The 57,671-nt window shown below is 73.2% G+C and carries 36 protein-coding genes (1 of these 36 cut by a window edge); 17 read left to right on the forward strand and 19 right to left on the reverse strand.

The genetic code is table 11. The features are described 5' to 3' along the window. Positions 1-105: 105 nt before the first annotated feature. Positions 106-576: a cyanase gene (gene cynS / locus ACFXDE_RS09100; protein ID WP_380436955.1), complete on the reverse strand. Its 471-nt coding sequence runs from the start codon at positions 574-576 to the stop codon at positions 106-108. Positions 577-685: 109 nt separating this feature from the next. After that, complete coding sequence (locus ACFXDE_RS09105) at positions 686-1,270, reverse strand: carbonic anhydrase (protein WP_380492366.1); 585 nt, start codon at positions 1,268-1,270, stop codon at positions 686-688. Positions 1,271-1,447: 177 nt separating this feature from the next. Between ACFXDE_RS09105 and cynR the strand changes: the two genes are divergently transcribed. The 4 genes from cynR (at position 1,448) to ACFXDE_RS09125 (ending at position 7,251) form a co-directional block, all read left to right on the forward strand. Further along, on the forward strand, positions 1,448-2,359 hold the full coding sequence (gene cynR / locus ACFXDE_RS09110) for a transcriptional regulator CynR (protein ID WP_380492368.1): 912 nt from the start codon (positions 1,448-1,450) through the stop codon (positions 2,357-2,359). An 80-nt stretch (positions 2,360-2,439) separates the two neighbouring features. Then, the gene (locus ACFXDE_RS09115; RefSeq protein WP_380492370.1) at positions 2,440-4,104 is read left to right on the forward strand and encodes a multicopper oxidase family protein; all 1,665 of its coding nucleotides are present in this window, start codon (positions 2,440-2,442) and stop codon (positions 4,102-4,104) included. 161 nt (positions 4,105-4,265) lie between these two features. After that, the gene (locus tag ACFXDE_RS09120; RefSeq protein ID WP_380492372.1) at positions 4,266-5,930 is read left to right on the forward strand and encodes a serine hydrolase; all 1,665 of its coding nucleotides are present in this window, start codon (positions 4,266-4,268) and stop codon (positions 5,928-5,930) included. 154 nt (positions 5,931-6,084) lie between these two features. After that, positions 6,085-7,251, forward strand: a complete 1,167-nt coding sequence (locus ACFXDE_RS09125; protein WP_380492374.1) for a damage-control phosphatase ARMT1 family protein — start codon at positions 6,085-6,087, stop codon at positions 7,249-7,251. Positions 7,252-7,321: 70 nt separating this feature from the next. Here ACFXDE_RS09125 and ACFXDE_RS09130 read toward each other — a convergent pair whose 3' ends face one another. Together ACFXDE_RS09130 and ACFXDE_RS09135 are read right to left on the reverse strand one after the other, a co-directional pair. After that, a complete protein-coding gene (locus ACFXDE_RS09130; RefSeq protein ID WP_380492376.1) occupies positions 7,322-9,418 on the reverse strand; it encodes a hypothetical protein in 2,097 nt (698 codons plus the stop codon). Positions 9,419-9,582: 164 nt separating this feature from the next. Further along, positions 9,583-10,743 (reverse strand): globin domain-containing protein, encoded by a 1,161-nt coding sequence (locus tag ACFXDE_RS09135; RefSeq protein WP_380492378.1) that lies wholly within the window; start codon positions 10,741-10,743, stop codon positions 9,583-9,585. Between the two features lie 452 nt (positions 10,744-11,195). Here ACFXDE_RS09135 and ACFXDE_RS09140 point away from each other — a divergent pair, with 452 nt between their 5' ends. Beyond that, the gene (locus ACFXDE_RS09140; protein ID WP_380436938.1) at positions 11,196-12,047 is read left to right on the forward strand and encodes a hypothetical protein; all 852 of its coding nucleotides are present in this window, start codon (positions 11,196-11,198) and stop codon (positions 12,045-12,047) included. 10 nt (positions 12,048-12,057) lie between these two features. Here ACFXDE_RS09140 and ACFXDE_RS09145 read toward each other — a convergent pair whose 3' ends face one another. Together ACFXDE_RS09145 and ACFXDE_RS09150 are read right to left on the reverse strand one after the other, a co-directional pair. Continuing rightward, positions 12,058-13,368: an alkaline phosphatase family protein gene (locus ACFXDE_RS09145; RefSeq protein WP_380492380.1), complete on the reverse strand. Its 1,311-nt coding sequence runs from the start codon at positions 13,366-13,368 to the stop codon at positions 12,058-12,060. Positions 13,369-13,578: 210 nt separating this feature from the next. Further along, positions 13,579-15,171, reverse strand: a complete 1,593-nt coding sequence (locus tag ACFXDE_RS09150; protein WP_380492382.1) for a GMC family oxidoreductase — start codon at positions 15,169-15,171, stop codon at positions 13,579-13,581. Positions 15,172-15,446: 275 nt separating this feature from the next. Between ACFXDE_RS09150 and ACFXDE_RS09155 the strand changes: the two genes are divergently transcribed. Beyond that, positions 15,447-17,513, forward strand: a complete 2,067-nt coding sequence (locus ACFXDE_RS09155) for a phosphocholine-specific phospholipase C (protein WP_380492384.1) — start codon at positions 15,447-15,449, stop codon at positions 17,511-17,513. A gap of 42 nt (positions 17,514-17,555) precedes the next feature. On the opposite strand, the gene ACFXDE_RS09160 is transcribed toward ACFXDE_RS09155, so the two are convergent. Together ACFXDE_RS09160 and ACFXDE_RS09165 are read right to left on the reverse strand one after the other, a co-directional pair. Then, positions 17,556-18,119 (reverse strand): phosphatase PAP2 family protein, encoded by a 564-nt coding sequence (locus ACFXDE_RS09160; protein ID WP_380492386.1) that lies wholly within the window; start codon positions 18,117-18,119, stop codon positions 17,556-17,558. Continuing rightward, complete coding sequence (locus tag ACFXDE_RS09165) at positions 18,116-19,480, reverse strand: diacylglycerol/lipid kinase family protein (protein WP_380492388.1); 1,365 nt, start codon at positions 19,478-19,480, stop codon at positions 18,116-18,118. The genes ACFXDE_RS09160 and ACFXDE_RS09165 overlap by 4 nt, the downstream gene beginning before the upstream one ends. 304 nt (positions 19,481-19,784) lie before the next feature. Here ACFXDE_RS09165 and ACFXDE_RS09170 point away from each other — a divergent pair, with 304 nt between their 5' ends. Together ACFXDE_RS09170 and ACFXDE_RS09175 are read left to right on the forward strand one after the other, a co-directional pair. Then, entirely contained in the window at positions 19,785-20,546 is a 762-nt protein-coding gene (locus ACFXDE_RS09170) for a phytanoyl-CoA dioxygenase family protein (protein ID WP_380492390.1), read from the forward strand. 75 nt (positions 20,547-20,621) lie between these two features. Then, positions 20,622-21,527, forward strand: coding sequence for a hypothetical protein (locus tag ACFXDE_RS09175; protein WP_380492392.1), 906 nt, complete (start codon positions 20,622-20,624; stop codon positions 21,525-21,527). Positions 21,528-21,557: 30 nt separating this feature from the next. On the opposite strand, the gene ACFXDE_RS09180 is transcribed toward ACFXDE_RS09175, so the two are convergent. Further along, a complete protein-coding gene (locus tag ACFXDE_RS09180) occupies positions 21,558-21,776 on the reverse strand; it encodes a hypothetical protein (protein ID WP_380492393.1) in 219 nt (72 codons plus the stop codon). Positions 21,777-21,996: 220 nt separating this feature from the next. Here ACFXDE_RS09180 and ACFXDE_RS09185 point away from each other — a divergent pair, with 220 nt between their 5' ends. Next, positions 21,997-23,679, forward strand: coding sequence for a serine/threonine-protein kinase (locus ACFXDE_RS09185; RefSeq protein ID WP_380492395.1), 1,683 nt, complete (start codon positions 21,997-21,999; stop codon positions 23,677-23,679). Between the two features lie 13 nt (positions 23,680-23,692). On the opposite strand, the gene ACFXDE_RS09190 is transcribed toward ACFXDE_RS09185, so the two are convergent. The 5 genes from ACFXDE_RS09190 to ACFXDE_RS09210 form a co-directional block, all read right to left on the reverse strand. Continuing rightward, a complete protein-coding gene (locus ACFXDE_RS09190; protein ID WP_380492397.1) occupies positions 23,693-24,262 on the reverse strand; it encodes a hypothetical protein in 570 nt (189 codons plus the stop codon). A 138-nt stretch (positions 24,263-24,400) separates the two neighbouring features. Next, the gene (locus ACFXDE_RS09195) at positions 24,401-25,018 is read right to left on the reverse strand and encodes a LysE family translocator (protein WP_380492399.1); all 618 of its coding nucleotides are present in this window, start codon (positions 25,016-25,018) and stop codon (positions 24,401-24,403) included. Next, positions 25,012-25,755, reverse strand: a complete 744-nt coding sequence (locus ACFXDE_RS09200) for a thioesterase II family protein (protein WP_380492448.1) — start codon at positions 25,753-25,755, stop codon at positions 25,012-25,014. Before ACFXDE_RS09200 ends, ACFXDE_RS09195 begins: the two co-directional genes overlap by 7 nt. A 10-nt stretch (positions 25,756-25,765) precedes the next feature. Further along, entirely contained in the window at positions 25,766-26,068 is a 303-nt protein-coding gene (locus ACFXDE_RS09205) for an acyl carrier protein (protein ID WP_380492401.1), read from the reverse strand. Then, on the reverse strand, positions 26,065-30,513 hold the full coding sequence (locus ACFXDE_RS09210; protein ID WP_380492403.1) for an amino acid adenylation domain-containing protein: 4,449 nt from the start codon (positions 30,511-30,513) through the stop codon (positions 26,065-26,067). The genes ACFXDE_RS09205 and ACFXDE_RS09210 overlap by 4 nt, the downstream gene beginning before the upstream one ends. 514 nt (positions 30,514-31,027) lie before the next feature. On the opposite strand from ACFXDE_RS09210, the gene ACFXDE_RS09215 reads away from it, so the two are divergent. Beyond that, complete coding sequence (locus ACFXDE_RS09215; protein WP_380492405.1) at positions 31,028-33,907, forward strand: SdrD B-like domain-containing protein; 2,880 nt, start codon at positions 31,028-31,030, stop codon at positions 33,905-33,907. Positions 33,908-33,999: 92 nt separating this feature from the next. After that, positions 34,000-34,761, forward strand: coding sequence for a hypothetical protein (locus tag ACFXDE_RS09220; protein ID WP_380492407.1), 762 nt, complete (start codon positions 34,000-34,002; stop codon positions 34,759-34,761). Positions 34,762-34,940: 179 nt separating this feature from the next. Here ACFXDE_RS09220 and ACFXDE_RS09225 read toward each other — a convergent pair whose 3' ends face one another. Then, positions 34,941-36,263, reverse strand: coding sequence for a right-handed parallel beta-helix repeat-containing protein (locus ACFXDE_RS09225; protein WP_380492409.1), 1,323 nt, complete (start codon positions 36,261-36,263; stop codon positions 34,941-34,943). 31 nt (positions 36,264-36,294) lie between these two features. Between ACFXDE_RS09225 and ACFXDE_RS09230 the strand changes: the two genes are divergently transcribed. Beyond that, a complete protein-coding gene (locus tag ACFXDE_RS09230; protein ID WP_380492411.1) occupies positions 36,295-37,497 on the forward strand; it encodes a Dyp-type peroxidase in 1,203 nt (400 codons plus the stop codon). A 10-nt stretch (positions 37,498-37,507) separates the two neighbouring features. On the opposite strand, the gene ACFXDE_RS09235 is transcribed toward ACFXDE_RS09230, so the two are convergent. The 3 genes from ACFXDE_RS09235 to ACFXDE_RS09245 are packed head-to-tail and all read right to left on the reverse strand — an operon-like array spanning position 37,508 to position 40,348. Then, entirely contained in the window at positions 37,508-38,620 is a 1,113-nt protein-coding gene (locus ACFXDE_RS09235; RefSeq protein ID WP_380492413.1) for a hypothetical protein, read from the reverse strand. Continuing rightward, positions 38,613-39,332 (reverse strand): TIGR03943 family putative permease subunit, encoded by a 720-nt coding sequence (locus ACFXDE_RS09240; protein ID WP_380492415.1) that lies wholly within the window; start codon positions 39,330-39,332, stop codon positions 38,613-38,615. The genes ACFXDE_RS09235 and ACFXDE_RS09240 overlap by 8 nt, the downstream gene beginning before the upstream one ends. After that, a complete protein-coding gene (locus tag ACFXDE_RS09245; protein WP_380444841.1) occupies positions 39,329-40,348 on the reverse strand; it encodes a permease in 1,020 nt (339 codons plus the stop codon). The genes ACFXDE_RS09240 and ACFXDE_RS09245 overlap by 4 nt, the downstream gene beginning before the upstream one ends. 142 nt (positions 40,349-40,490) lie before the next feature. Here ACFXDE_RS09245 and ACFXDE_RS09250 point away from each other — a divergent pair, with 142 nt between their 5' ends. Further along, the gene (locus tag ACFXDE_RS09250; protein ID WP_380492417.1) at positions 40,491-40,634 is read left to right on the forward strand and encodes a hypothetical protein; all 144 of its coding nucleotides are present in this window, start codon (positions 40,491-40,493) and stop codon (positions 40,632-40,634) included. Positions 40,635-40,650: 16 nt separating this feature from the next. Here ACFXDE_RS09250 and ACFXDE_RS09255 read toward each other — a convergent pair whose 3' ends face one another. After that, the gene (locus tag ACFXDE_RS09255; protein WP_380492419.1) at positions 40,651-41,253 is read right to left on the reverse strand and encodes an SRPBCC family protein; all 603 of its coding nucleotides are present in this window, start codon (positions 41,251-41,253) and stop codon (positions 40,651-40,653) included. 180 nt (positions 41,254-41,433) lie between these two features. On the opposite strand from ACFXDE_RS09255, the gene ACFXDE_RS09260 reads away from it, so the two are divergent. The 4 genes from ACFXDE_RS09260 to ACFXDE_RS09275 form a co-directional block, all read left to right on the forward strand. Beyond that, complete coding sequence (locus ACFXDE_RS09260) at positions 41,434-42,084, forward strand: TetR/AcrR family transcriptional regulator (RefSeq protein WP_380492421.1); 651 nt, start codon at positions 41,434-41,436, stop codon at positions 42,082-42,084. An 86-nt stretch (positions 42,085-42,170) separates the two neighbouring features. Beyond that, positions 42,171-43,148, forward strand: coding sequence for a prolyl aminopeptidase (gene pip, locus ACFXDE_RS09265; protein WP_380492423.1), 978 nt, complete (start codon positions 42,171-42,173; stop codon positions 43,146-43,148). A 131-nt stretch (positions 43,149-43,279) separates the two neighbouring features. Next, positions 43,280-43,873 (forward strand): fasciclin domain-containing protein, encoded by a 594-nt coding sequence (locus tag ACFXDE_RS09270; protein ID WP_380444836.1) that lies wholly within the window; start codon positions 43,280-43,282, stop codon positions 43,871-43,873. Between the two features lie 261 nt (positions 43,874-44,134). Next, positions 44,135-57,671, forward strand: partial view of a hypothetical protein gene (locus tag ACFXDE_RS09275; protein ID WP_380492426.1) — the 5' portion only. The gene runs 989 nt beyond the window's last position; 13,537 of the gene's 14,526 nt are visible here — the first part of the coding sequence; the start codon lies at positions 44,135-44,137; its stop codon lies off the right edge, out of view.

Here is a 57,671-nt window from a genome sequence, read left to right on the forward strand (position 1 = left end):
GCGCCTACGTGGTGGTTTTGTTGTTTGGGGGGCGCCCCCTTTAGATGGGCGTGTTACTAATAATTTGTGGGGGGGGGGGCGGGCGGGCCCCCCCCCCCATCAGGGTCAGAACGGCTTGGTCGGCAGGTACTTGCCGTCCAGGGTGATGACGGCGCGCTCGCCGCCCTCGGGGTCGGCGACCTTCTTCACGTCGAGCTTGAAGTTGATCGCGGAGATGATGCCGTCGCCGAACTCCTCGTGGACCAGGGCCTTCAGGGTGGTGCCGTAGACCTGGAGCATCTCGTAGAAGCGGTAGATCGTCGGGTCGGTGGGGACGGTGCCGGGGATCGAGCCTCGGGTCGGGATGGTCTGGAGGAGCATCACCGCGTCCTCGTCCAGGCCCAGCAGCTCGGCGACGGCCTTCGCGGAGGACTCCGGCAGGGCGTGCTGGCCGAGGACGGCGGCGGTGGTGAAGGCGACCGACAGGCCGGAGACGTCGGCGATCTGCTGCCAGGAGAGGTCCTTGCGGGTCTTGGCGTCGACGGCGGCGACGGCGAGGGCCTGGCGGGCGGTCGGGTCGAACTGGGCGTGCACCACGGGTGGTTCCTTTCGGTGGGCGCCGCTCACGCGCGTCGTGCGCGCGGTGCGGGCGGGATCATGGGGGCCGGGAGGCGCCGAACGGGGCCACCCGGAAGTGGAGTCGGTGTCAGGCGGCGAGCGGGGCGGTGGCCCGGAGCTCTTCGACGCGGCCGGTGGCGATGTCGAAGACCCAGCCCCGCAGGGCGATGCGGCCCCCGGCCAGGGCGCGGGCCACCGACGGGTGGGTGGCGAGGTTCGCCAGCTGGGCGAGCACGTTCTGCCGGACCAGGGCCGGCACGTCCTCGGTGGTGGCGGTGCGGGCCACCGAGGCGTCGGCGAGCCGCAGCCAGTCGGCGACGGCCGGCGCGCCGCTCAGGTCGTGGCCGTGGGCGAGCGCCGTCATGGCACCGCACGCGGAGTGGCCGCACACGACGACCTCCCGCACGCCCAGCGCGGCGACGGCGTACTCGATGCTCGCCGCCACGCCGTCGGCGCCGGGGGTGTAGGCGGGCACGAGGTTGCCGGCGGTGCGGATGACGAACAGCTCGCCGGGCTCGCACCCGGTGATCAGCTCGGGGACGACGCGGGCGTCGGAGCAGCCGATGAACAGCGTGTGGGGTGCGTGGTGGGCGGCCAGGTGGGCGAAGAGCTCCTTCTTGGCCGGGAAGACGTCCCGCTGGAACTGCGCGAGGCCCTCGGTGAGGTCGGGCATGAGGTCACTCCCTTTCATGGCGGCCGGGCTTTCGTGCGGCCGGGGCCTTCGTGCGGCCGGGCCTTCGCAGTGGCCCGGCCCGTCGGGCCTTGGTGAGATCCACCATGCATGACCTGTACCTATAGTGTCCAAGACGCATGAACCATGGTTTCCATCGATGCCGTCTATAGTTGCTCCATGGCCCTGGAACTGCGCCACCTGCGCTACCTGCTCGCCGTGGCCGACCACGGCAACTTCACCCGTGCCGCCGAAGAGCTGCACATCTCCCAGCCGACGCTGTCCCAGCAGGTCAAGCAGCTCGAACGGACCCTCGGCACGCAACTGCTGGACCGCACCGGCCGCACCGTGCGCCTCACCGACGCCGGCGAGGCGTACGCCCACCACGCGCGCGGCGCGCTGCGGGACCTCGCCGCCGCCGAGCGGGCCGTCCACGACGTGCAGGACCTCTCGCGCGGCCGGCTGCGGCTCGCCGTCACCCCGACGTTCACCGCCTACCTCGTCGGCCCGCTCGTCGCCGAGCTCCACACCCGCCACCCCGGCATCGCCCTGACCGTGCGGGAGGCGACCCAGGACCGCATCGAAACCGGCTTGCTGGCCGACGAGTTCGACCTCGGCATCGCCTTCGCGGGCCCCCACCCGGCGGGCCTCACCGCCACCGCGCTGTTCACCGAGACGCTCACCCTGGTCACCGGCCCGCACCACCCCGCCGCCGACCCGGCCGGCCGGCCGCTGCCGGTCCGGGAGCTCGCCGATCGACAACTCGCCCTGCTCAGCGCCGACTTCGCCACGCGCGGCCACATCGACGGGTACTTCGCGCGGCACCGCATCAGCCCGCGCATCGCCGTCGAGGCCGACTCCATCCAGGCGCTCACCGAGGTCGTGCAGCGCACGCCGCTCGCGACCGTCCTGCCCGACGCCGTCACCCACGACCACCCCCGCCTCACCCCCGTCCCGCTCGACCCGGCCCTCCCGACCCGCGCCGTCGCCCTCCTGTGGCGCACCGACGCCTACGAGAGCGCCGCCGCCCGGGCCTTCACCCGCCTCACCCACGACCTCGTCCGCACGCGCGGCTACCCGCCCGTCGCCTGAGCCGCCCGGGCCGCCCGAGTACCGCCCACTGCGGTGTGCCTCCGGACCGCCCCTGTGCGGTTGATCTAGATTGCCCCGCTATGAGCGAAAAAGAGGGAATCGCCCGCCGGTCGGTGCTCAAGGCCGTCCCCGCGGCCGCCGTCCTCGTGGCGGCGTCCGACGGGCTCTTCGCCGGCCGGAGCGCGGCGGCGCCCCCGGCGCCCCCGGCCGCCCCGCCGGTCGATCCGCCGCTCGCCCCGCCGCCGGGGGAGTTCCCCCAGCCGGTCGTGTGGGCCTCGCAGCCGGTGCCCGGCTCGTCCGCCCGGGTCGTCGAGCGCACCCTCGACGTGCGCTTCACGGACGTCGCCGTCCCGGGCTGCGGCCGGGTCACCACGCGCACCTACAACGGGACGATCCCGGGCCCGACCCTGCGCGTGCGCGGCGGCGACACCCTGCGGCTGACGCAGGTCAACGGCCTGCCGCCGAACCCGGCCCACACCGGCGACCACAACCGGCCGCACGACTTCAACAGTTTCAACCTGCACACCCACGGACTGCACGTCTCCCCGTCCGGCGACGCTGACAACGTCCACCGGGCGTTCGCGCCGCGCACCGCCGACGAGGTCGCCGCCGGCGCCCCGGAGCCGCGCTACGTGACGACCGTCGACGTCCCGCCGGACCACCCGGCCGGCACCCACTGGTACCACCCCCACCTGCACGGGGCCACGTCCGTGCAGATCGTCGGCGGCATGGCCGGGGTCCTCGTCGTCGAGGGCGACGTCGACGAGGTGCCGGAGATCGCGGCGGCGTCCGACATCGTCGTGTGCGTCAACGAACTCCGGCTCAAGGACGGCCGGGTGCCCGACTTCACGTCGGGCGGCGCGCTCGCGGCCGTGCCCGCCGCCTACACCGTCAACGGCGCCGTCAACCCCACCCTCACGCTGCGCCCGGGCGAAGTGCAGCGCTGGCGACTCGTCGCCGCCACCGCCTTCGGGGCACTGTCGCTCCAAGTCACTTGTGGCGAATCGAAATTGACGCTGCATCAGATCGCTCAGGACGGTGTGACCTTCCCCGCCGTCGTCGCCTCCGACGCCGTGACCCTCGCCATGGGCAACCGCGCCGACGTCCTCGTCCAGGGCTGCGAGCCCGGCACGTACGAACTGCGCGCCGCCGGAGTGTCCGCTCCCCTGATGACGGTCGAGGTGGCGGGCCCGCCCGTCGAGCCGCCGATGGCCCTGCCGACCGCGCTTCCGCCCGGCAAGCCCTTCCTCGACGAGCGCGACGTCGCCAACCCGGACGCGGACCGCGAAGTCGTGTTCCACGTCGACCCGGGCGTCTTCGCGGCCCCGTTCCCCAACGCCTTCCGCTGCCTGGGCACCCACCCGACCCCCGCGGCCGACCCCGCCGGCGATGCCGCCCGCGACCCGGCCTACGGCCTCTTCGACCCGCGGCACGTCAACCACACCTTGAGACTCGGCACCGTCGAGCGGTGGACGGTCCGCACCGACGAGACCAACCCCGCCTTCAACCACCCCTTCCACCTGCACACCAACCACGTCCTCGTCACCCACCGCAACGGCACGCGGCTCGACCCGCCGGTCTGGCACGACACCGTCGGCCTGGCCGGCGGCAAACCCGGCGACCGCGTCACCTTCCTCGTCCGGTACGAGGACTTCACCGGCCGCACGGTCGCCCACTGTCACCAGCTCCAGCACGAGGACCTCGGCATGATGCAGATCGTCGAGTACGTCGAGGACGTCGAGTAGTAGGCGGGCCGGCGGCATCCGCGCCGCCGGACGGGTGGAATGCGGGGGCGGCGGCGCACGGCGGCGGCCGCGCCGGGTATGGGCCGTCGACTACTCGGCACCGTGCGGCGGACGGCGGCGCCGCCGGATCCCGGGCGCGGCCCGGACGAGGGAGGACCTTCATGCATCGTCACGCCGCAGCCCGGCGGACCGTCCCCGGGCCAGGCCGGACCGCCGCCCGGCCGGGGCTGCGCACCGCGGCCCCGCTGCTGGCCACCGCGCTGCTCGCCGGGTGCACGTCCGCGGCCGGCACCGGTCCCGAGGCCGCCCCCACCCCGAGCGCCTCGTCCGCCCCGGCCACCGCGCCGCCCGCGCAGCAGGCGCCCCAGCTGACCGAGCAGCAGGTGTCCTCCGCCGTGGACAAGATCGACGGCTACGTGCAGGACGCCATGACGAAGACGGGCGTCCCGGGCGTGTCGCTGGCCGTCGTCTACAAGGACAAGGTCATCCACGCGAAGGGCTTCGGGGTCCGCCAGCTCGGCCGGCCGGAGCCGGTCGACCCGGACACGGTGTTCCAGCTCGCCTCGGTCTCCAAGCCGATCTCCTCGACCGTGGTCGCCGGCGTGGTCGGCCAGAAGGCGGTGCAGTGGGACGACCCGGTCACGAAGTACGACCCGGGCTTCGCGCTGGCCGACCCGTGGGTGAGCAGCCACGTGACGATCGCCGACTTCTTCTCGCACCGCAGCGGCCTGCCGGACCACGCCGGAGACCTGCTGGAGGACCTCGGCTACCCGCGCGACTACATCCTCCAGCACCTGCGCGACCAGCCGCTCTCGCCGTTCCGCGCGAGCTACGCCTACACCAACTACGGCCTGACCGAGGCGGCCGTGGCCGTGGCCAAGGCCAAGGGGGTGGCCTGGGAGGACCTGGCGGCGGACGTCCTCTACAAGCCGCTGGGGATGAACTCCACCAGCTCCCTGCGCTCCGCCTACGACAGCGCGGCGAACAAGGCGACGCCGCACGTCAAGACGGCCGGCGGCTGGCAGGTCAGCACCACCGAGAACGCGGACCCGCAGTCGCCGGCCGGCGGCGTGAGCTCCACCGTGGACGACCTCGCCCGGTGGATGCGGATGCAGCTCGCGGACGGCACCTTCGAGGGCAAGCAGATCGTCGACCCGGCGGGTCTGAACGAGACCCGGGTGCCGCAGATCGTCAACGCCCCGCCGAGGTCCCCGGCGGGCAACGCCGGCTTCTACGGCCTCGGCTGGAACGTCACCTACGACACCCTGGGCCGGCTCCGGCTGAACCACTCCGGCGGCTTCGACCTGGGCGCGGCCACCGTGGTGACCCTGCTGCCGACCGAACAGCTCGGGATCGTCGTCCTGACCAACGGCCAGCCGATCGGCGTCCCGGAGGCGGTGGCCGAGGAGTTCTTCGACCTCGCCCAGTACGGCCGGGAGACGGTCGACTGGCTCGGCCTGTTCGGCAAGCTCCTGCCGGGCATCGCGGCGCCCGCCTCCTCGCCGACCGACTACGCGAAGCCGCCGGCCGGCGCCACCCCGGCGAAGCCGAACGCGGCCTACACGGGGACGTACGCCAGCGGCTACTACGGGCCGATGACGGTGAGCGAGCAGGGCGGCGGGCTGGTGATGAGCCTCGGACCGGACAACCAGCAGTTCCCGCTCCAGCACTACAACGGCGACGTCTTCAGCTACCAGAGCAAGGGCGAGAACGCCGTCGGCCTCACCGGCCTGACCTTCACCATTGGCGCCGACGGGCGGGCCTCGACCGCGGTGGTCGAGCAGTTCAGCCACGAGGGCCTCGGGACCTTCACCCGCAGCGGCTGACCTCAGGGCGAGGGGCAGAGGGGTTGGGGGCCGTGCCCGTCCACGCAGACGGCCGAGGTCGGGAGGATCTCCGCGGTTCCACCGGTCCGCGACCGCCGCCGGCCCGCTGCTACCGTCGCCGAGTCGCGCCCGCATCGAGGAGACGAGCCCCAGCGTGTCGAACGCACCCGTGATCCGCAGCGACGTCCCGGGGTCCTTCGCCCGGGGCGTCTTCCACGAGCGCCACCCCGAACTCGTCCGGCGCCTGCTCGCGGCCCTGCCCTACGGGCCGGGGGAGCGGGCGGCGGTCGAGCGGCTGCTCGTGGAGAGCACGACCGGGGTGCTGGAGCCGCTGGGGGACGGTGCGCCGGACGCCGCCCGCTGGGAGGAGTGGGGCGCGGGGCTGTGGGGCACGCCGTGGGAGGAGGCGCCGTTCCTCTGGGCGGAGAGCTACTTCTACCGGCGGCTGCTCGACGCCACCGGGTACTTCCGGCCCGGGGCGTGGCAGGGCGTCGATCCGTTCGCGCCGTTCAAGGGCGCGGAGCTGGCCGGGCCGGCGGTGGACGACGAACTCGCCGCACTCGGCGGGCTCGACGGCCTCCCGACGGCCCGACGGGCGGAGGCCCTGCTGTCGTCCGCCCTGTGGGGCAACCGGGCGGACCTGAGCTTCCAGCTCACCGCGGGGACCGGCGGGCCGGGAGCGTCCGACCTCGTCGCCGACGACAGCGCGCAGCTGTGGGCGGAGCTGGAGCGCACGCCGGGCGGACGGGTCTGCGTCGTCGCGGACAACGCCGGCCGGGAACTGCTGCCGGACCTCGTCCTGATCGACCACCTCCTGGCCGCCGGGCGGGCCGCACAGGTCGTCCTGCACGTGAAGCCGCAGCCGTACTTCGTCTCGGACGCCACGCCGGCCGACGTCCTCGCCGCACTGCAACGCCTGTGCGCGGCGCCGGAGCCGGCCGCCTCGGCGGTGGGCGAGCGGCTGTGGGAGGCGATGGCCGGCGGCACGCTCGTGGTCCGCGCGCACCCGTTCTCCTGCGCGCCGCTGCCGTACGCCGACATGCCCGAGGACCTCCGGGCGGAGTTCGCCGGGGCGGCCCTGACGATCCTCAAGGGCGACCTCAACTACCGCCGCCTGGTGGGCGACCGCCGCTGGCCGCCGACCACCCGCTTCGCCGAGACGGCCGGGTACTTCCCGTCCCCCGTCGCAGCCCTGCGGACGCTGAAGTCGGACGTGATCGTCGGCCTCGACGCCCCCACCGTCGCGCGGCTCGACGGCACGGGGACGGCCTGGCGGACGAGCGGTCGCCACGCCGTCGTCCAGGTGCACGGGAACGGGTAGGCGCACGGGAAGGGGTAGGCGCGCCCCCTGACGCGGCATCCGCGGTCAGGGGGCGCGGCGAGCGGGGCGGTCAGGAGGAGCCGGCCGCCTGCCAGTCGGCGAACGGGCTGTCCGCCTTGGCGTCGGTCTGGCGCCGCAGGTGGAGCCGGGCGTCGGTGCCGAGGGCGAGCACGACCACGCGGCCGGTGGCGTCGGTGGCCAGCGACGGCGCGCCGACGATCACCGAGCCGAGGTCCTGCCAGACCGTGGTGAAGGCGCCGTTGCCCTCGGTCTGGGTGGCCAGGCTGACGCCGCCGCCGCCGTTGCGCGTCGCGACGACGATGCGGCCGTTGGCGGTGACGGCGCTCGGGCCGTCCACGCTGACCGGGCCACCGGTGGACGAGGAGACGGGGGTCCAGGTGGTGTCGGCCTGCACCCACTGGTTGACGGTCTTCCCGGTGTCGGGGTGCGAGAAGAGGATCTCCTTGCGGCCGCCGGCGGTCTGCGCGATGCCGATCGGCCCGGCCGGGGTGGGCCCGCTGAAGGCTGCGTCCGGGACGAAGGGGCCGTTCTTCGTGCTCTGTCGCCAGTGCAGGAGGTCGTGGCCGGACACGGTGGGGGCGAAGACGTCGATCAGGCCGTCGGTGCCCAGGCTCGCCGCGAGACCGTCCTGGACCCACGCGCCGCCCAGGTCCGCCCAGGTGCCCGGCCAACTGCCGTCCTGCTGCTGGGTGACGGCGCTGACGCCGCCTCCGGCGTTGGGCACGAAGACGGTGAGCGCCCCGTTGGCGTTGGGCGTCACGACGGGCGAGCCGATCATCTCGCCGACGTCGTCGGAGTTGGGGTTGCCCAGCGAGGTCCAGGCGCCCCAGCCGCCGCCGACCGAGGTCTGCGCGAGCGTGACGATCTCGTCGTGGTTGTCGGTGCCCTTGTCGTCCGCCAGGCGGATGCCGAAGAGGTGGAGCAGGCCCTTGCCGTCCTTGACCACGGTCAGGTAGGGCGCGAACTGCCCGCCGCCCAGGCCCGCCGGGCCGGTCCACGCCCCGCCGCTCGCGGTCTCCTTCCACTGCGAGGGCTGTCCGTTGACCACCGCGAAGGCGTTGAGCAGGCCGTTGCCGTCCTGGGCCGACCAGGTGGTGCCGTTGAACCAGCGCGGGTACGAGCGGAACTCGTACATCGCGTAGTGGTTCTGCCAGCTGGCCGCGCCGCTCTCGTGGAGCTCCGAGTCGTGCGGCAGGTAGTAGTCCTTGAAGACGCTCCACTTGGCCGAGGCCTGGCGCGGGTCCACGTTCGCCGGGCGCAGCCGGATGTTGTAGTCGCGGTAGTACCGCAGCAGGACGTTGCCCCGGGCGGGGTGGTAGCCGGCCGCCGCCTCGCCCGCGAAGCGCGCGGCGCCGCGGTGGTCGGAGTTGTCGCCGTAGTTGAGCGGGTCCGTGCGGTAGTCGTAGCCGGATTCGTCGTGTCCCCTGCCCAGCGGGTAGACCTTCGGATCCTGCGCGAGCAGGATGCCCGGGTTGTACTGCCCCATCAGGTCGGTGAGGGCGGCGACCAGTTCTTCGTGGGTGTAGGTCTGGTTGTTGTAGGGGCGGTAGTCCGGCGTCGTGTCGGGGTGGGCCGGCGCGGTTCGGCACTCGTCGCCGTCCGTGCCCTGGCTGCCCACCGTCCGCTTGGGGTTCGGCGTGACGAGGTGCCCGTTTCCGTCGGGGAGGGGGCCGATGTAGAGGTCGTCCAGCGAGGTCTCGCCGGCCGCGCCCGGGTCGCCGCTCTGGTAGAGCCGGAAGAAGACGAGGCGCACCGGGTTCGCGGTGCCGCGCAGGGTGTCGACCTCGACGGTCTTGCCGTTGCCGAGTGTGAGGGTGTCGAAGGCCCAGTCGTTCGCGACCCCGGCCAGTGTGGCGTGCGCGTCGCGCGCGCCCTCCTCGCGGTGCTGCGCGTAGAGGCACGCGCTCTCCGTGGTGGTGGCCTGCTCGCCCGAGGTCAGGTAGACCGTCGTGGACGGAGCGTCGTACTGGCGGGCGAGGTCGGGGTTCATGAACAGGATGTCGTCGTCCTCGTGGGCGACGATCTGCAGGTAGCCGTTCGTGGGCGGTGCGGTGTCGGCCGATGCCGAGCCGACGAGCGGTGTGATCGTCGCGGCGACCAGCGCCGTGGCGGCGCAGACGGCGGCCCGCCGGAATCCGGAACGCATTGGTGAAGTCCTCCCCGTCGGCGGACCTGGTGGTGTCGATGATCGTCCGCCGTCGGGGGGAACTGTTCTGCAGGATACGAACGACTGTCAAATTCCCTGTGGGCTCCGAGTTTTGGTGAATTGAACCGAAATGGCAGGCTCTCGGCAGCCCGGCGAGGGCGACTTCAGAGCGCGAAGTCGAGCCGGACGAACGGGTCGTGGTGGATGCGGTCGAGTGGCACCCCGGTGCGGTACAGGGCCTCGGCCGCGCTCACGATCATCGGGCCGGGGCCGCTGACGTAGGCGTCGTGGTCCCGCCAGGGCCCGGCCGCCGCGAGGGCCGCGGGCAGGCGGGTGACGGCGCCGGGGGTGTCGTCGTCGTGGACGACGGGGTGCACCGTGAGCCAGGAGTACTGGTCGGCGAGCCGGCGGAGGGTGTCCAGGCCCAGCGGTCCGTCCGTGCCGCGCGTGCCCACGAAGACGTCGGTCCGCCGCCGGACCCCGTCCAGGACGGCCTGTTCGAGGAGGGCGAGGACCGGCGCGAGACCGGTGCCGCCCGCGACGCAGACGATGTCCCCGCGCGCGGCCGGGTCGAGGACCATGTCGCCGAGCGGCCGGCCGAGCCGGAGGACGTCGTCGACCCTCGCGCGCTGCACCAGGGCGGTGCTGACCGGGCCGCCCGTGACGGCACGGACGTGGAAGGTGACGGTCCCGTCCGGGCGCCGGGCGTTGGCGGGGGAGAAGTAGCGCCAGCTCTTCGGCCACCACGGCGTCGCCAGGCTCACGAACTGCCCGCCGGTGTACGGGTACGGCAGGTCGGTCCGCACGGTGATCTCCGCGAGGTCGCGGCCGTGCCGCCGGTGGTCCACGACGCGGGCGTCCCAGACGGCCGGATGCTCGGCGGCGTCGGCCGTGGCGGCCCCGTCCATGACTCCGGCGGCCGCGGTGTAGGCGCGGGTCCAGGCCGCCGCGACGGCCGGGGTCCAGGCGGAGCCGGCGAAGTGCTCCAGCGTGGCGAGCAGGCACTCGCCGACCGCCGCGTAGTGCGCGCTGACGGCGCCGAACTTGCGGTGGTCGCGGCCCAGTTCGGAGCAGAACCGGACGAGGGTAGCGGGCTCGTCCACCAGGTCGACGACGAGCATCAGCGCGCGCACGAGCTTGTCGTGCTGGACCTCCATGTGCTCCGGGAACAGCTCGCGGACCTGGGGGTAGCGCTGGAACAGGGTCGCGTAGAAGTGGCCCGGGAGGTCGGCGGCGTACGGCTCGACGGTGGCCCGGCTCGCCCGCAGCAAGGAGATCTCGTACGGGGAGACGATCGCCTCTGAGGCGCGGTCAGGGGAATTCATCGGCTCGGCGGGGTTTCTGATCGGGTATTGGGCGCGAAGCTTCACGCGTATCTCTCCGGTTGAATTCTTTGCGTTCTTCGCGGGGTGGGGCGGTCATTAAAAATCGGCCCATTCTGCCCACGGGCCCTATCGGATGTGCAAGCCGACGGGGTGAATCATTTGTGAAGCGCGATACTGGCTCGTAGTGACCGAGAGTGGTAAGGTCCGCCCGCGCGGGGCGCAAATGCGGAACCTGCCTGAACAATCCCGGCGGCCGGTTGCCGTACGGAGCGGTAGGTTCACCGGGGCGGCCGGAAATAACAATTCGCTCTCGGGGGCCGTCCGGGGCTGTCCGAAATTCCCCTTCGGGTCCTACGCTGCGGCGCGTGTCGATATTCCGAAGGCTCCGCGCTTCCGGTCCGCGGGTGCGGCCGGAACTCGATGACGTGCAACTCGGCCGCGTTCGGCGGCAAATGAATTCCGCCGGGCGGCTGGGGCCGGACGACATCCAGATCGACCAGGTCGACCGGCTGCTCCAGGAGTCCGCGCGGGACCCGGACCGCCGGGCGCACCGCTTCGCCGTGCTCGCCGAGACCGCCGCGCCCACGGCGTTCGCGCGGTCCTGGCGGCTGCGCCGGCGCGGCTCGGACCCGATGGTGTTCGAGGGCTGGGTCGAGCTGGTCCGCGGCCGGGCCGCCGGGCGGATGGACGACGCCAGGGCGGCCGCCGACCACTGCTACCGCGCCGCGGAGATCGCCCCGTCCGACCCCCTCCCCTGGGTGGTGCTGCTCGGGATCCTGCGCCTCATGCGGGCGGAGCCGCACCAGCTGTACGCCGTCTGGCAGGAGGTGACCGCGCGCGACCCCTGGAACCGCGAGGCCCACCTGCAGATGCTGCGCTACCTCTCGCCGGAGGAGTGCGGCTCGCGCAGCGGCCAGCTCGACTTCGTGGAGACGCTCCGGGCCTCGGCGCCGCCGGTCTCGCCGTCCGTGGGCGTCGAGCTCGCGGCCCTCGTCGACGAGCACGACCGCACCGCGGCCAGGGGCGGCGTCGAGGCGCTGCTGGCCCGCCGCCTCTGGACGCACACCCGGGCCGCCGGCGCCCTGGACACGGCCCTGGCCACCTGGCCGCGCGAGGGCTACCTGCGGCACGCCGCGGCCCTGGCCGACCTGAACCTGCTGGCCTACGCGCTCGTGCAGGCCGGCCGCGTCCGCGAGGGCGGCGCCGTGTTCGGGGCGATCGGCGACACCGTCACCGCGTGGCCGTGGTCGCTCGACGGCGATCCGGTCGAGCGGTTCACCTACTGGCAGGCGAAGGCGCTCTGAGGCTCCGGGCTCAGGCCTGCCGGGCCAGGGCGTCGCAGACCCGGTCCAGGTAGGACTCGCTGTTCGCGGACATGGTCGTGCCGCCGGACATCGGGACCAGGGTCAGCGGGTCGTCGGTGCGCGGCGTGTCCAGGGTGAGGACGTCGCCGAAGCCCGGGGCCGCCTTGTCGCGGTCGGTCAGCGGCGGGAGGTTCCAGCGCTGCTCGATCGTCTTGAGCACCGAGGTGTGGTCCAGCGGGGTGTCGCCGGCGGGCCGGTAGACCGTTCCGGCGGCGATCAGCGGGGAGATCAGCACCGCGGGCACGCGGACGCCGAAGCGGGTGAAGTCGAAGCCGAACTCGCCCTGGGCGCCGTCGGGCGGGACCGCACCGGAGGGCGGGGGCACGTGGTCGTAGCAGCCGCCGTGCTCGTCGTAGGTGATGACGAGCAGGGTCCTGTTCCAGTCCGGGCCGGTGCGCAGCGCCGTGTAGACGTCGAGCATCAGCTGTTCGCCGTGCGAGACGTCGTGGACCGGGTGCTGGTCGTTGCCGGCCAGGCTCCAGTCGGGCTCCAGGAAGACGAAGCCCTTGGGGAGGGTGCCGGTCCTGGCGGCGTTGCGGAACTGGGTGAAGCCGCCGAAGTGGCTCGGGTCGGCCTGGGTCGTGTCCGGGAAGTCGAAGCGGGTCAGCTGCTTGCCGTCGCTGTAGATCGCCCAGTCCGTGCCGTTCTTGGCGAGCAGGCCGAAGATGCTCGGGAAGTCGAACGGGGGCGTGCCGGCCTGCTGGTGGTCGTCCATCCGGCCCTGGCTGGTGCCGGCGAGGGCGAACGCCCGGTTGGGCAGGGTCTCGGTGGGCGCGGAGCTGAACCAGTGGTCGCAGACCGCGTAGCCGCGCGCCAGGCCGGACAGGACGGGCAGGGCGTCCGGGGTGTAGCAGCCCATGATGTTCCCCGGCCCGGTGCCGGGGCGGACCGTCCGGCCGTGCAGCGGGTCGAACTGCAGGGCGTCGACGAAGCTCGTCACGAAGCCCGTCATGGTCGCGGCGGGGGCGGGCGTGCCGGGATCGGCCGTCCCGAACAGCTGCGTGTTGGTCGGCGCGTAGCCCTCGCGGGGGTCGGCGCCGGGCATGAAGTACGCATCGGGGGTGGTGCGGAGGATCCTGAAGACGGTGTGCACGCCGTCGGGCCCGGCGTTGCTCTCGTCTCCCTTCAGGCCCTCGAACTGCGCCCCGGACGGGGTCTTCTGGTCGGGGTAGAGGAACCCCAGCATGTGGTCGAAGGAGCGGTTCTCCTGCATCAGGACCACGAGGTGGTCGATCTGGTCCAACCGGCCGTTGTTCGACATGGACGGTCTCCTGCCACGCGCGGGTGAAGCGGCGGACGGACTCACGTCGAGGCGCACGGCGGACGACTTGGGCCTCCCCGCTCGGAATGTCGTCCCGGTGGCCGGGTACGGGCGGCCACGTTCTCCACTATAGGCCGAGCGGGTGAAGGCCACGAGCCGTGCGCGGCCCCCACCCGCGCGCGTCGGGCGGGCGGCGGACTCGATGGGGCATCAGGATCCGGACCGGCCCGCGATCGGCTCCGCGGCGCCCGTGATCAGGTCCGCAGCCTTCTCCGCCGCCATGATCGTGGGCGCGTCGGTGTTCCCGCGCGGCACCGACGGGAACACCGACGCGTCGACGACCCGCAGGCCCGCCACGCCGTACACCCGCAGCTCCGGGTCGACGACGGCGCCGATCGCGCAGCTCGACGTCGGGTGGTACAGCGTCTGGCCGGCGCGCCGCGCCCACGCGAGGAGATCGGCGTCCGAGCCGGACGGGGACGGCGCGTCCCCGTACGTCCCGGTGGCGACATCGGTCACCGCCCGCTGCGCCGCGATCTCCAGGGCGATCCGCGTCCCGGCGACGATCGCCGCCCGGTCCTCCTCCGTCGTCAGGTAGTTGTGGACGATCCGCGGCGCGGCGTCCGGCCGCGCGGAGCGCAGGGTCACCGCGCCGCGGCTGGTCGGGGCGAGGACGCACGGGCCGAAGGCGAACCCGTGCTCGGTGACGGCGCCGAGCCCCTCCTGGTGGAACAGTCCCGGGGCGGCGTGGAACTGGATGTCCGGCGCGTGCAGGTCGTCGCGGCTGCGGAAGAAGCCGCCGGCCTCGCCGAGGTTGGAGGTGAGCGGTCCGCGCCCCTGCGTCTCCAGCAGGGCGGTGTTCTCCGGGCTCGCCGCACTGGCCAGCGAGTCGGCGCCGGTGCGGAAGTTGAGCATCGCCATGTAGTGGTCCTGCAGCCCCCGGCCGACGGGCAGGTCGCGCACGACCTCGATCCCGAGGGCGGACAGGGCTTCGCCCGGTCCGATCCCCGACAGCATCAGGAGTTTCGGCGAGCCGTACGCCCCGGCCGACAGGACGACCTCCCGCTCGGCGCGCACGACCTCGACGACCCCGGCGCGCTCGACCGCCACGCCCACCGCCCGGCCGCCCTCGACCACCACGCGGTGCGCGCGGACGCCGGCGAGCACCGTGAGGTTCAGCCGCCCGAGGGCCGGGTGCAGGTAGGCGACGGCCGCGCTGCACCGCAGGCCGCCACGCTGCGTCACCTGGTAGCGCCCGACGCCGAACTGCGTCGCGCCGTTGAAGTCGTCGTTCGCCTTGTAACCGGCCTGCCCGGCGGCCTGGACGAAGGCCGAGGCGAGCGGGTGTCCGGAGCGTCCGTCACTCACGGTCAGCGGTCCGCCGACGCCGTGGAACTCGTCCTCGCCGCGCTCGTTGTCCTCAGCGTGCCGGAAGTACGGCAGCACCTCGTCGTACGACCAGCCGGTGGCCCCGGCCGCCGCCCACCCGTCGTAGTCGGCGCGGGCGCCCCGGACGTAGATCATCGCGTTGAGCGAGCTGCAGCCGCCGAACGTCCGGCCCCGGGGCAGGTAGACCCGCCGCCCGCCGAGGCCCGGCTCCGGTTCGGAGTCGAAGTCCCAGTCGACGTCCGACTTGAACAACCGGGGGAACGCGACCGGCACGTGGATCTCCTGCGCGGTGTCCGGGCCGCCCGCCTCGACCACCGCCACCCGGACGTCCGGATCCTCCGACAGCCGCGCGGCCAGCACGCAGCCCGCGGAACCGGCGCCGACGATGACGTAGTCGTACGTGCTGCTGCTCATGCCAACCCCTTTGAGAGAAGGACGTGTTGGGTCCGGGGAGTGCGTGCCGGAACCGAGCCGGTCGGCCAGTATCCGCTCTGGCCGCGCCCCGTCATAGACGGTGAACCGGTCAACCACGGCCGGGGCGGCGTGTTCATGCCGCGAGGCTTCCGCGAACCGTCGGCCGCGTGTAACTTCTCCGCCACCCGGCTACCGACCGGTAGCCATCTGGCTGCCCGACAGTCTCCGCTGCCGGATCGTCCGCCGGAGTTGTCCATACTTCTCGGAGGCCTCACGTGTCCCCAGTCACCCGCCGCACCTTCCTCGGCTCGGCCGCCGCCCTCGGCGCGGCCATCGGCCTGGACGCCGCCCTGCCCGGCGCGGTACCGAGCGCCTCCGCCGCCCCGACCGGCACGATCCGCGACGTCAAGCACGTCGTGGTGCTCATGCAGGAGAACCGCAGCTTCGACCACTACTTCGGCGCGCTCAAGGGCGTGCGCGGCTTCGGCGACCGCACCGCGATCCAGATCGCGGGCGGCACCAGCGTCTTCAATCAGCTGGGCGGCAGCGGCCGGCAGTACCCGTGGCAGCTCAGCAAGACCAGCACGTGGTGGTGGGGCGTCAGCGGCGAGCAGCTCGCGCAGTGCGACGGCTCGCTCGACCACTCCTGGTCCACCCAGCACCAGGCGTGGAACAACGGGAAGATGGACTCCTGGATCGCCGCCAAGGGCTCCGACAGAACCATGGGCTTCATGGCCCGCGAGGACATACCGTTCCACTACGCGCTCGCCGACGCCTACACCGTGTGCGACGCGTACCACTGCTCGATCCTCTCGGCCACCGGCCCCAACCGCACCTACCTGTGGTCCGGCCAGATCGACCCGGCCGGCACCGCGGGCGGCCCCGCCTACGACGGCGGCGACGAGAAGGGCCTGCGCTGGCAGACCTACGCCGAGGCGCTGCAGAACGCGGGCGTCAGCTGGAAGGTCTACCAGAACGCGAGCGACAACTACGGCGACAACGCCCTGGCGTACTTCAACCAGTTCACCAGCGCCCCGGGTTCGAGCCCGCTCGCCCAGCGCGGCATGGCCTCGGTGCCCAGCACCGGCTCCACCCCGGACGACATCGCCGCCGCGATCCGGGCCGACTCGGTCGCCGGCACGCTGCCCCAGGTCTCCTGGGTGGTGCCCAACCAGCTGTTCTCCGAGCACCCGGACGGCCCGCCGGAGAACGGCGCGCACTTCGTCAACCTGGTGGTGCAGGCCCTGGCGGCGAACCCGGACGTGTTCAACTCGACCGTCCTGTTCCTCAACTACGACGAGAACGACGGCTTCTTCGACCACGTGCCCCCGCCCGTCGCCCCGGCCGGCACCGCCGGCGAGTTCTACAACGGCACCAACATCGGCCTCGGCTTCCGCGTCCCGATGATCGTGGTCTCGCCGTGGAGCCGCGGCGGCTTCGTCGACTCCCACGTCTACGACCACACGTCCGTGCTGCGCTTCCTGGAGACCTGGACCGCCGCCATCGGCACCCCCGCCGTCTGCCCGAACATCAGCACCTGGCGCCGCCAGGTCTGCGGCGACCTCACCGGCGCCTTCGACTTCACCAGTCCCCTCTACGGCGCGCCCGCGCTGCCCGACACCAGCGCCACCATCAGCCAGGCCACCGCCAACCTGCAGATCAACCCGGCCCCGGGCACCAACTCCATGCCCGTCCAGGAGCCCGGCACCAAGCCCGCCCGCGCGCTGCCCTACCAGCCGAACGCGTGGGTCGACCGGATCGAGTACGACGCGAACAACCAGATCCTGCTCTGGATCGACCTGGCCAACCAAGGCCCGCAGGCCACGGCGTGGGCGCACTACTCGATCCACGCCAACGCCTACCGCAGCGGCGGCCCGTGGCAGTACACCGTCGCCCCCTACGACGCCGCCTCCGGCACCGACGGGCGCGCGAGCGACTACTTCAACATCGGCGCCGACTACGGCAACGGCCAGTACGACCTCACCGTGCTCGGCCCCAACCGCTTCCTGCGCCGCTTCACCGGCAACGCCACCACCGCCGGCAAGACCGCGGAGGCCACCGCCTCCTACGCGCCGGCGCCGGACACCGGCAAGCCGGCCGTGTGGTTCACGATGACCAACACCGGCACCACGACAGTCACGTTCACCATCACCGCCACCAACTACCGCACCGGCACCTGGACCTACCAGGTCGCCCCGGGAGCCACCGTCAGCGACTACTTCAACGCGGTCACGATCGCCCAGGGCTGGTACGACTTCACCGTCACCGTGAACAGCGACCAGTCCTGGACCCGCCGCGCGACCGGCCACATCGAGACGGGCGCCGCCAGCGTCAGCGGCTGACCGGCGCCTGCGCCAGTGCCGTGGCCCTACCCGGCCACGGCGCTAGCAGCCGGTGAGCCTCCGGCCCGTGGCCAGGACGACGCTCGCGCAGGCGCCGCCCAGGAGGGCGCCGGCCACGACGTCGCCGGGGTAGTGGACGCCCGTGTGGACGCGGGAGTAGCCGACGGCGCAGGCCAGGAGGCCCAGGGGGGTGGCGGTGGCGGGAAGGACCGTGCCCACGGCCGTGGCCAGGGCGAAGGCCGAAGCGGTGTGTCCGGAGGGGAAGGACGCCGAGGCCGGCATCGGGACGTGGCGGCCGGCGATCACCCTGGCCGCGTCGCGGTCCGGTCGCGGGCGGCGCACCAGCTCCTTGCCGAGGAGGTTCGCGGTGAAGGAGGCCAGGCCGACGGCCGCCGCGCCCGCGAGTCCCGCGCGGCGGTACCGGCCGGGGGTGAGGAGCAGGGCCGCCGCGATCGACAGGTTGATCTTCGAGTGGTCGGCGACGGCGGAGAGCTGGCGCAGGCCGGCGTCGAGCGCGGGCGTGTCGGTCGCGGCGACGGCGGCGTAGACGGCGCGGTCGACGGCCGCCAGGTCGTGCAGGACGGTGCCGGCCCGCCGCGTGGTCATGCGCGCGCCTCCGTCCGGGCGAACGCGAGGCGGGCGATGACGCGCCAGTCCAGGCGGGGGGCGTGCGGCTGCTGGGCCGGATCGGCGCCGGGGCGGTCGCGCGGGACGCGCACCCGCAGGGCGCCGCCGGCGAGCGAGCAGACGACCGGGGTCGGCAGGGTCAGCGCCTCGCCGTCGACGGCGACGGGGATCTCCGGCGCGTCCGCCCGCACGGTGACCCGCCGCGCCGACAGCACGGTCAGGCCGGTGGCCCGTTCGCCGCGCAGGGCGAGTTCGGCGGCCTGGGCGGCGCCGTCGACGCGGATGCCGAGGACGCCGAGGACGCCCCGGTCCAGGCGCGGGCGGCGGCCGAGGTTGACGGGGTCGGCGCCCGCGTAGGGGTTGTTGCTGACGAGCAGTGCCTGCGGCGCGTCGATCCGCCGTCCGCCCGCGTCGGCGGTCAGGTGCGGGCCGTCGGCGCCCATCAGGAGGTCCGGCAGGGCGTCCAGGGCGGTGGCGGTCTTGGCGTCGCGGTACTCCGGGCTCTGGACGATGGCCGCGTAGGCGCCGAAGGAGACGGTGTTGACGAAGGGCCGGTCGCCGACCCGGCCCAGGTCCACGGTGAGCTCGACGCCGTCGCGCAGCGCGTCCAGGCAGGTGGCGGGGTCCTCGCGGTCGAGGCCGAGGTCCATCGCGAAGTGGTTGCGGGTTCCGGCGGACACGACGAGGAACGGCAGCCCGTGCTCGACGGCGACTGCCGCGACCAGGGCCTGGGTGCCGTCGCCGCCCGCGACGCCGAGCAGGTCGGCGCCGTCGGCGACGGCAGCGCGGGCGAGGCCGGCCACGTCCTGCTCCGCGGAGGTGTCGAGCAGGATCACCTCGGCACCCAGTTCCTCGGCCCGCTCCGCGAGCCGGAAGCGCCCGACCTTGCCGCCGCCGGACTTCGGATTCATGATCAGCACCGGCCGCCGCGGCGGCGGGGTCTCCCTGGCGGGCATCGGCTTCGGCGGCCGGGCCGCCCGCAGCGCGGCGCGGGCGCAGACGAACGCGGCGAGCCACAGCGCCAGGACGATCACCGACAGCAGCAGCGCGTGCGCGTGGTACGCCAGCACGACGACGGCGACCGGCGCCCCGACGGCCAGGACGGCGCCGGCGGCGCGCAGGACGCCGCGCCGGGCGATCGCCCACCACACGCCGATCGCCGTCACCGCCAGCCCGGCGAGCTCGGCGACCACCGCGAGCAGCCCGTGCAGGCCGGTGAACGCGATCGCGACGACGGCCGCCACCGCGCACAGCACCGCGGCCCGCGCGAGCAGGCGCGCCCTGGGGTCCGGCCCGTCCGCTCCGTCCGCACGCTCCGCGCGATCGACGACGTCCGTCATCGGCACCCCTCCGTCGGCCCTGTGCTCCTCGGTTCCGGACACGGTAACCGGCACCGCCGCCGACGGCACGCCGAGCGGGCCCCGGCGGCCGTGGCCGGGGCGGCTCGACGACCCGAGCCGTCCGGACGGGGCCCGCCTTCGTCGCCCGGCGGAGCACCGCTGCGCGGAGTCGTCCACGGTGTCGATGTGTCCGCGTTGTCCACGTCGTCGACGTTGTCCACAGGTGCGGAAATTGATTTGCCGTCACATGGTGATTCGACAAGGCTGCGGGGCAGTTGACCTGCCGAGTCCGTGGAGTGTGCCGGTGCTGACCGAAGCCGAGATCGAGTCCTTCGTCGCGGACGGCTTCGTCCGCGTCCCGGGCGCCGTGCCCCGGGCCACGGTGGACGAGTGCCGCGCTCGGCTGTGGGCGGCGAGCGGCTGTTCGCCCGACGATCCGGGGACGTGGACGGAGCCGGTCGTGCGGATCGGCGGCATGGCCACGCCGCCGTTCCGCGAGGCGGCCAACACCCCCGCCCTGCACGAGGCGTACGACCGACTGGTGGGCGCGGGGCGCTGGACGGCGCCGCTCGGGCTGGGCACCTTCCCGATCCGCTTCCCGAGCGAGAAGGACCCGGGCGACGACGGCTGGCACCTCGACGCCGGCTGGACCGGGGACTCGGGCGAGTACCGGGTGGGCCTGCGCTCGCGCGGGCGCGCGCTGCTCATGCTCTTCCTCTTCTCCGACGTCGGCCCGGACGACGCCCCGACCCGCATCCGGATCGGCTCGCACCTCGACGTGCCGCCGCTGCTCACCGCTGCGGGGGAGGAGGGCCGGGAGTGGTTCTCGCTGTGCGGGGAGGCCGTCCCGGCGTCGGCGGGCCGTCAGGAGGTCGAGGCGACCGGCGCGGCCGGGGACGTCTACCTGTGTCACCCGTTCCTGATACACGCCGCCCAGCGGCACGGCGGGACGGTGCCGCGGTTCATCGCCCAGCCCCCGCTGGAGCCGACCGGGCTGCTCGACCTGGACGGCTCCGCTCCGTCCCCGGTCGAGCGGGCCGTGCTGGCGGGCCTGCGCAGCTCCTGAAGGGCCGACCGGTGCGGGGGCCGCTCGCCCGACCGCCTACCATCGGCGGGTTGCCGATGTGAGGACGGGGATCTGATGGGTGGTCTGGGGCGGCTGATAGGCGTGGCGGCCGAGCGGGGCGAGGCCGGGTTGCAGGCTGGCTGGCAGGCCGCGCTGCGCGGCGGCCGGTCGGTGGCGGGCGGACGGTGGGCGCTCACGGCGCTCACGTCCGTCGCGCCGCCGCCCGTGCCCGCCACCGAGCCGTGGAAGCTGTCGGTCGGCACGCTGCTCGGCCGGCACCCCCGCACCCCCGCCGCGGTGCACAAGCTGCTCGGACTCCTCGACGGCGTCGGCGCCGTGCACCTGGGGCCGGTGAAGGCCGGGTTCGACGGCGAGGAGATCGAGTGGGACAAGGTCGTGGAGGTGCAGACCCGCAACGCCTTCGAGGTGCTGACCACCACCGCCCTGGAGCAGGAGGTCGACAAGGTCCGGGAGTTCCTGCCGCCGGTACCGGGCCGCAAGTGGGCCGTCACCAAGATCGGCGAGGCGCTGGCCACGGTCGTCCTCGCGGCGCTGGAGCGCGGGTCGGTCGAGCAGCGCCTGGACGAACTGGCCGTGCCCGCGCGGATCGTGTACCGCGGCCTGCTCGGCCGACAGCGCACCGTGGACGCGGGCTGCTTCGCCGTGGCCACGCTCGTCGTGTCCGGCCAGGTCGGCGAGAGCCTCATCGCGACCGCCCGCCGCCGCGGCATCCCGGTGCGGCCCGCCGAGGAGCCCGTCAAGCCGGCCAGGGCGGCTCACGTCGCGACCCTGCGGGAGCGCACGGACGCCGTCGCGCGGCTGCTGAGCCGGATCGAGCAGCCGGGCGGCGGGGCGGAACCGGACTCGATCGAGGCTCCGGAGCCCGCGAACGCGCTGGAGGCTTCGAAGGTGTCGCTCGTCAAGGCCCCGGGCGCCCCGGACACCCCGGCCGGCGGGCCGGCTCCTGCCCCCGAGCGGTGAAGCGGTGGCGGCCGGCCACGACCGCGACGGTCAGCGGGACGGTCGCGGCAGCCGCCACCCCGAAGAGCGGCCCGAACCGCGCGTGGTCGGCCGCGCCCGGCCGAGGGTCGCGCCGAGCGCGCTGCCGATGAACAGCGCGGCGACGGAGCACGAGACCGCCGTTCCGCGCGCCTCGGGCACCACCGACGTCGCCCACGCCCGGAGCGTCGAGTGCAGGAACGCCCAGCCCGTGCCCAGCATCGTCGCCACGAGTGCATAGGCCCACGCACCGGGGGCCGGACCTGCACCTCGTCGCCGGTCATCCGGCGGACCCCTCGGCCCGGCGGGCCATGGCGGTGGCCGCGCAGGCCGCACGGGCGGCGCAGGCTGCGCGGGGGCGGGTCTGAGGGATACCGCTAAGCTCTGGGCGGCACATTCGGGGTGCCGTGGCCGGACAGCGGCGGGGCGGCGAACGGGGAGTGGTGTGACGATGCAGCCGTTGCAGGCCGGGGATCCTTCCGTCGTCGGGTCGTACCGGCTGCTCGGGCGGCTGGGCGCGGGCGGCATGGGCTGCGTCTACCTGGGGCGGACGGCCGGCGGGCGGACCGTCGCGGTCAAGGTCGTGCGGCCGGAGCTGGCGGCGGACGCCGAGTTCCGGGCCCGCTTCCGGCGTGAGGTGGCCGCGGCGCGCCGGGTCGGCGGGGCGTGGACGGCGCCGGTGCTCGACTCGGACACGGAGTCGCCGGAGCCGTGGGTCGCCACCGGGTACGTCGCCGGGCCCGCGCTGGCCGAGGCCGTGGCGCAGTTCGGGCCGCTGTCCGAGGACGGCGTGCGGGCGCTGGCCGCCGGGCTCGCCGAGGCGCTGACGGCGGTCCACGGGCTGGGGCTGATCCACCGCGACCTCAAGCCGTCGAACGTGATGCTGTCGCCGGACGGCCCGGTGCTGATCGACTTCGGGATCGCGCGGGCGATGGACAGCCTCGCCACGTCCGCGCTCACCAGCACCGGGGTCGTGGTGGGTTCGCCCGGCTACATGTCGCCGGAACAGGTGCAGGACCAGCCGCTGGGCCCGGCCTCGGACGTGTTCCAGCTCGGCGCGGTGCTGGCGTTCGCGGCCACCGGAGCGTCGCCGTTCGGCGCGGACAGCGCGGCCGCCCTGCTGTACAAGGTGGCGCACGGCGATCCCGAACTCGGCGGCCTACAGGGCGAGTTGCGAGAGGTGGCGGAGGCCTGCCTGGCCAAGGACCCGGCCGCGCGGCCGACCCCGCGGCAGGTCGCGGCCCGGCTCGCCCCGGGCGGCGCCGCCGACCTGGTCGCCGCCGGCTGGCTCGCGGCCCCGCTGATGGCCCAGATCGGCCGTCGGACGGTGGAGTTGCTCAACCTCGACGCTGCGCCGGAGCGGACGGAGGACGCACCGCAGCCCGTCCCGACCCCGACGGAGGTCTCGCAGCCTCCGACGCCGGACCCCGTGCCGGACCCGACGATGGCCCTTCGGCCACCGGCACCGGCGGACACCAGGCGGCGCACGCCGCTGCTCGCCGGGATCGCGGTCGCCGTGGCGGCCGTGGCGGCGATCACGGCGGCCGTGGTGCTGAACCCGGGCTCCGGGACGTCCGATTCGGAGCGTACGATCACCCTGCCCGGCCCGCCGACGGCCACCTCGGGGATCACCCCGGTGGTCGCCCCGAGCCCCACCGGGACCCCGCTCGGGCCGCTGCCCGCCGAGTGCCTGAACACCGACACCGGTGGGCTGGAGCGGCTCTTCGGCAAGCAGGAGCGGACTCCCCAGGGGAAGACCGACTCGTACCACCCGGGGACCGCGGACGCGTTCACCGACCAGAAGTGCACCCTGCGGCTCGGGCCCGGGGCCGGCACCTACGTCATCGTGGACACCCTGACCTTCCGCACACCCGAACAGGCCCAGCAGTTCTACGCGGACTGGGCCAAGGGCGACACCGGGACGCGGTCCGTGCCGCCGGTCGCGCTCGGCGACCGCGCCTACCAGTCGACGAAGGACGACGCCGCGGCCCACGAGCGGGACTACCGCCTGGCCACCGTGGCCGGCAGCAGGGTCGTCCGGGCGTACGTCCCGCACGGGCAGGGTTACCAGGACGACGCGGTGTCTGTCACGACCAGCGACATGGTCAAAGGCATCCTCGCGGCCGTGAAGTAGCGCTCGCCGCAGGTCAGTCCGCCAGCAGGTACGCCACCACGCTGGTCACGCCCGAGACGGCCGTCAGGGCGAGCAGCACCACCACGACCCACCCGGCGAGGCGCTCGGGGACGGCCTTGCGCCAGCGGGCCGCGTGGCGGGGCGCGATGATCCGGACGGCGTGGCCGATGCCGAGGCTGCCGCCGATGACGGTCAACAGGCCGAAGCAGGTGCCGAGGACGCGGACGCCGGCGTAGGCCACGCCCACGCGGTGGGTGGTGTCCTCGGAGGGGACGTACTGGACGGGGACGCGGGCGTGGGCCGGCAGGGAGCCGTCGTAGGACGTCGGAACGGCGGCGGCGCCCGAGTCGGGGGTGAAGGTGCCGAAGCAGGTGGTGTGGGCCTGTTTGCCGCTGCCCTCGGTGATGCAGCCCGAGACGGCCAGCAGGCCGGGCTCCCCGGCGAGCCGCAGCGGGTACCCGATGCTGAGCACGCACACGGTGGCCATCGCGGCGCCGGCCAGCATCATGACGAGCCCCGCCAGCGCGACGAGCGGCGCGACGGCCCATCGTCCCGCCCGGGTCCTGGGATCCTTCGGCTGCACCGTTCTCCCGTTCTCCACCCGAATCGATGTCGGAACCCGCCATGATGTCGGACGGCCGGGGCCGGGCGGAACCCGGCCCCGGCCGTGGTCGGAGAACCCTGTGCGGGGGTGTCCGGTCGGGACACCCCCACGGCGGTGTCACTGCATCAGTGCCAGCCGCACGCCGAAGCCGATCAGCAGCACGCCCGTGACCTGCTCGATGCGGCTGCGGACCTTCGGGCGGCGCAGGAAGGCGCCGAAGCGGTCGACGGTGACGGTGTAGAGGCCGAACCACAGCAGGTACAGCACCACGAACTCGGCCGAGAGCACCAGCGCCCGGCCCAGCGTGTGCCCGGTCGTGGGGAGGAACTGCGGCAGGAAGGTGACGAAGAACAGTGCCACCTTCGGGTTGAGCGCGTTCGACAGGAAGCCCTGCCGCACGTACATCAGCCAGGTCTTCCCGGCCGCCTCCGACGCCTCCGCGTCGGCCGTCGTCCGCGCCGACTTCCGGGCGGCGCGCAGCGTGCCGATGCCCATCCACACCAGGTACAGCGTCCCGACGGCCTTCAGCACGGTGAACGCCACGGCGGACGCGACCAGGAGCGACGACACCCCCAGTGATGCGGCCGACACGTGCACGCTGAGCCCCAGCATGCCGCCGAGCGTGGTGTACAGGCCGGCGACCCGGCCGCCGACCAGGGCGTTGCGGGTGATCAGCGCCTGGTCGGGGCCGGGGATCATGATGAGGACGAGCGCGGCGACGGCGAACGTCAGCATGCCGCCGCCGCCCGGACGTTCCGCAGGACGGCCGCGTGCTGCCGTTCGCGGAAGTAGAAGTGGCCCCCGGGGAACAGCCGGACCTGGACCGGCCCGGCGTCGGTGTGCCGCTCCCAGGCGGTGAGCTGCTCCCGGGAGATGAGGTCGCGGTCGCCACCGAGCACCGTGAACGGTACGGGCAGCGGCGGCCGTTCGTACCACCGGTAGGTCTCCAGGATCCGGTAGTCCGCCCGCAGCCCGGCCGCCGAGAGCCGCGCCAGCTCGGGGTCGGCCAGGAGCTCTTCGGGGATGCCGCCGTGCCGCTCGTTCACGGCGCCGAGCAGTTCCGTGTCGGGCAGGAGGTGGAACCCCTGCTCGTGCCGGGCCAGTTCGGGTGCCGGGTAGCCGGAGAGGATCAGCCGCTCCGGCAGTGGACGGCCCAACTCGATGAGCCGGTGGGTGAGTTCGTAGCACACGAGGGCGCCGAAGCTGTGCCCGAAGAACACGAAGGGGGTGCTGAGTGGCAGCTCCTTCGCGAGCCGGTCGACGAGGTCGGCCATCGACGTGCACGGTTCCTCGTCGAGCCGGGAGCCCCGGCCGGGCAGCTGGACGGCCAGGACGTTCAGGCCCTCCAGCTGCCGGCCCCACCGGACGTACTCGGCGGCGGAACCGCCTCCGTGCGGGAAGCAGTACAGGGTGCGCGGCCCGGACGGGCCCGGTGCCCTGATGGTCCACTGGGGGGTGTGCGGTTCCGCCATGCCGGTCACGTCACCTCACCTCGGCCGTTCCGGCGGCGACGGCGTCAACGGTGCCGGCGTCAAGGGCGTCCGCCTCGGTACCGGCCGACGCCAGGTACTCGGCCAGGCCCTCGATCGTCGGGTGCTCCAGGATCTCCTTGGGCCGCACCTGCCGGCGCAGCTTCGTCCCGAGGTCGGCCGCCAGCACCAGGGTGGTGGCCGAGTCGACGCCGAGCGCGGTCAGCGGGAGCTCGGTGCCGACCTCCTCGACCGCGATGTCCAGCAGTTCGGCGATGTAGTCGGCGAGCCACTCGACGAGCCTGTCGCGTGTCACACGTCCTCCTGGGGTGCGTCGGATGCGGGGGAAGCGGTCGCCGGCACGTCGAGCGGGTTCGCCGGGCCGAGCTGCGGTTCGAACCACGCGTCCACGTCGGCCACCGTCGAGTTCTGCAGGACGACGGCGACCGGCACCTCGACGCCGAAGGTGCGCTGCAGGGAGACGGCGATCCGGGCCGCGAGCAGCGAGTCGCCGCCCGCCTCCAGGAAGTCGTCGGCGAGGTCGATCTGGTTCACGCCGAGGATCGAGCGGTAGATCTCGACGAGCTTCGCCTGCCGGTCGGTGACCGGCGGACGCACCGGCCGTCCGCGCTGCACGCCCCGGGCGCCGGCCTTGGCGAGGACCGAGCGGTCGATCTTGCCGGTGGCGCTGAGCGGCATCCGCTCCAGCGGGCTGAGCCGCGCCGGGACCATGTGCTTGGGCAGGTGCGCGGCCGCGTGCGCGAGCAGCGCGTCGCGGTCGAAGCGCCGCTGCACCGCGGGGCCTTCGGCGGCCAGGACGTCGAAGCCGACCGCGGCCGGTCCGTCGCCGTCGCGGGTGAGCACCGCGGTGTCGCCGTAGCCGCACTCGGTGAGCAGCCCGGCCCACTGGGGGCAGTCGAGCAGCGGGTGGCCCCAGGTGCGGAACGCGGTGTCCGTCCAGCCGTCGAAGCCCTGCTGGAGGCCCATGGTGAGGTCGAACCACGGGTGCATGGCGGTCTGTTCGACCATCAGCAGCAGGCCGCCGGGGGCGAGGACGGAGCGCAGGGTGCCGAGGCTGGTGGCGATGTCCCGGGTGTCGTGCAGGACGCTGGCGGCGATCACGAGGTCGGCCGACAGGCCGTCGTGGCCCTGGAGTTCGGGCTCCTGGTCGAGGTTGAACAGCCCGTACCGGACGAACTCGTGCTCCCCGAAGTTCTCCTGGGCGCGGTCGGTGAAGTAGGTCGAGATGTCCGTGAACAGGTAGTCGGTGCGGTCGGCGGGCAGCAGCGGCAGCAGGTGCTGCGTGAGCGTGCCGTAGCCGCCGCCGACCTCGACGACGCGCAGCGGGCGGTCCGCCGGCCAGTCGGCGACGAGCCGGGCCACCGCCTCGGTGGCGACGGCGTAGGCGGGGCCGAAGAGGCGGGCGTACACCTCGGGCGTGCGGTCCGAGGCGTAGAGCTCGGCCGAGTGCAGGGACTGGGTGAGGATGGCGGCGACGTTGCCGGCCAGCGAGAGCATCCAGTCGATGAGGTCCCCGGGCACGTCCAGGGTGCCGCCGAGCGCGGCGCGGGCGGCGTCGGCGACGGTGTCGGGGACGGACTTCGGGAACTCGACGGCCACTTCGAGGCCGTCCCCGGTGGTGCGCAGGTCGCCGTGGCGCACCAGGGCGTCGGTGGCGCGGGCCAGCCAGCGTTCGTAGCGGGTGGCCACGCCGGCCGCGGTGGCGGCGGACGGGTCGAAGCGCTCGCCGGGCAGGTGCGGCAGGCCGAGGGTGCGGAAGGCGACGGCGGCGGCCGCGGCGTGCAGGTCGTCGAGCGCGGACCAGGCGCCGAGCAGGGTGTCGGCGTCGGGGCCGGGGGCGGCGAAGGTCGCGGCCGAGGCGAGGGCCGCGCGGCGGCGGTCGGCCTCGGCCGGGTCCGCCGTCTCGGTGACCAGCAGGGAGCCGTCGGTGCGGTCCGGCACGACGTAGCCGAGCAGGCGCGCGTTGGTCGGGTCGTCGGCGGACTTGACGACGACGGCGTTCTCCACGCCGGGGTGGCGCTGGAGGACGGCCTCGACCTCGCCGCACTCGATGCGGTGGCCGCCGATCTTGACCTGGCCGTCCCGGCGGCCGAGGAACTGGAGCACGCCGTCCGGCAGGTAGCGGCCGAAGTCGCCGGTGCGGTAGAGCCGTTCGCCGGTGCGCGGGTGGTGGACGAAGCTCGCTTCGGTGCGCTCGGGGTCGCGGAAGTAGCCGCGGGCGAGACCGGCGCCGGCGATGTACAGCTCGCCGGGAACCCACACCGGGCACGGCTCCATGCGCTCGTCGAGCACGTGGAAGGCCTGGTTGCGCAGCGGCTTGCCGTACGGGACGCTCGGGCAGCCCTCGGGGACCTCGTCGGCCGGGTGCCAGTTGGACCAGATGGACGCCTCGGTGGCGCCGCCGAGGCTGATCACGCGGGCCTCGGGCCACAGCGCGAGGATGCGCTCGGGCAGGTCCAGCGGGATCCAGTCGCCGCTGAGCAGGACCAGGCGCAGGCCCTCGGGGACCTCGCCGGTGAGCTCGACGTGGTCGACGAGCATCTGCATCTGGGCCGGGACGGAGTTCCACACGGTGACGCCGTGCCGGGCCATCAGCTCGGCCCAGTGGCTCGGCTCGCGGCGCTTGTCCTCGTCGGGCAGCACGAGGGCGCCGCCGGCGAGGAAGGTGCCGAAGAGGTCGTAGACCGAGAGGTCGAAGCCGAGGTCGGCGAGGCCGAACACGCGGTCCCCGGGGCCGACGCCGAAGCGCTCGTTGATGTCGGCGACGGTGTTGAGCGCGGCCCGGTGCTCGATCATGACGCCCTTGGGGCGCCCGGTCGAGCCGGAGGTGTAGAGGACGTAGGCGAGGTCCTCGGGCCGGGCGGCGTCCGCCGGGGCGGCCGGGTCGGCGGCGCCCTCGACGTCCAGCCTCGGCAGGCCCTCGGGCCAGTCCGGCGCGTCCAGGTGCGCGGCGTCCGTCACGACGGCGAGCGCCTCGCCGTCGGTCAGCAGTGCCGACCGGCGGGCGGGCGGCAGCGCGGGGCCGACGGGCAGGTAGGCGGCCGAGGCGAGCAGCACGCCGTGGGCGGCGGCGACCTGGTCCGGGCCCTTGGGCAGGGTGATGCCGACCAGGCGGTCGCGCAGACCGGTGCCGTCGGCGGTGCGGCGGACCCGCTCGGCGACGGACGCGGCCTGCGCGGCGAGGCCGCCGTAGGTGACCGTCCCGGCGCCGTGGATCACGGCGGGCCGCTCGGGGTGCTCGGCGGCGCCCTTGAGCAGGCCCTGGTGCAGCAGGCCCCCGGGCAGTTCGCCCGCGGTGTCGTTCGCGCCGTCGCGCTCGGTGGCCTGGCCGGCGGGCAGGGCGAGGGCGGGGCCGGCCGCCCAGACCGCGTCGTCCTCGGCGAGCGCGCGGACCGCCGCCGTGTAGGTCGCGAACATGTCGTCCAGGAGTCCTTCGGGGAAGAGCTCCTCGACGGCGTCCCAGGTGAGGTCCAGCGAGCCGGTGAAGTCGACCACCTGGTGGTCCAGCCACACCTGCGGGGTCTGGCTGAGCCGGTAGGTGATGTCGCCGAAGTAGGCCATCGGCCCGGAGACGTCGGCGACGGTGCCGAGGCCGCTGGTGAAGACGACCGGCATGGTCTCGAAGTTGGTCTGCAGGCCGCGCCGGCGCCGCTCGCGCAGCGCGTGCAGGGCGCTGACGTAGCGGTGGCGCAGGTCCTGCTGGAGCTGGGTCTGGGTGCGGGCGACGCGGTCCTCGAAGGGGAGGTCGCCGGTGGTGTCCATCTCCAGGAGGCAGATCGAGGTGAAGTCGCCGATCAGGTTCTGCAGGTGGGGGTGGACGGTGCGGTGGCCCTTCGCGTTCTCGGCGAGGAGCAGCGGCAGGCGGTTGAAGAGCGTGAGGTTCAGTGCGAACTTCGGCGTGCCGCTCCACATCCGCAGGGTCTCGGCGAAGACCGTCGCCAGTACGGCGGTCGGGGTGAGGCCGGCCTCCTCCGAGCGCTCCTGGAAGCGCTGCCACAGCTGCGGCGGGAGGTGGTACTCGCGGTGCGTGAAGCGCGGCTTGGGTATGCGCGCCGGGGGCTTGGCCAGCGGCAGCTCCGGCGGCGGGGCGAGCTCCTCGGCGCGGGAGACCCAGTACTCCATCGAGCGCTTGTGCCGCGGCGACTGGGTGCCGTTCTCCAGCGCGAGCACGTAGTCGCGGAAGGAGACGTCGACCGGCGGGAGTTCGGCCCGCTCGTCGCGGCAGAGCGCGCTCCACTCGCTGAACAGCCCGGCGATGCTGGCCAGGTCGACCATGAGCAGGTCGAGGCTCACGTGCAGCCGGTCGTGCTCGGGCAGGCGGGTCAGCCGGATGTCGAACAGCGGCCACACGGAGGGGTCGTAGACCCGCTCCGACAGGTCCAGGCGGACCTCGGCGAGCCGGGCCTGCGCCTCCTCCGCGGGCACCTGGGACAGGTCCTCGAAGGCGATCTCGAACGGCGGGGCCTCGGCGAGGATCTGCTGCTCGCCGCCCTCGTGGACGACCGCCCGCAGCATGCCGTGGCGCTCCAGCAGGCGGCGCCAGGTGCGGTTCAGCAGGTCCGGGTCGAGCCGGCGGCCCTCCAGCTCGAAGTAGGCGTGGGGCGCGACGTTGCCGAGGACGAAATTGGGCCCGCGCCCGACCCAGTACGCGTACTGGATCTCGGTCAGCGGGAATGGTTCATTGGCTTCGGGTGACTCGCCGGGACAACAGCCACCGTCGGTGTTCTGTCCGCTCCCCATCTGGCTTCTCCCATTCCTGGTGCTATCGAGCGCAAACGTGCGGGATCCCGGTGAGGACGTGATCTCGCTGCGGGGGTGATCTCGGTGCGGGCGTCCGGCCGCCGGTGCGGCTCGGGAAGATGTGGCTCCGGTGGAGGAGCGCTGTCAGTGAAACCGCCGTCCCGGAGGGGTGTCAAGATCTTCCCGGTCGTCGCACCAGCCACTTTGCAAACATCTGACACTAGGTCAACTCTGCCCGGTTTGTCGCATATTGTGGAAGCTTTGGCGGTCTCAAAGAAGCGCTTGGAGTCGCCATTCGGCGTGTGTGAACAAGCGCTGGGGGAGATGTGTCCATTCGCGGAAGTGTTCGACGGCGGCTCCGGGCTTTGTCTGATGAGCCGTCAAAGTTCCCGTTCTTCATCCTGATTGCGTCAAGCCGCTTTAAGCTCCCGTTAAGGATGGCGGTTTCCCGCCACCCCGTGAACTCTCCAACGAGCAAGGGCCGCAGCGCCCTTCTGGACGATGAGAGCAGGGGATGACGACGACAGACGAAGAGCCCAACGGCACCGCGCGCGGACCGGGCCGGGGCCGCGCGCGCAGATCCGCCCGCCGCGCGGCGGGCAGCGTCGCGGTGCTCGCCGTCGGGGTGGGCGGCTGCTCGCTGCTGGCGGCCCCGGCCGCGTTCCCGCAGACGGGCGACGGGTCCGTGACGGTCCGGGTGGTCCGGGCCGTGGACACGAGCGGCGTGTACAAGTCCGCGCTGGAGCCGGGCATCGCGGGCGTGAAGGTGACGCTGACGGACGACTCCGGTGTCGGCGTCGAGGGCACCACCGCGGCCAACGGCATGGTGACGCTCGCGCCGGCCACGAGCAAGGCGACCGGCGGCAAGTACCGCGTGCAGGTGGTGAATCCGAAGCCGGGCGTGCTGTTCCCGGCCTTCGCCTCCCGCCAGGGGCTGGACGGCGCGCCCGGCCGGTTGAGCAGCAACGAGGAGTTCGTCGACCTCTCCGGCGGCAGGAACGTGTCCTACACCACCGGGCTGTGGAACCCGGGTGACTACTGCCAGAAGAACGCGCCGCTGGTGACGACGTGCCAGCCCATGGCCCGCGAGGGCGGCGCACAGCGCACGCTGGTCTCCTTCCCGTACAGCGCGCGCGGCCAGGACGGCGAGGGCGTGAACGCCACGACCATCGCCACCAACGCCGAGACCGGCACGCTGTTCGGCATCGCGTGGAACAAGGCCGACCGGCGGGTGTTCTCCTCGGCGGTCGCCAAGCGCACCACCGGGTACGGCCCGGGCGGCGCGGGCGCGATCTACGTCACCGACCTCGCGCAGAGGACGACGACGCTGTTCACCACCGTCCCGGACGCCGGCACGAGCGTCCACGGCGGGGGTACGGACGACGCCTTCGTCGACGCGCCGGGCAAGGAGAGCCTCGGCGGCATCAAGATCACCGACGACGGCAAGGACCTGTTCGTCGTCAACCTCGACGACCGCAAGCTGTACCGCTACGACGCCACCGTCCCGAGCGCCGGGGCGCCGTCGGCCGCCTACCCGATCCCCGACCCGGGCTGCCCGGCGGCGGGGGACTGGCGCCCGTTCGGCCTCGGCCTGCAGGACGGCACCGGCTACCTCGGCGGGGTGTGCTCCGGCGAGTCCACCGGGAAGCTCACCGACGTGCGCGCGGTGGTCCTGCCGTTCGACCTCGTCACCGGGGCGTTCGGCAAGCCGGTGCTGGACCAGCCGCTGGACTACCCGCGCAAGTCCACCGTGGGCTCGGGCCCCTGCGACGGCGCGGGCTGGTTCCCGTGGACGAGCACCTACCCGACGGCGCAGAACGGCCGTCCGTGCGGTCTCGGCACCATGGCCAACCCCGAGCCGGAGCTGGGCGAGATCGGCTTCGAGACCGACGGGTCGATGCTGCTGGCCTTCCGCGACCGCTTCGCCGACCGCGCGCCGGGCGCGGTCGGGCCGGGCGCCCCCGCCCGCGTCATGTCCGGCGGCGACCTGAACAAGGCCTGTCCGGTGCACGGCACCTACGTGCTGGACACCAACGGCGGCTGCGGCCTCGCCCCCCGGGGCAACCGGTTCTTCGACACCGCCTGGGCCGGGGTGGGCCACCACAACACGGCGTTCGCCGGCATGGCGCTCTCCAAGGTCGAGGACACCATCGCGGTCTCCGCCTTCGACCCCAACCACACCGCCCTCGGGTACGGCACGTCGTTCCTCCAGAGGGCGGACGGCAAGCAGGACCCTCAGCTCGGCTTCCGGCTCAACCCGGCCAGGGACAACGCGCCGTTCGGCAAGGGCGCCTCCATGGGCGACCTGGAGGTCCTGTGCGACCGGGCGCCGCTGCAGATCGGCAACCGGGTCTGGTACGACCCCGAGCGCAAGGGCATCCAGAACCCGGGTCAGCGCCCGGTCCCGGGCGCCACCGTCAACCTCTACGACGAGTCGGGCAAGGTCGTCGGCTCCACGAGGACGACGACGCGGGGCGAGTACTACTTCGACGACTCCGACGTCACCGGCGGCCTCAAACCCCGGACGAAGTACACGATCCGGATCGACAACCCGGCGGACTACGCCAAGGGCGGCCCCCTCTACCAGTGGGTGCCCACCGCCGCCGACGTCGGGGACAACCACTTCATCGACTCCAAGGGCGTCGTCCCGGCCGGGGCGAGGTTCCCCGAACGGTCGCTGACCACCGGCGGACCGGGCGAGAACGACCACACGTACGACTTCGGCTACCGGCAGCAGGAGGGCGTCCTGCGGGTCGTCAAGAACGACCAGGACGGCAAACCGCTGGCCGGGGCCACGTTCCGCCTCTGGAAGGAGAGCAACGGCACGGACGGCCTCCAGACCGCCGGGGACAAGCCGGACACGCCCGTCGGTGAGCCCTGCACCACCGGGGCGGACGGCGTGTGCCAGGGCAGCGGCACACCCGGGACGTACTACTGGCAGGAGGTGAGCCCGCCGGACGGCTACTCCGCGCCGGACCCGTCGGTGTCCGCACCGCTCGTGCTGACCGCGGACAACCTCGACGCCGGGGTCTCGGTGACGATGGTCAACCGGCTCATCCCGACGCCCACCCCGACGCCCACCCCGACGCCCACGCCCACACCCACGCCCACACCCACATCCACGCCGACGCCGACGCCGACTCCGGTGCCGACCGGTACGCCGTCGCCGTCCTCGCCGCCGGCGCAGACCGGCCCGGCCGTGCCCGGTAGCCCCGGCAACCCCGGTAACCCGGACTATCCGCTGCCGCCGGCCGCACCCCGCCCGGTGCCCGGCACGTTGCCCGGCACCGGCGCGAGCGGGGCGCTCCTGCCGGCCGTGGCCGGTGCGGTGGTGCTCACCGCCCTCGGCGCGGCGCTGCTCGTGCTGACCCGCCGGCGCAGGTCCAGGCGCTGACGGTCCGGAAGGGCTCGGTCGGGCGGGTCTCCCGGAGGTGTCCGGGAGACCCGCCCGACGGGCGTGACTCACCTGAGGGAGAAAGCAGCCGCATGCCCCGCAAACCACGCCGCTTCCGGCTCGGAGCACTCGTCGCCGTCGTCGTGTGCGCCCTGGCCGCCGGCGGTTTCGTCGCCTATCGGACGGTCTCCGGCGGGACGGCCGAGCGGCCGGTCACCACGGACGAGGCGTCCAGGCTCGCCCTGTCGCGACTGAACCTCTACCAGGCCAGTCCGGTCGGCGTGGTCCTCACCGCGGCCGAGGGCGGGGGAGTGGAGATCCGCGTCGAGGGCGTCGTCGACTACCGGACCCGCCGGGGAGTCGGCCGCTACACGACCACCGGGCCCGGCGCGCAGCCGGACCGCGGCCTCATCGTCTGGGACACCGGTGGCCTCGGCCTCGCCCCCGAACCCACCGGCGACAAGGGCGAGTTCTGGGATCAGGCCGAACACGTCCCCCGCTCCGGCTGGTCGCCGCGCACCTACACGGCGGACCCGCTGGACTCCGGCCTCCAGCTGATGGTCCAGCTCGGCGCGGACCGGCCCGACAACCCGCTCCTGCTCGCCCAGTCCGGCGCCCGTTGGCTCGGCCCGGACCGCATCGACGGCCGCGGCTACGACCGCTTCGCCGGCCCCCGCGCCCAGGGCGCCGCCCCCGACGGCGGCCGCTCGCCCCTCACGTACTGGGTCGACGGCGACGGCACGCTGCGCCGCGTGACGATGCGGCTGCCGGGGCTCGGCACGCCGACCGCCGTGGAGTTCAGGGGGCGCGACGGCGGGGCGAAGCTCCCCGAAGCGCCGTGGCTCACCGGCTGACGCACGCCCCGGTGCCCGGCTCGTCGGGGCCGCACGCCCGCACGCCGTGACCGAGGACCTCCGACTCGCCGTTCCTGCCGAGGAGGTGCAGCTCAGGACGAACATGCGGATCTACGGCGTGCACGGGCTGCCCGTCACCCGGACGGCGACGGCGTGGCGGCTATGGCGTGTCTTTCGGATCAACTCGGCTGCGGCGGAACGGCGGTGACGTCGGTCGGCAGCGGGTACGTGTCCGCGTCCACCGCGCCCGGCAGGCCGGTGGCCGGGCGGCCGGGCGCGGACGGGTCCGGCAGCGACGGCTGCGCGGGCGGCGCGGCGACCTGGCTGAACGGAATGCCGGGCGGCGCCTGGACCGGGGCCGCCCGCCCGCCGGGCACCGGCCCGCGGCCCTGGGCACCGCACGCCGCCAGGCCCTCCAGCCCGTCCGGGCTCTGGACGGCGGGCTGGTTGCCGCCGAAGCAGTTGCCCGGGTCGGCCGAGGCCAGGACGAGGTCGGCGCCGTTTCCGTCGGTGCGGTTGCCCTCGACGCGGTTGCCGCTCGCCGGGTGCCCGGCCGGGTCGGTGATGATCACGCCGGCCGCGCGGTTGCCCCGGACGAGGTTGCGCCGAACCAGGTTGGCCGTCCCGCCGCCGATGCCGATACCGATGCCGAAGCCTCCGTCCGCCTGTTCGGGGGTGTCGGAGGCGTTGTTGTCGGCGACGACGTTCCCGGCGATCACCGCGCCGTGCTGCGGGGCGAGCGCCTCCAGGTCGTTGGAGTTGACGGTGACGCCGACCCGGTTGCCGACGACGCGGTTGCCCAGCACCGACAGCCCGTCCGAGGCGTTCGTCAGCTCGATGCCGACGGCGTTGCGCTCCACCGTGTTGCCGCGCACCAGCGTGTCGCACGGCTTGCACTGCCCGACGTAGATGCCCGAGTCGGCCTGCCCGGAGGCGTACGAGTCCTCGATCACGCCGCCGCGCGCGTCGAACGCGTAGATGCCGTACAGCCCGTTGCCGTACGCCGTCACCCGGCTCGCGCGGAAGCCCTGGACGACCGGGAAGCGGGCGGTGTCCAGGGGGTCGTACGCGGAGCCGCCGGCGCCGCGCTGCTGCAGCTTCTCGTCGGTGACGCCCGTGAACAGCACGCCGTTGGCGAGGTAGCCGTGGACGGTGAGGTTCTCGACCACCGAGCCGGGCCCGGTCACGGTGACGCCGTTGACCAGCTTGAGGCCGCCGTCGAGGACGACGCCGTTGCGGTCGGTGCCCCGGAGGGTCAGGCGCGCCTTGGTGACGCGGACGCTCTCGCGGTAGACGCCGGGGGAGACGAGGACGGTCTCGCCGTCGCGGGCCACGTCGACGGCCTTCTGGACGGTGGGGAAGTCCTGCGGCACCCGCAGCACGCTCCCGGCCGGATGCTTCGCGGCGTCGGAGCCGGAGCCTGCGGAGGAACACCCGGCGGACGCCAGCGCGGTGGCTGCCAGCAGCGCGGCGAACACACGTCCCGAGGAGAGGAGTTGCATAGTCAGTGTTCTATCGTCTCCAATAGCGCGCATGCCCACCGAACCGGAAAACGCGCAGCAACCGGACCGCGATGCCGCCCCCGGGTTCGGCCGGCGCAGGGCGCTGTTCGCGGCCGGTGCGGTGCTCGCCGCCGGTGTCGGAGCGGCGGCCGGTCAACTGGCGGGCGGCGGGGCCGAGTCGGGTCGCCCGGTGGCACGCCCGCCCGCTCCGACGCCCTTCCACGGCGTCCGGCAAGCAGGATTGACGTTCCCTCAGCAGGAGGCGACCCAACTCCTCGCCTTCGACCTGCCCCAGAACTCCCCGGCCGCCGACCGGGAGGCCCTGCGCGCCCTCCTCGCCGAGCTGACCCGCGTCCTCTCCGGGGCCGTCTCCGACCTGCCGCCCGACCCGCGCCTGGACCGCGGCGCCGGGAGCCGACTCACGTCACTGGTGGGCGTGGGCCCCGCGATCGCGTCCCAGCTGGGCCTCGAAGTCCCGCCCGCCCTCGGGGAGTTGCCGCCCTTCCCCGGAGACCACCTGGACCCGGCGCGCAGCGGCGGCGACCTGCTCCTGCAACTGTGCGCCGACGACCGCTGGACCCTGGCCGTCGCCGCCGAACTCGTCGCCGCGGCCACCCACGCCGCCGGCGCCACGCCCCGCTGGTCGCAGTCCGGATTCCTGCCGCCCACACCCTCCGGCGTCACCCCGCGCAACCTCTTCGGCTTCAAGGACGGCACGGCCAACCCCGACGACGAGACCGCCCGCCAGTGGGTCTGGGGCCCACCCGGCCCGCACGAGAACGGCACCGTCCTCGTCTACCGCCGCATCCGCATGGACACCGCCGCCTTCGCCGCGCTCCCCGCGGAGCGCCGCGACCAGGCGATGGGCCGCCGCGCGACCGACGGCGCCCCGCTCACCGGCACCACCGAGCACGAGGACCCGGACATCTACGCCAAGAACCCCGACGGCTCCTACGTCATCCCCGCCACCGCCCACGTCCGCCTCTCCAGCCCCCGCCTCGACGGCGGCGCCCGCATGCTGCGCCGCGGTTACAGCTACGACGACGGCCCCACCGACCGCGGCCTGCTCTTCTGCGCCTTCATGCGCGACCCCGCCCAGTTCACCCGTGTCCAGACCCGCCTCGCCGCGCGCGACGCCCTCAACCCGTTCCTGGACCACACGGCCTCCGCCGTCGCCTACGTCCTGCCCGGCGCCCGGGAGGGCTCCGTGCTCGGGGAGCACCTCTGGGCGTGAGCCCTGTGCGCTAACGTCCCGCCACGGCGGCCGGGTCGGGTGCGTCCGTCGGCGCGAGGGTGCGGAGGCGGGCGAGGACGACCGGGTCCTGGGCGTCGAGCCAGTCGGCGAGCTGCCGGAAGGACACGCAGCGGACGCCGTCGCGGTGGCACAGGTCCTTCATCGCCGCCTCGGCGGCCTGGAGCCCGGCGTCGTTCCCGGAGCCCAGGTCGGTGTCGAGGACGAGCGGTGCGCGGCTGCCCCGGTAGGTGCGGTCGAAGGCGCTGCGGTACGCCTCCGGCGTCCGGTCCGTGGCGAGCAGCGGGAATTCCCAGATCCCGTCCGTCCGCGCCGGCCAGCGCGCGGTGTCCTCCCGCGAGCCCACGTCGTAGCGCCAGCCGGCGTCCTGCTCGGCGGGAAGCAGGTTCTCCCGGCCCTCCAGGCACGGTGCCCGGCCGCCGACGAGCTCCGTCTGGTAGTCGAACGGCAGCGGGGGCAGGTCGGCGAAGCCCGTCCCGGTCTTCCAGAAGTTCACCATCGAGTAGCCCTGGCCGATCTCGCTCCGCCAGTCGGCCGTCGACCAGTCCCGGCCGCCCTTCGGCCCGCAGAACTGTCCGATGAAGCCGTCGGCGATCTCGTCGCCGTCCAGCCACGCGCGGCCGACCTGCTGGAGCGTCGCCCGTACCTCCCCGTCGGCCGGGAGGGGGACGGCGGCGGCGCCGACCTCGTGTTGCGGCGGCTGGTACTGCCAGCGGACGGAGGCGGGGAGCAGGTCCACGCCACGGAGGAAGAACGTGACGTCGGCGCCGTTCGCCCTGGCCGCTCCGCGGGCGCGGGAGAAGAGGTGGCCGTCGCCCTCGGCGGGGGAGTCGAAGGAGAAGACGACGAACTGCGGCGGCCGCTCACCCGGTCCGAGTCGGACGGGAGTCGGCTGCCCGGGCTGCGGGCCGGTGTCGGAGGTCGAGCCGTCGCCGAGCACGGTGACGGCCGGCGCGTCCGCTGCGGGTGGTGCGGCCTGCCCGCCGTGGCGGTCCGGGACGGACGGCATGAAGGCGAGCGCGGCGACGACGCCGAGCGCGAGCACGGCCGCCGCACCGCGCCGGGGCTGCACGCGTGCCGCCGGTTCCGACGGGTGCTCACTCATACGGGTCTCCCGGCTCGGCGATGCGGCGGACGCGGTCCGCGGCGAGGGCGGGCACGGCACCGCTCCGCCCGTCCGGCTGCCACGTGCCCGTCACCTCGACCCACGTCCCCTCGGGCGGTGCGTCGACGTCGTGGACCTCGACCTTGCTGGTCTGCGCGTCGGCGGCGCAGCAGGTGATGGTCAGCCGGGTGAGGTACCAACTCCCGCCGCCGGGGCCGGGCGTGGCGAATCCGGTGAGCCGGACCTGCCGTCCCTTGAGCGAACCGCTGGTGTCCCAGACGGCGCGGGCGTCGAAGTCGGCGAGCCGCAGGGCGACCGGCCCGTTCGCGGGCAGCGGCCCGAATCCGCCTGCGGGGTCGGCGGGCTTGGCGGCGGTGCTGTCCGAGTGCTGCGCGGTGAAGGCTCCCAGTGCCCGGGGCTGGAGCAGGTAGATCGCGAGGACGGGCAGGAGCAGCAGCCACGCGGTGCGGGGAGCGCCGTGGCCGTGGTCGTGCCCGTCCTCGGCCCGGGTGCGCCGGCCGGGGTGCAGCAACTCCTGTGCGGCGACGGCCGCACCGACCAGCCCGACCACGACGAGCAGCAGGCCGCTCGCGATCAGGTACGGCCGCAGCTCCTTGCGCACGTACCGCAGGTACAGCTCGCTGAAGAGCGAGATGTGCAGCACCGCCGCCCCGAGCAGGACGTGCAGCAGCGCCCGGACTTCGCGCCTCACAGGAGCCACCACCCGGTCAGGGACGCCGCGGTGACGGCGACGACGAACGTGGCGGCGCAGAACCGCCACGCGAAGGCCCGGCCGAAGGTGCCGGCCTGGAGGGCGATGAGCTTGGCGTCGACCATCGGCCCGACGACCATGAACGCGAGCTTGGCGGTGGTGGAGAAGCCGGTGAGTCCGGCGGCGACGAAGGCGTCCGCCTCCGAGCAGACGGCGAGCAGCACGGCCAGCACGGCGAGTACGAGGACGGAGACGCCGGGCAGTCCGGCCAGGTCGCCGAGCAGGCCGCGCGGCACGGCGACGTTGAGGGTGGCCGCGGTCATCCCGCCGATCACCAGGAAACCGCCGGCGTGCAGGAAGTCGTGCTCCAGTGAGGCCCGGAAGGCGGGCAGGCCGGTCGGGCCGCCGGGCGCCGGCTTCGGCCGCAGCCACTCCGGGCGGCCGAACCGCGACCAGAGCAGCCCCATCGCCACGGCGGTGGCCAGCGAGGCCAGGAAGCGCGCGGCCACGAGCTCGGGCTGCCCCCGGAAGGCGACGGCGGTCGCCACGAGCACGACCGGGTTGACGGCCGGCGAGGAGAGCAGGAACGCCAGCGCCGCCGCCGGAGCCACCCCACGGGCGATCAGCCGCCCGGCCACCGGCACCGACGCGCACTCGCAGCCGGGCAGCACGACCCCGGCCGCGCCCGCGATCGGCACGGCGAGCAACGGGTTGCGCGGCAACGCCCGTTCGAGCCACCGGGCCGGGACGAACGCGGCGATCGCGGCCGACAGCACCACGCCGAGCAGCAGGAACGGCAGCGCCTGTACGCAGACGGCGACGAACACGGCCCCCCACGCCTCCAGCCACGCCGGCCCCGTCCGGTCACCGAGGACCTGCCGCCCGACGAGCACGGCGAGCATGCCGACGACGAGCAGTCCGAGCGAGCCGATCCGACGGCCGCGTTCGCCGGGTGCTTCTTCCTCGACCGGCCGCGGCCGGTGCGGCCGGGCCTCGACGGCGATCTCGTCAGCCATGGGCGGCCGGACGCTCCTTCGCTCACAACGCACGGGTACGACCGCCCTCCACGGCGCGGCCGCGGTGAGTCTAGTGCGCGTACCCGGGAGGTCCTTCCCGCCCCACGCTCCCGCGCGGTACCCCCGGAGGAGGCCGGTCAGGATGTCGGCGAGCCGCGGTGCGACGTCGATCACGGCGTGGGCGAGCTCGTACTGGCAGGAGTTCAGCGCCCGCGACCGCGGCGAGTCGACGCCGCTGTGGGACGCGCTGATGCCCCGGCCCGAGGCGGCGGACGAGGCCGCGTAGCCCGGACCGGGGGTGCTCAGTCGTCCTGCGCCTCGGCCGCGGCCTTGAGGTCGTGCAGCCAGGCGTCGAGCCCGGCCCGGAGGATCGCCGTCGCGGCGGGCACGTCGGCGTCGACCTGGGTGCCGGTGTGGGTCTCCTCCGTGCTCACGAGGACCCCGCCGTCGACCTCCGCGACGTTCCACACGTGCACGCCGTCGATCCGCAGCCCGTCGGCGACGGCGGGCCCGGTCCAGCGGATGCAGGCGCCGGGCCGGATCTGCCGGACGGTCGACGTGATGTCCAGGCTGGTCGCGGTGGTCGCGGGGTTCGGCGGGATCGGCGTCGTCCAGTGGAACGCCGACCCGCGCCGCAGCACCCCGCCGTCGAGCCGCTCCGCCGAACCGACGGCCGCCTGCCAGGAGGGCCAGCCCTCGACGTCGGTCTGCAGCCGCCAGACGGTGCCGAGCGAAGCGTGCACGACGGTCGAGGCCCGGTAGCGGACGGCGGCCCCCGGGTCGACGCCCTCTCCGCGACACGTCAGCGAACTCCGGGCGGAGTCGGCAGAGGCGGGCGAGGCGACGACGCCGAGGAGGCTCGCGGCAACGGCGGCGCCGGCCAGGGCGGTGCGAAGGCTGGGCATGGTGCTCCTCCAACGATTGGGTGAGTGGCCATCGTGAGAGGCATAGCCACTCGCTGTCGTTATAAGTTCTAACTCTCGGCGGGCGACAGGTCAAGGGATCCCGTGGCGCCTGCCGACGCACAGTGGTCGTGATAGCTTCTAGCGAAACCTTCAGTGTGTAGCGACGGGAGTGGGGCGGCCATGGCGACGACCGGTGCGGACACCCCGCGGGAGCGGTACCGGGCGCAGGTGCGGGCGGAGGTCAAGCAGCACGCCTGGGAGCAGATCGCCACGGCCGGGGCCTCGGCGCTCTCGCTCAACGCGATCGCCAAGCGGATGGGCGTGAGCGGGCCGGCGCTCTACCGGTACTTCGCCAGCCGGGACGACCTCATCACCGAGCTCGTCCGGGACGCCTACCGCGGACTCGCCGACACCCTCGGTGCGGCCGCCGCCGCGGGTGCCGACCTGCCGGGGCTGGCGCACGTGCTGCGCGCGTGGGCGCTGGAGGATCCGCACCGGTACTTCCTCATCTACGGCACCCCCGTCCCCGGCTACCACGCACCCGACGACACCACCGCCGTCTCGGGCGAGATCATGGCGGTCCTCCTCGACGCCTGGACGGCCTTCGCGCCGGAGGGGCCCGCGACGGCGTTCGACGCCCACCTCGCCGACCACCGCACCTGGGACGGCGGGCACCCGGCCCCGCCCGAGGTGCTGCACCGGGCGCTGTCCTTCTGGACCCGCCTGCACGGCGTCCTGTCCCTGGAGCTCGCCGGGCACTTCACCGGGATGGGCTTCGATCCCGCGCTGCTCTTCGCCGCCGAGCTGGACGACCTGCTGGGCCGCTCCTGATCCGCTCTTGATCCGCTCCTGATCCACCGTCAAGTCGGAAACAAATCGGATGAGTTCGACCCCCGTCGGCCGTAGGCTCGACGGTTATGGTTGATCTCTATCCTCCGACCGAGCCCTACGACACCGGATTCCTCGACACCGGGGACGGCAACCGCATCTACTACGAACAGCTCGGCAATCCCGAGGGCAAGCCCGCCCTCAACGTCCACGGCGGGCCCGGAGCCGGCGCGATGCGCAGGCCCGCCCGCTCCTGGGATCCGGAGTGCTACCGCTTCATCCGCTTCGACCAGCGCAACTGCGGCCGCAGCACCCCGCACGCCAGCGACCCGGCCGCCGACATGAGCCTCAACACCACACAGCACCTGATCGACGACATGGAACGGCTGCGCGAACACCTCGGCATCGACCGCTGGTTGCTCAACGGCGCCTCCTGGGGCTCGACCCTCCTCCTCGCCTACGCGCAGCAGCACCCCGAACGCGTCACCCAGATCGTCGTCGCGGCCATCACGACGACCCGGCCCGCCGAGACCCAGTGGCTCTACCAGGGCGCCCGGCGCTTCCAGCCCGAGGCCTGGGACCGCTTCCGCGACGGCGTCCCCGAGGACGAGCGCGCCGCCCTCGGCGATGACTGGCGCAGCCTGCTCGCCGCCTACTCCCGCCTCATGGAGAACCCCGACCGGGCCGTCCGGGAGAAGGCCGCCGCCGACTGGCTCGCCTGGGAGGACGCCGTCATCTCGGGCGAGCCCAACAACAGCCCCGGCATGTACAGCAACCGCGAGGTCGACGACCGGATCGCGTTCGTCCGCATCTGCGCCCACTTCTTCGGCAACGGCGCCTGGCTGGAGCCCGACCAACTGCTGCGCGACGCCCACAAGCTGGCCGGCATCCCGGGCGTCCTGGTGCACGGGCGGCACGACATGGGCGGCCCGCCGGATACGGCCTGGGAACTGGCCAAGGCGTGGCCGGACGCCCGCCTCCACATCATCGAGGACTCCGGGCACGCCGGCAGCGACGAGCTGAACCAGGTGGTCCGGACGGCCATCGAGGGCTTCAAGCACCTCTGACGGCCGACGGCGCCGCACGGGTGACGGGCGGTGCGGTGCGGGCCCTACCTCCCGGGCGGCGGCCCGGCGCGATGTCACCATCTGGGCGTATCCGGCACGATTCGACCGGTTCCCCCCAGGAGGACCTCCGCATGAGCCGTCGCACCCACCGCCCCGCCCTCCTCGCGGCCCTGGCGCTCGCCCTCGCCCCGCTCGCCGGCTGCAGCGGCGTCGGCGTCGGCGGGGCAGGCCCGGTGGCCGTCGCACCCCCGCCGCCGGAGAAGGCCTTCGGCCAGGCCTGCGCGGCGATGCCCGGTCAGGGCCCCGGCAGCCTCGACGCGATGGGCGGCACGCCCGTGCTGACCGCCGTCGACCAGACCAAGGACCTCTCGCAGCTGTCCGCGCTGGTCAAGACGGCCAAGGCCAAGGACATCTTCGACTCGATGGAGAACGTCACCGTCTTCGCCCCGAACGACGCGGCCTTCGCGAAGCTGCCCGAGGACCAGAAGAAGGCCCTCGCCACCCAGCAGGGCGCCGGCGACCTCGTCCGCAAGCTCATCGTCGTCCGCGACCTGCGCAAGGACGACCTCCAGGACAAGCAGTACAACACCCTCCAGGGCGCCGTCATCAAGGCCACCGGCAGCGGCGAGGACTACCGCATCGGCGGCGCGCAGGTGCTCTGCGGCAGCATCAAGACGGCCAACGCGCGCCTGGCGATCCTCGACACGGTGCCGGCCTTCGGCTGACGCTCCTTCATCGTGGTGGGCCGGTCCCGGCGGACCGGCCCACCTCCGTTTCCGCCCCCGCCCGCATGCTGCGCCGAACGGTGTCCGGCTGTGGGCCGAAAGCGCGGATCTTGGTCCGAAAATACGATGACACGATCCACGGTTGTCCTTACTCGCGCTTTACCTCGGCTATCTCTGATCGCGCACGCGTGCATTCGCGTGACTGTCGTGTTGCCCGCACATCTGCGCCCGTAGGTGCGCGGTCGCGAGAGGAGACGCCGGATGGCTCCGGTGAGGTCGTTGCTCGGCGGTCGGTTCTCGACGGCGATGCGGGGCGTGCTCGCGCTGCTGTGCCTGGTGCCCCAGGGCGGGCTCGCGCTCGCCGCCGTCCCGCCCGCGTACGCGCCACAGGGGCTGCCCGGGGAGCAGCGGGCCCTGGTGGCGTGCACGCCGTCCAGCGGCTTCACCAACTGCACACGGTTCACGTACAGCGGCGGCGACCAGACCTTCACCGTGCCGGCCGGGGTGAGCAGTGTGTACGCCCGCGTCTTCGGCGCCGGAGGCGCGGGCTCCCCGCGCGCCTACTACACCGGCCAGTACGGCGGCGGTGGCGGCGGCTACACCACCGGCACCCTGGCGGTGACGCCAGGTCAGGCCCTCACCCTCACCGTGGGGCAGGGCGGGCTGATGAACAGCACCAGCTCGACGTACGGTGGCGGCGGCGCGGGCGGCCAGGGCAAGACCCAGGCGAGCGGCGGCAGCGGCGGCGGTCTGAGTGCCGTGTGGAACGGCGCCTACGGCACCAACCCGCTGCTCATCGCCGGCGGTGGCGGCGGCTCCTCACCCGGCGCCGACGCCCTGACCCCGGCGGCCGGTGGCGGCGGCGGCACCAACGGCGGCCAGGACAACCAGCCGACCGCCTCCGGCCGGGGCGGCACCCAGACCGCGGGCGGCGCGGGCGCCACCCAGACAGCCTGCGCGGCCACCGGCGCCGGAAGCCAGTACCAGGGCGGCCGCGGCGCCAGCGCAGCGCTGTACGAGGGCGGCGGCGGTGGTGGTGGCGGCTACTACGGAGGCGGCGGCGGTGCCTGCCAGCGCGGCGGTTCCCTCGACGCCAACGGCATGGGCGGCGGCGGCTCCGGCTACAACAAGGGCACCGGAGTCAGCAACACGCAGACCTCCAACGGCACCAACAGCACCGGCAACGGCGTGGGCGGCACCTCGGGCGGCCGCACCGACGCCCAGTACGTGAGCGGCAGCGGCATCGGCGACGGCGGCGGCTACGCGGACGGCGGCAACGGCGAGATCGTCGTCGAGTGGGTGACCCAGGTCGGCCTGTCCGTCCAGAAGACGGCCTCGCCGACCACGTACGTCCCGGGGCAGGCGCTGACGTACACCGTCGTGGTGAGCAACGCGGGCCCGGCGCCCGCCGTCAACGCGGCGGTCCGGGACGCCCTGCCGTCCGCGCTCTCCGCCTTCACGTGGACCTGCTCGGCCGCTTCCGGCAACAGCTGCGGAGACGCGAGCGGTACCGGCAGCATCGACACGACGGCGACGATCGCGGTCGGCGGCAGGGTCACGTACACCGTCACCGGCACCGTCCCGTCCTCCACCACCGGAACGCTCTCGAACACCGCGACGGTGACCAGGCCGAGCGCCACGACCGACGCCAACTGCGGCCCGACCTGCTCCAGCACCGCCGACACCCCCGGACGGGTCACCACCGGGCTGTCGGTGACCAAGACACCGGACAAGAACCCCTACGTGCCCGGGCAGCCGCTGACCTACACCGTCGTGGTGAAGAACGACGGTCCGTCGGACGCCGTCGGCACCTCGGTCAAGGACAAGCTGCCCAACGCCATCCAGGCCTTCACCTGGACGTGCAAGGCCTCCGGCGGCAGCAGCTGTGGCAGCACCCCCTCCGGCACGGGCGACATCGACACGACGGTCGACATCCCGGCGGGCGGCCAGGTGACCTACACGCTGACCGGTACGGTGCCGTCGGACGCGAACGGCTCGCTGGACAACCGGGCCACCGTCACCCCGCCGAGCGGCGCCACCGACCCGAACTGCTCGCCGAAGTGCACCAGCACCGCCAACCCCATCCCGCCGGGCGGCCAGGCGAACCTGGTGGTCTCCAAGACCCTCCAGACCAGCCCGGTGATCCCCGGGCAGCAGATCACGTGGCAGGTGAAGGTCACCAACAACGGCCCGTCCCGGGCCCGGAACGTCGTCGTCACGGACCAGGTCCCGACCGGGGTGTCCGGCGCCGCCATGGTCAACGACCAGGACAGCGGCTCCTGCACGATCACCAACGGCACGGCGACCTGTCCCGCCGTCGAGATCCCTGTGAACGGCACCGCCAGCTGGACCCTGAGCGGCACGCTGTCCTCCGACGCGACCACCACACCGACCAACTCGGCGACCGTCACCGGCGGTCCCGACCCGTCCGCCTCCACGCGCACCGCCGTCGCCTCGCCGACCGCCACGCCCAGCCCGCAGGCCAACCTCACCATCTCGAAGACGCTGCTGACCAGCCCGGTCGTGCCGGGCGCACAGATCCAGTGGCGGGTGACGGTCACGAACAACGGGCCTTCACGGGCGCGGAACGTCGTCGTGACGGATCAGGTGCCCTCGGGCGTCATTGGCGCCTCGATGGCGGCGTCCGACGGGACCACCTGTCCGATCGGCAACGGCGTCGCCACGTGCCCGGCGGTGGAGATCCCGGCCGGGTCGTCCGCCACCTGGACACTGAGCGGCACGCTGGACCCGAACGCGACCACGACCCCCACGAACACGGCCGTCGTCACCGGCGGTCCCGATCCGTCCGCCACGGCCCGCACGGCCGTCGCCTCGCCGTCCTCCTCCCCGACGCCGCAGGCGAACCTGACCGTCTCCAAGGCGCTGCTCACCAGCCCGGTCGTGCCCGGTGCGCCGATCCAGTGGCGGGTGACGGTGACCAACAACGGCCCGTCGCGGGCCCGCAACGTCGTCGTCACGGACACCGTTCCGGCGGGTGTCACCGGCGCATTGATGAAGGCCGACGCGGACGGGAGCAGTTGCCCGATCAGTGGCGGTGTCGCGACCTGTCCGGCGGTGGAGATCCCGGCCGGTTCGTCGCTGAGCTGGATCCTGAACGGGACGCTCGACCCCAACGCGACCACGACGCCGACCAACTCGGTGGCCGTGACGGGCGGTCCCGACCCGTCCGCCTCCACGCGCACGGCGGTGGCCTCGCCGACCGCCACGCCCGCGCCGGAGGCCGCCCTCCAGGTCAGCAAGACGCTGGTGACGAACCCGGTGGTGCCCGGGCAGCAGATCCAGTGGCAGATCAACGTCTTCAACGCGGGCCCGTCCCGGGCCCGGAACATCGTGGTCACCGACACGATCCCGGCCGGGGTCGACAACCCGACGATGACGGCTCCGGGTGGCACGCAATGCCCGATTGCGAGCGGCGTCGCGACCTGCCCGGCGGTGGAGATCCCGGCCGGCCAGGCGCGGACGTGGACGCTGAGCGGCACGCTCGACCCCAACGCGACGGCCACGCCGACGAACTCGGTGACGGTGACGGGTGGTCCGGATCCGTCGGCGTCCACGCACACGGCGGTGGCCTCGCCGTCGTCGTCGCCGACTCCGCAGGCGAACCTGTCGGTGTCGAAGGTGCTGTTGACGAATCCGGTGGTGCCCGGGCAGCAGATCCAGTGGCGGGTCAGCGTGACCAACAGCGGTCCCTCGCGGGCGCGGAACGTCGTGGTGACCGACCAGGTGCCGTCGGGTGTGAGCGATGCTTCGATGACGGCGTCGGACGGGACTGCCTGTCCGATCAGCGGTGGTGTGGCGACGTGTCCGGCCGTCGAGATCCCGGCGGGATCCTCGGCGAGTTGGACGCTGAGCGGCACGCTCGACCCCAACGCGACGGCCACGCCGACCAACTCGGTGACGGTGACGGGCGGTCCGGATCCGTCGGCGTCCTCGCACACGGCGGTGGCCTCGCCGTCGTCGTCGCCGATTCCGGAGGCGAATCTGTCGGTGTCGAAGGTGTTGTTGACGAATCCGGTGGTGCCCGGGCAGCAGATCCAGTGGCGGGTCAGCGTGACCAACAACGGTCCCTCGCGGGCGCGGAACGTCGTGGTGACCGACCAGGTGCCTTCCGGTGTGAACGACGCCTCGATGCGGGCCGACGCCGATGGGAGCAACTGCCCGATCGCCAACGGGGTTGCCACCTGCCCGGCGGCGGAGATCCCGGCCGGGCAGACCCTGACCTGGACGCTGACCGGCACGCTCGCCTCCGACGCGACGGCCACGCCGGCCAACTCGGTGACGGTGACGGGCGGTCCGGATCCGACGGCGTCCACACACACAGCCGTCGCCTCACCCTCCAACTCTCCCTCTCCGCAGGCGAATCTGACCGTCTCGAAGGTGCTGGTCACCAACCCGGTGGTGCCGGGGCAGCAGATCCAGTGGCAGGTGTCGGTCACGAACGACGGGCCGTCGCGGGCGCGGAACGTCGTGGTGACGGATCAGGTGCCGTCGGGTGTGAGCGGCGCTTCGATGACGGCGTCGGACGGGACTGCCTGTCCGATCAGCGCTGGTGTGGCGACGTGTCCGGCCGTCGAGATCCCGGCCGGGCAGACGCTGACGTGGACGCTCGCCGGCACGCTCGACCCCAACGCGACGGCCACCCCGACCAACGGCGTGACCGTCACCGGTGGGCCCGACCCGACCGCCTCCAGCCACACGGCGGTGGCGTCGCCGACCGCCACGCCCACGCCGCAGGCGGGGCTGAGCATTTCGAAGGTGTTGCTGACGAATCCGGTGGTGCCGGGCCAGCAGATTCAGTGGCGCGTGTCGGTGACGAACAGCGGTCCGTCGCGGGCGCGGAACGTGGTGGTGACGGATCAGGTGCCGGCGAGCGTCAACGGCGCCTCGATGGCAGCGGACGCCGATGGGACCGCCTGTCCGATCAGCGGTGGCACGGCGACGTGCCCGGCGGTGGAGATCCCGGCCGGGCAGACGCCGACCTGGACGTTGACCGGCACGCTGGACGCCAACGCGACCACGACGCCGACCAACACGGCCGTGGTCACCGGCGGGCCCGACCCCTCGGCCACGGCCCGCACGGCGGTCGCCTCGCCGTCCTCCTCCCCGATGCCACAGGCCAACCTCGTCGTCTCCAAGACATTGCTCACCGACCCGGTGATCCCCGGCCGGGAGATCCAGTGGCGGGTGACCGTCACCAACAACGGCCCCTCGCGGGCCCGCAACGTCGTCGTCACGGACACCGTGCCGGCCGGTGTGAACGACCCGGGCATGACGGCCTCCGACGGCACGTCCTGCCCGATCGCCGGCGGTACGGCGACGTGTCCGGCGGTGGAGATCCCGGCAGGGCAGACGGTGACGTGGACGCTGACGGGCACGCTCGCCTCCGACGCGACGACCACACCCGCGAACTCGGCGACGGTGACGGGTGGTCCGGATCCGACGGCGTCCACGCACACGGCGGTGGCTTCTCCCTCCGGCTCGCCCTCCCAGCAGGCCAGTCTGACCGTCTCGAAGGTGCTGCTGACGGATCCGGTGGTGCCGGGGCAGCAGATCCAGTGGCGGGTTTCGGTTATGAACAACGGTCCTTCGCGGGCTCGGAACGTGGTCGTGAGCGACCGGGTGCCGTCGGGCGTGGACAACGCTTCCATGACGGCGTCGGATGGGTCCACCTGTCCGATCAGCGGTGATGTGGCGACGTGTCCGGCGGTGGAGATCCCGGTCGGGCAGACGTCGACGTGGACGCTGTCCGGCACGCTGGACGCCAACGCGACCACGACGCCGTCGAACACGGCCGTGGTGACCGGTGGGCCCGACCCGTCGACCACCGCGCACACCGCCGTCGCGTCGCCGACGTCGTCCCCGATGGCGCGGGCGAGCCTCACGGTGTCGAAGGTGCTGGTCACCGACCCGGTGGTGCCCGGCCGGCAGGTGCAGTGGCGGGTGAGCGTCACGAACAACGGGCCTTCGCGGGCGCGGAACGTGGTGGTGACGGATCAGGTGCCGGCGGGTGTGAACAGCGCTTCGATGGCGGCTTCGGATGGGACCGCCTGTCCGATCGCCAATGGCCTGGCGACGTGTCCGGCGGTCGAGATCCCGGTCGGGCAGACGCTGACGTGGACGCTGTCCGGAATGCTCGACCCGAATGCGACCGTCACGCCGACGAACACGGTGATGGTCACAGGTGGCCCGGATCCGACGGCGTCCACGCACACGGCGGTTGCGTCGCCGACGTCCTCGCCGTCTCCGCAGGCGAACCTGACCGTGTCGAAGGCGTTGGTGACGAACCCGGTGGTGCCCGGGCAGGAGATCCAGTGGCGGGTGAGCGTCATGAACAACGGGCCCTCGCGGGCGCGGAACGTCGTGGTGACCGACCAGGTGCCGTCCGGTGTGAACGACGCCTCGATGCGCGCCGACGCTGACGGGACGTCCTGCCCGATCGCGAGCGGGACGGCGACGTGTCCGGCGGTGGAGATTCCGGCCGGCCAGACGCTGACGTGGACGTTGACCGGGACGCTCGCCTCCGACGCGGCGGTGACGCCCTCGAACTCGGTGACGGTGACGGGTGGTCCGGATCCGTCGGCTTCCACGCACACGGCTGTCGCTTTGCCGTCGAACTCGCCGTCTCCGCAGGCGAATCTGTCGGTGTCGAAGGTGCTGCTGACGAACCCGGTGGTGCCGGGGCAGCAGATCCAGTGGCGGGTGACGGTGACCAACAGCGGACCGTCGCGGGCGCGGAACGTGGTCGTGACCGACACCGTGCCGACCGGGGTGTCCGGTGCGAGCATGAAGGCGGACGCCGACAATGCCCCGTGCCCGATCAGTGGCGGAACGGCGACGTGTCCGGCGGTGGAGATTCCGGCCGGCCAGACGCTGACGTGGACGTTGAGCGGCACACTGGACGCCAATGCGACCACCACGCCGGCCAACTCGGTGACGGTGACGGGTGGTCCGGATCCGACGGCTTCCACGCACACGGCTGTCGCTTCGCCGTCCAATTCGCCGTCTCCGCAGGCGAATCTGTCGGTGTCGAAGGTGCTGCTGACGAACCCGGTGGTGCCCGGGCAGCAGATCCAGTGGCGGGTGACGGTGACCAACAACGGGCCCTCGCGGGCGCGGAACGTGGTCGTCACCGACCAGGTGCCGGCGGGTGTGAGCGGCGCTTCGATGACGGCTTCGGACGGGACTGCCTGCCCGATCAGCGGCGGCACGGCGACCTGTCCTGCGGTGGAGATCGCGGCCGGTGACTCGACGAGCTGGACCTTGTCCGGCACATTGGACTCCAACGCGACCATCACGCCGACGAACGGGGTGACGGTGACGGGTGGTCCGGATCCGACGGCGTCTTCGCACACGGTTGTTGCTTCGCCGTCCAATTCGCCGTCTCCGCAGGCGAATCTGTCGGTGTCGAAGGTGCTGTTGACGAACCCGGTGGTGCCCGGGCAGCAGATCCAGTGGCGGGTCTCGGTCACGAACAACGGTCCTTCGCGGGCCCGGAACGTGGTCGTGAGCGATCAGGTGCCGTCCGGTGTGAACGACGCCTCGATGCGGGCGGATGCGGATGGGACGAACTGCCCGATCGCGACTGGTGTGGCGTCCTGTCCGGCGGTGGAGATTCCGGTCGGGCAGACGGTGACGTGGACGCTGAGTGGCACGCTCGCCTCCGACGCCACGGCCACGCCGGCCAACTCGGTGACGGTGACGGGTGGTCCTGACCCGACAGCCTCCACGCATACGGCGGTGGCGTCTCCGTCCAACTCGCCATCGACGCAGGCGAATCTGTCGGTGTCGAAGGTGTTGCTGACGGATCCGGTGGTTCCCGGGCAGCAGATCCAGTGGCGGGTGAGCGTCACCAACAACGGGCCCTCTCGTGCCCGGAACGTCGTCGTCACCGACACCGTTCCGAACGGAGTGTCCGGTGCGGGCATGACGGCGTCGGACGGGACCGTCTGCCCGATCGCGACTGGTGTGGCGTCCTGTCCGGCGGTGGAGATCCCGGTCGGGCAGACGGTGACGTGGACGCTGAGTGGCACGCTGGACGCCAATGCGACGACCACGCCGACCAACTCGGTGACGGTCACCGGCGGCCCGGACCCGACGGCTTCCACGCATACGGCGGTGGCTTCGCCGTCCAACTCGCCGTCGGCGCAGGCGAGTCTGAGTGTGTCGAAGGTGCTGGTGACGGATCCGGCGGTGCCCGGGCAGCAGATCCAATGGCGGGTGACGGTGACGAACAACGGTCCTTCGCGGGCGCGGAACGTGGTCGTGACCGACAAGGTCCCGGGCGGTGTGCTGAACGCGTCGATGACAGCCCAGGACGGGACCGTCTGTCCGATCAGAGGTGGCACGGCGACGTGTCCGGCGGTCGAGATCGCGGCCGGTGGCTCGATGAACTGGACCTTGACCGGGACGTTGGATCCCAATGCGACCACCACGCCGGCCAACTTGGTGACGGTGACGGGTGGTCCGGATCCGACGGCTTCCTCGCATACGGCGGTGGCTTCGCCGTCGAACTCGCCTTCTCCGCAGGCGAATCTGGTCGTGGCCAAGGTGCTGGTGACGGATCCGGTGGTGCCCGGGCAGCAGATCCAGTGGCGGGTGACGGTGACCAACAACGGTCCTTCGCGGGCGCGGAACGTCGTCGTCACCGACCAGGTGCCGGCCGGTGTCCGGGACGCGAACATGACGGCGGCGGACGGCACCGCGTGCCCGATCGCGAACGTGACGGCGACCTGCCCGGCCGTCGAGATCCCGGCGGGGTCCTCGGCGAGCTGGACGCTGACCGGCACGCTGGACCCGGACGCGACCACGACGCCGACGAACTCGGTGACGGTGACGGGCGGGCCCGATCCGTCGGCGTCCTCGCACACGGCAGTGGCCTCGCCGACCTCGTCCCCGACTCCGCAGGCGCGGCTCTCCGTGTCGAAGGTGCTGCTGACGGATCCGGTGGTGCCCGGGCAGCAGATCCAGTGGCGGGTGACGGTGACCAACAACGGCCCTTCGCGGGCGCGGAACGTCGTGGTGATGGACCAGGTGCCCGCAGGTGTGAACGGCGCCTCGATGAAGGCGGATGCGGACGGGTCCGCCTGTCCGATCAGCGGCGGCACGGCGACGTGTCCGGCGGTGGAGATCCCGGCCGGGCAGGCGCTGACCTGGACGCTCACGGGCACACTGGCGCAGGATGCCACGGCCACGCCGACCAACACGGTGACGGTGACGGGCGGCCCGGACCCGACGGCTTCCACGCACACGGCGGTGGCTTCGCCGTCCAACTCGCCGTCGGTGCAGGCGAGTCTGAGTGTGTCGAAGGTGCTGGTCACGGATCCGGTGGTTCCCGGGCAGCAGATCCAGTGGCGGGTGTCCGTCACGAACAACGGGCCGTCGCGTGCGCGGAACGTCGTGGTCGCCGACCGCGTCCCGGACGGTGTCAGCGGTCCGAGCATGACCTCCGCCGACGGGACGGTCTGCCCGATCGCGAACGGGACGGCCACCTGCCCGGCGATCGAGCTCGCCGTCGGTGAGACGCGGACCTACACGTTGAGCGGCACGCTCATGCAGGACGCGACCGTGACGCCGACGAACACGGCGGTGGTGACCGGCGGGCCGGATCCGGCCACGCCGACGCACACGGCGGTTGCGTCGCCGTCCGACTCGCCGTCGCCGCAGGCCAGTCTGACGGTGGCCAAGGCGCTGCTGACCGATCCCGTGGTGCCGGGCGAGAAGATCCAGTGGCGGGTGACGGTGACCAACAACGGCCCGTCCCGGGCGCGCGACGTCGTCATCACGGACCGGATCCCGGACGGGGTGAACAACGCCGTCCTCCAGTCGGACGCCGACGCGAGCACGTGCCCGGTCGCGGGCGGGACGGCGACCTGCGCGGCGATCGGGTTGGAGGTCGGCCAGACGGCTTCGTACACCCTGACCGGGACGCTGGCGCCGGACGCGACGGTCACGCCGACGAACACGGTGGTGGTGACCGGTGGCCCCGACCCGACCGCTACCGCGCACACGGCGGTGGCCTCGCCCACCGACTCGCCCACGCCGCAGGCGAACCTGGGCATCGCCAAGGTGCTGCTGACCAACCCGGTGGTACCCGGGCAGCAGATCCAGTGGCGGGTGACGGTGACCAACCGGGGTCCGTCGCGGGCCCGGAACGTGGTCGTCTCCGACACGATCCCGGCGATGGTGAACGGTGCGGGCATGATCGCGGACGCCGACGGCTCGGCCTGCCCGGTCACCGGCGGGACGGCGACCTGCCCGGCCGTCGAGATCCCGGCCGGCGGGACCGTCTCCTACACCCTCACCGGCACGCTCGACCCGGCGGCGACCAGCACCCCGGTCAACGTCGCGACCGTCACCGGCGGACCCGACCCGACGGCCACGGCGCACACCGCGACGGCGCAGGCCAGCGACACGGTCGAGCCGCGGGCGAGTCTGTCCGTGTCGAAGGTGCTGGTGACGAACCCGGTGGTGCCGGGGCAGCCGATCGCCTGGCGGATCAGCGTCACCAACAACGGCCCGAGCCAGGCCCGGAACGTGGTGGTCAGCGACCGGTTCCCGGACGGAGTCGTCGGCGCCTCGCTCTCGCCGGACGCTACGAAGACGGCCTGCCCGGTCACCGGTGGCGTGGCGACCTGTCCGGGGGTCGAGATCCCGGTCGGCCGGACCGTCACCTACACGCTCTCGGGAACCCTGGCCCAGGACACCACCACCGTGCCCGGCAACACGGCCGTCGTGACCGGAGGCCCGGACCCGAGCACGTCGGCCCACACGGCGGTCGCCAGCCCGACCGGGACGCCGTCGCCGCAGGCACGGCTCTCGGTGACCAAGGTGCTGGTGACGAACCCGGTGGTGCCGGGGCAGACCGTCCAGTGGCGGGTGTCGGTGACGAACAACGGGCCGTCCCGCGCGCGGAACGTCGTGGTCGCGGACCGGCTCCCGGACGGGGTGTCCGGCGCGATGATGGTCTCGGACGAGGACGGCACCAGGTGCCCGATCGGCAACGGCGTCGCCACCTGCCCGGCGATCGAGCTGGAGGTCGGGCAGACGGCGTCGTACACGCTGAGCGGGACGCTGGACCCGAATGCGACGGTCACACCGACGAACTCGGCGGTGGTGACGGGTGGTCCGGATCCGACGGCGTCCGCGCACACGGCGATGGCTTCGCCGTCGGGCTCGCCGTCTCCGCAGGCGAATCTGTCGGTGTCGAAGGTCCTGGTCACCGATCCGGTGGTGCCTGGGGAGCAGATCCAGTGGCGGGTGAGCGTGACGAACAACGGGCCTTCGCGGGCTCGGAACGTGGTCGTGACCGACCGGGTGCCGGTGGGTGTGAACAACGCTTCGATGGTGGCTTCGGACGGGAGCAGCTGTCCGATCAGCGGTGGTGTGGCGACGTGTCCGGCGGTGGAGATTCCGGCCGGGCGGACGATGACGTGGACGTTGTCCGGCACGCTGGACGCGAATGCGACCGTCACGCCGGCCAACTTGGTGACGGTGACGGGTGGTCCGGATCCGACGGCTTCCTCGCATACGGCGGTGGCTTCGCCGTCGAACTCGCCTTCTCCGCAGGCGAATCTGGTGGTTGCCAAGGTGCTGGTCACCGATCCGGTGGTGCCTGGGCAGGAGATCCAGTGGCGGGTGAGCGTGACGAACAACGGGCCCTCGCGGGCGCGGAACGTCGTCGTGAGCGACCGGGTGCCGTCGGGGGTGAGCAGCGCCTCGATGGTGGCTTCGGACGGGACCGTCTGTCCGATCAGTGGAGGTGTGGCGACGTGTCCGGCGGTGGAGATTCCGGCCGGGCGGACGATGACGTGGACGTTGTCCGGCACGCTGGACCCGAATGCGATCGTCACGCCGGCCAACTCGGTGACGGTGACGGGTGGTCCGGATCCGACGGCGTCTTCGCACACGGCGGTCGCTTCGCCGTCGGGCTCGCCGTCTCCGCAGGCGAATCTGGTGGTTGCCAAGGTGTTGGTGACGAACCCGGTGGTGCCTGGGGAGCAGATCCAGTGGCGGGTGAGCGTGACGAACAACGGTCCTTCGCGGGCTCGGAACGTGGTCGTGACCGACCGGGTGCCGGTGGGTGTGAACGGCGCTTCGATGGTGGCTTCGGACGGGAGTAGCTGTCCGGTCAGCGGTGGTGTGGCGACGTGTCCGGCGGTGGAGATCCCGGCCGGGCGGACGATGACGTGGACGTTGTCCGGCACGCTGGACCCGAATGCGATCGTCACGCCGACCAACTCGGTGACGGTGACGGGTGGTCCTGATCCGACGGCGTCCTCGCACACGGCGGTCGCTTCGCCGTCGGGCTCGCCGTCTCCGCAGGCGAATCTGTCGGTGTCGAAGGTCCTGGTCACCGATCCGGTGGTGCCTGGGCAGCAGATCCAGTGGCGGGTGAGCGTGACGAACAACGGGCCCTCGCGGGCTCAGAACGTGGTGGTGAGTGATCGGGTGCCGTCGGGGGTGAACGGCGCCTCGATGGTGGCTTCGGACGGGACCGTCTGTCCGATCAGTGGAGGTCTGGCGACGTGTCCGGCGGTGGAGATCCCGGCCGGGCGGACGATGACGTGGACGTTGTCCGGCACGCTGGACGCGAACGCCACGGCCACGCCGACCAACTCGGTGACCGTCACGGGCGGGCCCGACCCGAGCACCTCGGTGCACACCGCCACTGCCTCCCCGAGCGGCAGTCCCGAGCCGCAGGCGAGCCTGGTGGTGTCGAAGGTGCTGGTGACGGACGTCGTAGTGCCCGGCCGGCAGGTTCAGTGGCGGGTGACGGTGACCAACAACGGTCCCTCGCGGGCCCGGAACGTGGTCGTGGCCGACAAGGTTTCGGACGGCGTGCTGAATGCGTCGATGAGCGCCCAGGACGGCAGCGACTGCCCGATCGCCGGTGGCGTGGCGACCTGTCCGGCGGTGGAGATCCCGGTCGGTGTGACGCTGACCTGGACCCTGACGGGGAGGCTCGACCCCGCCGCCACCGTCACGCCGACCAACACCGTGATCGTCACGGGCGGTCCGGACCCGAGCACGACCGCGCACACGGCGGTGGCGAGCCCCACCGTCGGGCCGGTGCCGGACGCGCGGCTGTCGGTCTCGAAGGTGCTGCTCACCGATCCGGTGGTGCCCGGGCAGCAGGTCCGGTGGCAGGTGTCCGTCACCAACCGCGGACCGTCCGCCGCCCGTGACGTGGTCGTGAGCGACCGGGTGCCCACCGGGGTGTCGAACGCCTCGATGACGGCCGACGACGGCACCGCGTGTCCGATCGCCGACGGCACTGCGACCTGCCCGGGCGTGGCGATCGCGGTGGATGCGATCCGGACGTGGATCCTGAGCGGCACGCTGGACGCCGGTGCCACCGTCACGCCGGCCAACACGGCCACCGTGACGGGCGGGCCCGACCCGGGCACCCCGACCCACACGGCGGTGGCCTCGCCGACGTCCTCGCCCTCGGCGCAGGCGCGGCTGAGCGTGGCGAAGGTCCTCGTCACCAGCCCGGTCGTGGCCGGGGCACCGATCGAGTGGCGGGTGACCGTCACGAACGACGGGCCCTCCGTGGCGCGTGGCGTCGTGGTGAGCGACCGGGTGCCGGTGGGTGTGACCGGCGCCGCGATGACCGGGCCCGGCGGTGCCACCTGCCCGATCTCGGGTGGCGTGGCGACCTGTCCGGCGGTGGAGATCCCGGTCGGCGTCACGTTGACCTGGACGCTGACGGGCACGCTCGATCCGGCCGCGACCGTCACCCCGGGCAACACGGCCGTGGTGACCGGCGGTCCGGACC

Source organism: Kitasatospora sp. NPDC059408, assembly GCF_042751525.1.
GTDB lineage: Bacteria > Actinomycetota > Actinomycetes > Streptomycetales > Streptomycetaceae > Kitasatospora.

What these genes read in the sequence shown, in the direction of transcription:
- ACFXDE_RS09105 (WP_380492366.1), bottom strand. Translation starts at nt 1,270, where the DNA reads ATGCCCGACCTCACCGAGGGCCTCGCGCAGTTCCAGCGGGACGTCTTC.
- cynR (WP_380492368.1), top strand. Translation starts at nt 1,448, where the DNA reads ATGGCCCTGGAACTGCGCCACCTGCGCTACCTGCTCGCCGTGGCCGAC.
- ACFXDE_RS09115 (WP_380492370.1), top strand. Translation starts at nt 2,440, where the DNA reads ATGAGCGAAAAAGAGGGAATCGCCCGCCGGTCGGTGCTCAAGGCCGTC.
- ACFXDE_RS09120 (WP_380492372.1), top strand. Translation starts at nt 4,266, where the DNA reads ATGCATCGTCACGCCGCAGCCCGGCGGACCGTCCCCGGGCCAGGCCGG.
- ACFXDE_RS09130 (WP_380492376.1), bottom strand. Translation starts at nt 9,418, where the DNA reads ATGCGTTCCGGATTCCGGCGGGCCGCCGTCTGCGCCGCCACGGCGCTG.
- ACFXDE_RS09135 (WP_380492378.1), bottom strand. Translation starts at nt 10,743, where the DNA reads ATGAATTCCCCTGACCGCGCCTCAGAGGCGATCGTCTCCCCGTACGAG.
- ACFXDE_RS09140 (WP_380436938.1), top strand. Translation starts at nt 11,196, where the DNA reads ATGAATTCCGCCGGGCGGCTGGGGCCGGACGACATCCAGATCGACCAG.
- ACFXDE_RS09145 (WP_380492380.1), bottom strand. Translation starts at nt 13,368, where the DNA reads ATGTCGAACAACGGCCGGTTGGACCAGATCGACCACCTCGTGGTCCTG.
- ACFXDE_RS09150 (WP_380492382.1), bottom strand. Translation starts at nt 15,171, where the DNA reads ATGAGCAGCAGCACGTACGACTACGTCATCGTCGGCGCCGGTTCCGCG.
- ACFXDE_RS09160 (WP_380492386.1), bottom strand. Translation starts at nt 18,119, where the DNA reads ATGACCACGCGGCGGGCCGGCACCGTCCTGCACGACCTGGCGGCCGTC.
- ACFXDE_RS09165 (WP_380492388.1), bottom strand. Translation starts at nt 19,480, where the DNA reads ATGACGGACGTCGTCGATCGCGCGGAGCGTGCGGACGGAGCGGACGGG.
- ACFXDE_RS09175 (WP_380492392.1), top strand. Translation starts at nt 20,622, where the DNA reads ATGGGTGGTCTGGGGCGGCTGATAGGCGTGGCGGCCGAGCGGGGCGAG.
- ACFXDE_RS09185 (WP_380492395.1), top strand. Translation starts at nt 21,997, where the DNA reads ATGCAGCCGTTGCAGGCCGGGGATCCTTCCGTCGTCGGGTCGTACCGG.
- ACFXDE_RS09195 (WP_380492399.1), bottom strand. Translation starts at nt 25,018, where the DNA reads ATGCTGACGTTCGCCGTCGCCGCGCTCGTCCTCATCATGATCCCCGGC.
- ACFXDE_RS09200 (WP_380492448.1), bottom strand. Translation starts at nt 25,755, where the DNA reads ATGGCGGAACCGCACACCCCCCAGTGGACCATCAGGGCACCGGGCCCG.
- ACFXDE_RS09210 (WP_380492403.1), bottom strand. Translation starts at nt 30,513, where the DNA reads ATGGGGAGCGGACAGAACACCGACGGTGGCTGTTGTCCCGGCGAGTCA.
- ACFXDE_RS09215 (WP_380492405.1), top strand. Translation starts at nt 31,028, where the DNA reads ATGACGACGACAGACGAAGAGCCCAACGGCACCGCGCGCGGACCGGGC.
- ACFXDE_RS09220 (WP_380492407.1), top strand. Translation starts at nt 34,000, where the DNA reads ATGCCCCGCAAACCACGCCGCTTCCGGCTCGGAGCACTCGTCGCCGTC.
- ACFXDE_RS09225 (WP_380492409.1), bottom strand. Translation starts at nt 36,263, where the DNA reads ATGCAACTCCTCTCCTCGGGACGTGTGTTCGCCGCGCTGCTGGCAGCC.
- ACFXDE_RS09230 (WP_380492411.1), top strand. Translation starts at nt 36,295, where the DNA reads ATGCCCACCGAACCGGAAAACGCGCAGCAACCGGACCGCGATGCCGCC.
- ACFXDE_RS09235 (WP_380492413.1), bottom strand. Translation starts at nt 38,620, where the DNA reads ATGAGTGAGCACCCGTCGGAACCGGCGGCACGCGTGCAGCCCCGGCGC.
- ACFXDE_RS09245 (WP_380444841.1), bottom strand. Translation starts at nt 40,348, where the DNA reads ATGGCTGACGAGATCGCCGTCGAGGCCCGGCCGCACCGGCCGCGGCCG.
- ACFXDE_RS09250 (WP_380492417.1), top strand. Translation starts at nt 40,491, where the DNA reads ATGTCGGCGAGCCGCGGTGCGACGTCGATCACGGCGTGGGCGAGCTCG.
- ACFXDE_RS09255 (WP_380492419.1), bottom strand. Translation starts at nt 41,253, where the DNA reads ATGCCCAGCCTTCGCACCGCCCTGGCCGGCGCCGCCGTTGCCGCGAGC.
- ACFXDE_RS09260 (WP_380492421.1), top strand. Translation starts at nt 41,434, where the DNA reads ATGGCGACGACCGGTGCGGACACCCCGCGGGAGCGGTACCGGGCGCAG.
- pip (WP_380492423.1), top strand. Translation starts at nt 42,171, where the DNA reads ATGGTTGATCTCTATCCTCCGACCGAGCCCTACGACACCGGATTCCTC.
- ACFXDE_RS09270 (WP_380444836.1), top strand. Translation starts at nt 43,280, where the DNA reads ATGAGCCGTCGCACCCACCGCCCCGCCCTCCTCGCGGCCCTGGCGCTC.